The sequence below is a fragment of the Salibaculum sp. genome (genome assembly GCF_035270045.1).
GTDB lineage: Bacteria > Pseudomonadota > Alphaproteobacteria > Rhodobacterales > Rhodobacteraceae > Salibaculum.
Window position 1 is genome coordinate 1 of the sequence record NZ_DATFIP010000054.1, and the last position, 55,434, is coordinate 55,434.

Here is a 55,434-nt window from a genome sequence, read left to right on the forward strand (position 1 = left end):
TCGATCTCGGCGCGGGTGACGGGCTGGTGATAGGCGATGATCGCCAGTGTCTCCATCGCGGCGCGGCTCAGCTTTCGGGTCTCGACGGTTTCCTTCTGCATCAGGAACCCGAGGTCCGGCGCGGTGCGCAGCGCCCAGGCCTCGCCCATCCGCACGACGCGTACGCCGCGCCCCTCGTAGCGACGGCGCAGGTGGTCCAGCGCCTCGGCCGGGTCCGCGCCATGGGGCATCCGCGCGGCGAGATCACGCACCGTCACGGGCTCAGCGCTGGCAAAGAGAACCGCCTCGACCATGCGCTCCTGCTCGGCCATGGGCGGGGCCTCGAAGAGGGTCGCCTCGTCGTCCGCCCGACCCGGGGAAGTCTCGGGGTCAGCCATCCTCTGTCCTCCTGATCTGGATCGGGGCGAAACTCTCGCCCTGGCGCATCTCGATCCGGCCTTCCTTGACCAGTTCCAGCGAGGCGGCAAAGGTCGAGGCGGTGGCGCTGCGGCGCCGGGCGGGGTCCTCGGACCAGCCCTCCGGCAGGTAGGACAGGATATCTGTCCAGTCCCCGGCAAAGCCGATCAGCGGGCGCAGGCGCCCCAGAGCCTCTTCCAGGGTCAGCACCGAGTCGCGGTCCATCGTGTAGGGGCGGAACTCGTCCTTGGTGCGCAGGCGTGCATAGGCCTGCATCAGGTCCAGGAGGGTCGCGGTATAGGTGACGCGGCGGGTCCGGGTGACATCCTCGGTGATGCCGCGCGCGAAGAAATCGCGCCCCAGCCGGTCGCGCGCCATGAGCGTGGCGGCCTGTTCGCGCATCGCCTGCAACCGTTCGAGTTGAAAGGCCAGGTGCGCGGCCAGCTCCTCGCCCGAGGGGCCCTCTTCGGCGGGGTCCGGAGGCAGCAGCAGGCGCGACTTGAGAAAGGCCAGCCAGGCCGCCATGACAAGGTAGTCTGCGGCCAGTTCGATGCGCAGGTCGCGGGCCTTCTCGATGAAGGACAGGTATTGCTCGGCCAAAGCCAGCACGCTGATTTGACGCAGGTCCACCTTTTGCGTGCGCGACATCGTCAACAGAAGGTCGAGCGGCCCCTCGAAGCCCTCGACATCGACGATCAGTGCCTCGGCGGCTTGGCGTTCGCTGACGCTCGTCACAGTGCTGGTGCTGAACTCGCCGTCGGTCATCTGCCCTCTCGTCCGGGCGCCGGCCCGACAAGGCATTCAAACTCCGCAACAAGAGTGGAAATGTCAACGGGCGCGGCGGCCGGGCGCGCGGCCAGTGCCGCCCGAGCACGGGCTTCGGCCAGTCCTGTCAGCGGCTCGCAGACCCGCGCGACCCGCTCGATCTCGTCGCGCGCGCCGTTGCAATGGAGAACCACGTCACAGCCCGCGGCAAGCGCGGCGGCGGCGCGCGCCTCCACTGGCCCCGAAAGCGCCTGCATGCCGATATCGTCCGTCATGAGCAGACCGCCAAAGCCGAGATCCTCGCGGATCAGGCGGATCATCCCCGGGGCCTGCGTGGCCGGGGTATCCTGATCCAGTCCTTCGAAGACAACATGCGCGGTCATCCCCAAAGGCAAGTCGGACAAGGCCCGAAACGGGACGAAATCGCTGGCCTCCAACGCCGCGGCGGGCGCCGCCACGCGCGCAAGGTCAAGATGGCTGTCCGCGCGTGCCCGGCCGTGGCCCGGAAGGTGCTTGAGCACCGGCAGAACCCCGCCCTCAAGACACCCTCGCGCGACGGCGCGGGCAATGCAAGTGACGGTCTCGGCGGTCTCGCCGTAGCAGCGGTTGTGCAGGAAAGGATGCGTTTCGGGCCGGGCCAGGTCGGCGCAGGGCACGGCGTTGACATCGATGCCAAGGGCGCGCAACTCGTGCCCGATGATCCGGTATCGCAGCGCCATGGCGCGGTCCGGGTCGCGCGCCTTTGCCACGTCCTCCAGCGGTGGGCGCCAGGCGCGCCAGTGCGGGGGGCGCAGGCGCTGGACACGACCACCCTCCTGGTCGATCAGCACCAGGGCGTCATGCCCCACGGCGGCGCGCAGGTCCTCGGTCAGGCGGCGCACCTGGTCGGGGGTGTTACAATTGCGCGCGAAGAGGATGAAGCCCAGCGGGCGGGTTTCCGCGAAGAATCCGCGTTCCCAGTCGGTAAGTTCTGCACCCCACGGCCCGAAGATGGCCGCGCAAGGCGCCATTCAGCGCACCACGACCGGGATGCAGGGGGCGTCCTCGGCGACGAGCGCGGCGCAGAACCGGCGCGCACCGCTCAAGTCCTCGAAGCCCTGTGCGCGCAGCCGGTAAAAGGTGCGTCCGCCGGACTGGGCTTCCTGGATGACGCGGGACTTGCCAGTCATGAAATCGCCGAAACGGCCAGCGACGCGGGTCCATTCGCGCGCTGCGATATCAGGGCTGTCAAAGGCCCCCAGTTGCACCAGTTTGGTCCCGGCGGGCAAGGGTCCGGTCAGGGTCGGGGCGGCCGGTTCCGAAACGGCGGTGGCGGTTGCGGCGGCCGGTTCGGCGCCCTGGGGGGCTTCGGGGGTCGGGGCCAGGCTGGCCGGACGCACACGCGGCCGCAGGGAATTGGAAACGCCGGGCACGCCGGGGTCCACGAAATCGGTCAGGTTGACGCCGTTGACGGCCAGTTGCACCGGCGCGTCCTCGCCTTCCGGAAGGTCGGTCAGGGGCTCGGACCCGGCTGCGATCTCGTCGGCCAGGGCCAGCACCTCCTCGGCGCTCAGGCTGTCCGCGGTCGGCGCGGTCTCGGTCGCATCGGCCGAGGCGGGCGTGATCCGGGCCGGCGTTCCGGTCTCGGGCCGCGGTTCCGGGGCGGCTGCGGGGGTATCCTCGGCTGTTCGTGTTCCGGTCTCTGCCGCGTCGGGCGCGACGGCCAGATCCTCGTCGCGCAACTGCGCCTCGACCGGGGCCAGCACCAGCCTGTCCTCGGGGGCGGCGGCACCGCCCTCGGCCGGCACCGCATTCACCGACAGCCCGGTATGAGCCGCGATCTCGCCGCCGGGGTTGTCAGGGGTCACGCGCATCTCGCCCTGCATGGCGCGAACCACCGGCACGCCGGTCACGTCCCGCATCAGGATCTTGTAGCCCCAGACCCCAACGCCGACCGCCAGCGCCAGCGAAAGCGCTGCGCCGAGCATGGTGACAAGATTGCCAACGGAATTGCCAGGTTCCGGGCCCTCGTGATGGTGGTGGGGGGTGTGCGTCGTTTGCCTGGCCGCCTGCGACCCTGCCGTCATCTCTGCCATTATGCGCCTCATCGCCCGGCTTGAGAACCGGTTTACTGCGTCGCCTCAAGGCCCCGCCACGCGTGCGCTTCAGCGCATCTCTTCGACAGGGGTCACGCCAAGGATACCAAGACCGTGCGAAATGACAACGGAAACGGCCCGGATCAGGGCGATTTTCGCCTGTGTTGCCTCAGAATCACCCTCTTGCAGGAAGCGCAGGCCGGGATCGTCGTTGCCGCGGTTCCACAGGGCGTGCAACTCGGAGGCCAGGTCATAAAGGTAGAAGGCCACCCGGTGCGGCTCGTGCGTGCGCGCGGCGATCTCGACCAGGCGCGGCCATTCGGCCAGTTTGGCCGCCAGCGCCAGTTCCGCCGGGTGGGTCAGGCCCGACAGGTCAGCACCCGCCAGCGCCGCCCCCGACACGTTCACATCCGCCTTGCGCAGCACCGAATGCACCCGCGCATGGGCATATTGGACGTAGAAAACCGGGTTGTCCTTGGACTGTTCCGTCACCTTGTCGAAATCGAAATCCAGTGGCGCGTCGTTCTTGCGCGTGAGCATGTGAAAGCGCGTCACGTCGCGGCCCACGGCCTCGACCACGTCACGCAGGGTCACGAAGGTGCCCGCCCGCTTTGACATCTTGAAGGGTTCGCCATTGCGGTAGAGCTTGACCAGCTGTGTCAGCTTGATGTCGAGCGGCACGGTTTCCCCCGACAGGGCGGCCACGGCGGCCTTCATGCGCTTGACATAGCCGCCATGGTCGGCGCCGAAGACGTCGATCAGGGCGCCGAAGCCCCGGCTGAGCTTGTCGTAGTGATAGGCGATGTCGGGGGCGAAGTAGGTCCATCCGCCATCGGACTTCATGATCGGACGGTCCACGTCGTCGCCGTAGTCGGTGGATTTGAACAGGGTCTGTTCGCGCGGCTCCCAATCCTCGGGCAGCTTGCCCTTGGGCGGCTCCAGCGTGCCGCGGTAGATCAGGCCTTTGCCGCGCAGGTCCTCGATGGCCGCCTCGATCCGCCCGGTGCCATAAAGCGATTTCTCGGAATAGAAGACATCCATCTCGACGCCCAGTGCGGCCAGGTCGGCGCGGATCATCTCCATCATCCTCGCGGTGGCGAAATCGCGCACCTGGTCCAGCCAGACCTCTTCGCCCTTGGCGACATAGGCATCACCGACCTTGTCCTTGAGCGCCTGGCCCACCTCGATCAGGTAGTCGCCGGGATAGGTCCCATCCTCGAAGGCGACCTCCTGTCCGTGGGCTTCGAGGTAGCGCAGGTAGACAGAGCGGGCCAGCACGTCGACCTGGGCGCCACCGTCGTTGATGTAGTATTCGCGGGTCACGTCGAAGCCCGCGTAATCCAGCAGGCTGGCCAGCGCATCGCCGAAGACCGCGCCGCGGGTGTGACCGACATGAAGCGGGCCGGTGGGATTGGCAGAGACATATTCCACGTTGACCGACTGGCCCTGCCCCAGGTCGGATTTGCCGAAATCGGGATCGGTCAGGGCGGCGCGGATCACGTCGTGCCACACGCCCGTCGCAAGGCGCATGTTGAGAAACCCCGGCCCGGCCACCTCGGCCCGGGCGATGCGGGCATCGGCGGCCAGTTTCGCCGACAGCGCCTCGGCGATGTCGCGCGGCTTCAGGCCCGCGGGCTTGGCCAGAACCATGGCCGCGTTGGTGGCCATGTCGCCGTGGGCGGGGTCGCGCGGGGGCTCGACCGTCACGTTGTCATGCGCCAGGCCGGTGGGCAGTTGCCCCTCGGCGGCGAGGGCATCGAGGCAGTCGATCACGAGCGACCGAATATCGGCGAACAGGTTCATTTGCGCGTCCTCATTGCGATGGCGGGCGGTTTAGCATCTGCGGGGCCGAGGTCAACGCGCATCGGCATCCGGCAAAAGCGGTGGTCGGCGCGCCGACACGGGCGATGGCGTTCATCGGGCCGGGCGTGCCATCGCGCCGCGCGGCATCAGCTGCCATTGGCGAACTCTCCGGCAATGGAAACCCGCCGCCCCGTCAAGCCTGCATGGGTCCGCAGCGCGAACCGGTCGGTCATCCCGGCTATGTAGTCGCCCACGATCCGCGCCAGCGCCGCCTTGTCCGTCACCCGGGCCACGTCGCCCTGCCATTGCCCCGGCAGTTGCGCGGGGCTGGCCAGGAAAAGCGGAAACAGCTCCTCGACCACCTGCGTGACCTGCGCACGCATTTCGACCACGCTGGGGGCGCGGTACATCCGGGTGAAGAGGAACCTGCGCACCTGTTGCAGGTCGGCCCAGAGCGCGGGCGAGAACTGCACCATCATGCGCCCCGCCGCCCGGATATCGGCCGCCGATCCCGGCGCCAGGTCGTCGAGGTTGGCACGCGTCGTGGCGATCACGTCCTCGACAAGCACCCCGAAGAATCGCCGCAAAGCCTCGTGTCGCCGCCGGGACGGGTCGAGGCCGGGCCAGAGCCGGTCGACCTGGCGGAAACAATCGCCGACGATGGGCAGGGCCAGCAGGTCCTCGGTCGTGAACAGCCCCGCGCGCAGCCCGTCGTGGATATCGTGGTTGTTGTAGGCGATGTCGTCGGACAGGGCGGCCACCTGTGCCTCCGCGCTGGCGTGCGTGGCCAGTTCCAGGTCATGGCGGGCGTTGTACTCGGCCAGCGCTACCGGCACCGGCTCGGCCACGGGACCGTTGTGCTTGGCGATGCCCTCCAGCGTTTCCCAGGTCAGGTTCAGCCCGTCCCATTCGGCATAATGCCGTTCCAGCGATGTCACGATCCGGATCGCCTGGGCATTGTGATCGAACCCACCGTAGGGCGCCAGCAGCGCAGCCAGCGCATCCTCGCCGGTGTGGCCGAAGGGCGTATGGCCGAGGTCGTGCGCCAGGGCAACCGCCTCGGTCAGGTCCTCGTTCAGGCCAAGCGCCCGCGCCAGCGTCCGGGCCACCTGCGCCACCTCGATGGAGTGGGTCAGCCGGGTGCGGAAATAGTCGCCCTCGTGTTCCACGAAGACCTGCGTCTTGTGCTTGAGGCGCCGAAAGGCGCTGGAGTGAATGATCCTGTCCCGGTCACGCTGGAAGGGCGAGCGATGCGCGCTCTCCTCCTCGGCGTGGAACCTTCCCCGGGTCGCGCCGGGATCACATGCAAACGGCGCTGCCATCGCCCTGCCCCCATCGTCAATTCAACCGGGCGGCCTGCCTTGCCGCATCGGCGCATGACCCCTATATTGCATGACAACCGAAACCGACAGGGCCTGTCATGCTGAGCGTTCCCCCCAAAGTGACCGACCGCGCCTTCGCGCGGCTTACCGAGATCGGCGCCGCCGACCAGGGCAAGGCGCTGCGCGTCGGCGTCAAGGGCGGCGGCTGTTCCGGATTCGAATACGAGATCGACCTGGACGCCCCCGCCGACGACGACATCGTGCTGGAAGGCCAGGGCCAGAAGGTCGTGGTCGACAGCACCTCGCTGCCCTTCCTGGCCGATGCCACCATCGATTTTTCCGAGGAACTGATCGGTGCGCGCTTCGTGATCGACAATCCAAATGCCTCCAGCAGCTGCGGCTGCGGCACATCCTTCGCGATCTGAGACCTAGACGGCGCGGCCTTTGGCCAGACGACTTTTGCGCGAAGGTCTTGCGGGCGGCACGGGCATGGGCGAGAACGACCACCGACGGAGGCGCCCATGAAAATCGCGACATTCAACATAAACGGCGTCAAGGCGCGGATCGGGGCGCTGACGGAGTGGTTGTCGGACAACCAGCCCGACGTCGTGCTGTTGCAGGAAATCAAGTCGGTGGACGAGAATTTCCCCCGCGAGACCTTCGAAGACCTGGGCTACAACGTCGAAACGCATGGCCAGAAGGGGTTCAATGGCGTCGCCATCCTGTCGAAATACCCGCTGGAGGATGTCACCCGCGGGCTTCCGGGCGGCGACGGGAGTGGCCGCGACGGCACCGACGACGAAGAGGCCCGCTACATCGAGGCGACGGTCGTGGGCGACCGGGCCCTGCGCCTCTGCGGTCTTTACCTGCCCAACGGCAACCCGGCACCGGGGCCCAAGTATGACTACAAGCTGCGCTGGATGGAGCGCCTGCGCACCCGCGCGCAGGCCCTGCTGGCCGCCGAAGAGCCGGCGCTGATGGCCGGGGATTACAACGTCATCCCGCAGGACGAGGACGCGGCCCGCCCCGATGCCTGGCGCAACGACGCACTGTTCCTGCCCGAAAGCCGGGCCGCCTTTCGACGGATCGTCAACCTCGGCTTCACCGAGGCTTTCCGCGCGCGCACCCTTGGGCCCGGGCACTATTCCTTCTGGGATTACCAGGGCGGGGCCTGGAATCGCAACGACGGCATCCGCATAGACCATGTCCTGCTGACCCCGCAGGCCGCCGACCTGATGCGCGACTGCTGGATCGACACGCAGGTCCGCGGGGGCGAAAAACCCTCGGACCACGTGCCGGTCTGGGTCGATCTGGCCCTCTGAGCGCGGATCGCGCTGGCCCCATTCGCCGAAGCCATTGCACCGAGGGCCGTTGCGGCCTATACGCCGCGACGCAGCGAACAGGGATTCGGGGGCGCTGATCTCCGAATGGCTCTTCCGGCCGCCGATCCGCCGGACAATCAAACAGGCCGAGCGCGCCTGTCCAAAGACCGCGCCCCTCGCGCGGCCAAAGGATGTTTTCCACATGATGTCCCTCACCGCCTATCGGCACGACTGGTTTCACAACATTCGCGGCGACGTGCTCTCGGGCCTCGTGGTGGCCCTGGCCCTGATCCCAGAGGCCATCGCCTTTTCCATTATCGCCGGCGTCGACCCCAAGGTGGGGCTTTATGCCTCGTTCTCGATCGCCGTCATCACCGCGATCACCGGTGGCCGGCCCGGCATGATCTCGGCCGCCACCGCCGCCACCGCGGTGTTGATGGTGACGCTGGTGCGCGACCACGGGCTGGAGTACCTGCTGGCGGCGACCGTGCTGGCCGGGCTTCTGCAGATCGTGGCCGGTTTCCTGAAACTGGGCTATGTCATGCGCTTCGTGTCGCGCTCGGTCATGACCGGGTTCGTCAACGCGCTTGCGATCCTGATCTTCATGGCACAGCTGCCCGAACTGGACCCCCGCGCGGTGCCGCCTATCACCTATGCGCTGGTCGCTGGCGGGCTGGCGATCATCTACCTGTTCCCGCGCCTGACCACAGCCGTGCCCTCGCCGCTGGTCACCATCGTGGTCCTGACCGCGCTGACCCTCGCCATGGGCTGGGACGTTCGCACCGTGGGCGACATGGGCCAATTGCCCGACACGCTTCCGGTCTTCCTGATCCCGGACATTCCGCTGACTTTCCAGACGCTGCAGATCATCTTTCCCTACGCGCTGGCCGTTGCCGTCGTGGGACTTCTGGAAAGCCTGATGACCCAGCAGATCGTCGATGACCTGACCGACACCTCCTCGGACCGCAACCAGGAGTGCGTGGGCCAGGGCCTGGCCAATACCGCCACCGGCTTCATCGGCGGCATGGCAGGCTGCGCCATGATCGGCCAATCCATCATCAACGTGAAATCGGGGGGACGTGGGCGGCTGTCGAGCTTCACCGCCGGGGTCGTTCTGCTGATCCTCGTGGTGGGGCTGGGCGATATCGTCGGGATCATCCCCATGGCGGCGCTGGTGGCGATCATGATCATGGTTTCGATCGGAACCTTCTCGTGGTCCTCGATCAAGAACCTGCGCGACCATCCCCGCAGCTCCTCCATCGTGATGCTGGCAACGGTCTTCTTCGTGATCTACACCCATAACCTGGCGATCGGCGTTCTGGTGGGCGTTCTGCTCTCCGGGCTCTTCTTCGCCTGGAAGATTGCGCAGTTGTTCCGGGTGCGCACCGAGATCACCGCCGACGGCACCCACCGCACCTATTTCGTCGAAGGGCAGTTGTTCTTCGCCTCGGCCGAAGACTTCATGGCGGCTTTCGATTTCAAGGAAGCCCCCGACAAGGTCACCATCGACGTCAGCCGCGCCCATATATGGGACATTTCCTCGGTTGCAGCATTGGACATGGCCGTGCTCAAGTTCCGCCGGGAAGGCGCCGAGGTCGAACTGATCGGCCTCAACGAGGCGTCCGAGACCATCGTCGACCGGTTGGCCGTGCATGACAAGCCGGGCGCCATGGATGAATTGCTGGGCCATTGAGGAGACACGACATGACCACCAACACCCTCATCGCGCTTGTCGATGGCTCGGCCTATTCCGAAAGCGTGTGCCACCACGCCGCCTGGATCGCCGGCAAGACCGGTTTCACCGTCAAGGTCTACCACGTCATGGGCCGCCGCGGTGCCCCGGACCGTCAGGACCTGAGCGGCGCGATCAGGCTGGGCGCGCGCTCGCGCCTGCTGGAACAGTTGTCCGAACTGGACGCGGAACGCGCCAAGCTGACCCATGACCACGGCCGCGCCATCCTGGAGGACGCCAAGGCGATCATCGAGGGCGACGGCGACATAACCGTGCAGACACGCCTGCGCCAGGGCGACCTGGTCGAAACGATCACCGCCAAGGAGGACACCGGTGACATGATCGTCATCGGCAAGCGCGGCGAGGCCGCAGGCGTCGCGATGGACCACCTCGGCTCGAACCTGGAGCGCATCGTGCGGGCCAGCCATCGGCCCGTCTTCGTGGCCAACAGGGCCTTCAGGATACCCGAACGGGTGCTGGTGGCCTTCGACGGCGGGGCCTCCTCGCTCAAGGCGGTGGATTACATCGCGCGCAGCCCGATTTTCGCCGGACTCCAGGTTACGCTGGTCTTCGCGGGCAAAGCCACAGCCGAAACCGACAAGGCGCTGACGGATGCCGCCGCGACCCTGCGGGCGGGCGGCTTCGCGGCGGATACCCGAACCACGCCGGGCGAGCCGGAAAAGGTGCTCTCGGAGATGACCGCGAACGACGGCTACGACCTGCTGGTCATGGGCGCCTACGGACACAGTCGCGTACGGTCGCTGTTCATCGGCTCGACCACCACGGAAATGCTTCGGTCCTGCAAGGTGCCGGTGGTGCTGATGCGGTGACCGGGACGGTGGGCGGGGCGCCGTCGGGCGGACAGGCCCGAAAAGCGGCACCCGGTGTCACGTCCGGGTCACGTCGTGATCGTAGAGCCAGTTCAACCGGTTCATGTAGGCCCCCGGGGCAACGGCCCCGATCCCGCGCAGGCCAAGGTGCGCCACCCGGCGCGGCAGACCCGACAGATGATATTTCACCGCGTTGCCGTTGGCCGTGGAAATGGCCCGCTCGACGCGCGCCCGGCGCATCTGCTGATAGTGCGGCAGGGCCGCCGGTATCTCGTCGGCATCGCAGCAGGCGGCCAGCACCCAGGCATCCTCGAAGGCCAGGTTCGCGCCCTGCGCCAGGAAGGGCAGCGTGGGGTGCGCCGCGTCGCCCAGGATGGCGATGTTGTCCTTGTGCCACTGCGCGGCAACCGGATGGCGGAACAGCCCCCAAAGCCCCACCGAATCGACCTTTTCAAGCAACCCGGTCAGCCGGCCTGACAGGCCCCGGAACGCATGGCGCAGGTTGCCGGGCTCATCAGGAATGTTCCAGCCCTCCTTGGCCCATTGCAGGCGTTCCTGCACAGCCACGATATTGAGCCGCCCGCCAGGCAGCGGATAGGTCACCGCGTGCTGCCTGGGCGCCATCCAGACCCGGGCGACCGGTTCGGCCCCGGGGTGATCAATGACCGCGCGCCAGGCCACCTGGCCGGTGAAGAAGGGCGCGTCGGCACCGTTCAGGACCGGGCGCAGCACCGAGCGGATACCGTCGCCGCCGACCACGAGGTCGGCCACGGGCAGCGCGTCGGCAGAGATCTGGGCCCCCGTGTGCACGGTGACACCGGCGGCGCGGCACCCCTCCAGTAACAGGTCGATCAGCGCGGCCCGGTGGAAGAAGCGATAGGCCGGCCCCGCCCGTTCCGACAGGTCGAAGCGGGTCAGTCTGCGCCCCGTGATCGCGTCCATGGGTTCGACCGCCTGCGCTGCGACGGACCGCGCGGCTGCGGCCCCCTCCAGCCCGAGCGCGGCCAGTACCCGCGCGCCGTTGGGTGAGACCTGGATGCCCGCGCCGACCTCGGCGATTTCGGGCGCGCGTTCGAAGACTTCGACCCGGGCCCCGCCCCTGGCAAAGGCCAGCGCCGCCGCCAGCCCGCTCAGGCCTGCCCCCACGACGGCAACGCGGCGGCCCCTGTTGAGGCCGCCGCGCAGTGCTGTCGGTTTGTCACGGGTCACGTCAGTCGTCCCGATGGACCTTTTCGCGGCGCTCGTGGCGCTCCTGGGCCTCCAGCGACAGGGTCGCGATGGGCCGCGCGTCAAGCCGCTTGAGGCTGATCGGCTCTCCGGTGATCTCGCAGTAGCCGTATTCGCCCTCTTCGATGCGGCGCAGGGCGCTGTCGATCTTGGCGACCAGTTTGCGCTGGCGGTCCCGGGTGCGCAGTTCCAACGCACGATCGGTCTCCTCGCTCGCCCGGTCTGCCACGTCGGGGATATTGCGGGTGCTGTCCTTCATCCCCTCGATCGTGTCGCGACTGTCCTCGAGGATCTCGGATTTCCAGTCGATCAGCTTGCGCCGGAAATACTCGAGCTGGCGGTCGTTCATGAAGGGTTCGTCTTCGGCCGGCTTGTAATCCTCCGGCAGGAAAACTTCTGCTTTCATCTCGTCTCTCCTGGACAGGATGGGCGCCGTCGCGTCGAGATCGTTTGACAATGTCCGGCCTCCTTCTTGCGGGCGTCTTACTCCGATCAAGCCCACCTGTCACCCCCCGATCTGGGGCATTTCCTTCCTCGCTTGAAGGTCCCGCCCCACCTGATACCCTCTGCCCTCGCTGTTCGTCCCGTCTCGCTGCAAAAGGCCCGGAAAACATGGATTTCTCAGGCACCGATTCCTATGTTGCCAACGACGACCTCATGGTGGCCGTCAATGCCGCCATCGCGCTGGAGCGGCCGCTTCTCGTCAAGGGCGAGCCGGGCACCGGAAAGACCGAGCTGGCCCGCCAGGTGGCAGCCGCCCTCGGGCTGGACATCCTGGAATGGCACATCAAGTCCACCACCAAGGCCCAGCAGGGCCTTTACGAATACGACGCGGTCAGTCGACTGCGCGACAGCCAGCTGGGCGATGAACGCGTCAACGACGTGGCCAATTACATCCGGCGCGGCAAGCTTTGGGAGGCCTTCGACGCGCCCGCCCGCACGGTCCTGCTCATCGACGAGATCGACAAGGCCGACATCGAGTTTCCCAACGACCTGCTGCAGGAACTCGACCGGATGGAATTCCATGTCTACGAGACCGGCCAGACGGTGCGCGCGCGCCAGCGCCCCATCGTCATCATCACCTCGAACAACGAAAAGGACCTGCCCGACGCCTTCCTGCGGCGCTGCTTTTTCCACTACATTCGCTTCCCGGACATGGAGACATTGAAACGCATCGTCGCGGTGCATCACCCCGGCATCAAGGACAGGCTGCTGACCACGGCGCTGACCCAGTTCTACGAGATCCGCGACCAGGCGGGGCTCAAGAAAAAACCCTCGACCTCAGAGGTGCTCGACTGGCTCAAACTGCTGCTCGCCGAGGACCTGGACCCGGCCGACCTTGCGCGCGACGGGGCCTCGGCGCTGCCGAAGCTGCATGGGGCCTTGCTCAAGAACGAACAGGACGTGCAGCTTTTCGAACGCCTGGCCTTCATGGCGCGCTCCGGGCGCTAGGTGCCCCCGTCCCAGATGTTGTGGCGCCGCCGTCTGCGGCCACTAACCCGTTGAGTCTTTTGAACCACACCGGGACACGAACCCCGGGTCGGGGGCGGTTGCCCCTCGCCTGCCCCGGTTGCTCTGGGCTCTAAACGGTCCCGTGCCGGCGGGGATCGTGCAATTGCCGCAATTCCCACCCAAAGGCGCCGCAGTCCGCTGGCAGGTCAGGATTGCGACATGAAGGAGAGCAGGTTTGGCCAAGGCAAAGATGCCGGTCGATATCCGCCCGCTGACCCCGGCCGACGCGGTCGTGTGGCGCAGGTTGTGGACCGACTACCTCGCGTTTTACGAGACCACCGTCCCCGAGGCGGTCTTTCATAGCACCTTCGCTCGGCTTCTGGGCGACGAGCCATCCGATTTCAGCGGGCTGCTTGCCGTCACGGACGGGCGGCCCGTCGGCCTGGCCCATTACCTGTTCCATCGCCACGCCTGGCGGGTCGAAAACGTCTGCTACCTTCAGGATCTCTACGCCGACCCGCACGTCCGGGGCCAGGGCATCGGCCGCGCCCTGATCGAGTCCGTCTATGCCGCGGCCGACGCGGCCGGCGCGCCCTCCGTCTACTGGCTCACACAGGATTTCAATCACAGCGGCCGGCGGCTCTATGACCGGGTCGGAGTCCTGACCCCCTTCATCAAGTACCAGAGGCCCGCACCATGACCGGCCGCGCGCCGCGCCGCCTGGGCACGCTCTGCGTGGCAATGCTGACCGCCTGCACGCCGGTGCCGCCGGGGCCCGAGACACCGTCGCGCGCGATCACCGGCCTGCCGGACCGGGTGGCGCCCGCCATGCGCTCTTTCCCCGGCCAGCGCGTTGACACGCCCACGCGCTCCAACCGCGAGATCGGTCGTGATTTCATGGACCTGTCGTTCCGCATGGAAAGCGGCCGGCCGGTGTCGCGGCTGACCCGTTTCGAAACACCCGTAAGCGTGCGCGTCACCGGCCAGGTCTCCGCCAGCCTGACCCATGACCTGCGGGCGCTGCTGGCCCGTCTGCGCGGCGAGGCCGACATCGACATCTTCATGACCAGCGCCCCGCAGGCGGCCATCACGGTCGAGGCGGTGCCAAAGGCCGTGCTCAACGACGCGGTGCCGCGCGCGGCCTGTTTCGTGGTGCCCCGGGTCTCGAGCTGGGCCGAGTTCAAGCGCGTCCGCCGGACCCCGCAAGTGGACTGGACCACACTGGAGCGCCGCGACCGCGCCGCGGTCTTCGTGCCCTCTGACGCGGCCCCGCAAGAGATCCGCGACTGCCTGCACGAGGAGCTGGCCCAGGCGCTGGGGCCGCTCAACGATCTTTACCGGCTGCCCGACAGCACCTTCAACGATGACAACATCCACGCGGTGCTGACCGGTTTCGACATGCTGATCCTGCGCGCCTACTACGACCCGGCACTGGCCAACGGGATGCGGCGCGGCGCGGTGGCCGCGCGGCTGCAAGGCATCCTTGCGCGGCTCAACCCCGCCGGTCAGTCCCAGCCGATCCAACCGCTCGATGACACCCCGCGCGACTGGATCGACAACATCGAACTGGCGCTCTCGACGGGCCCGACCCCGGCGCGGCGGCGCAACGCGGCCTTCTCGGCGATCAGCCTGGGCGACTCGATGGACTGGCGGGGTCCGCGTGACGGCTTCGCGCATTATGCCTTTGGCCGGCTGAATGCCAGCCACGACCCCCAGGTCGCCCTGGACAGTTTCCGCCGTGCGATGCGGGTCTACGAAAGCAGCCCCCGCACCGAGCTGCACGCCGCCCACGTGGCGGTGCAGCTGGCCGCCTTCGCGCTGTCCACGGGGGACACGGTAACGGTCGAGGCCCTCGTCGACGGCGCGATCCCGGTCGCGCGGCGCCACGAGAACGCCGCGCTTCTGGCCACGCTGATGATGTTCAAGGCCGAGGCGCTGGAGCTTCGGGGCCGCGACGCCGAGGCGCAGGCGCTGCGCATGGACTCTTTCGGGTGGGCGCGCTACGGCTTCGGGTCGGATGACAACGTGCGCGCGCGGATGCGGGAAATCCGGGCGCTGACCCCGACACAAGGACATTGACGATGATCTACCCCCTTGGCGGCCTCGTGATCGGCGCGCTTGCCGGTGCCATCATGGCCCGGCGCAAAGGCGGCGGCGCGCTTGACATGCTGCAATGGGCGGCGGTGCTGGCCATCATCCTTGGCGTGGTGGGCCTGTTCATCACCGTGTTCATCACCCGGGCCGCCGTGTAACCCGGCATGTTCCTGCGTTTTTTCGAGGTGCTGCGCGCGCACCGGGTGCCGGTGTCGCTGCGCGAACATCTGGCCTTTCTGGAGGCCCTGGCCGCGGGACTGGCCACCTATGACATCGAGGCCTTCTACTACCTCGCCCGCGCCACGCTGGTGAAGGACGAAAGGAACATCGACAAGTTCGACCGCGCCTTCGCCGCCAGCTTCGAAGGGCTGGAATCGATCAGCGCAGCCGACATGATCGAGGCCCTGGACCTGCCCGCCGAATGGCTGGAGAAACTGGCCGAAAAGCACCTGAGCGCGGCAGAGCGCGCCGAGATCGAGGCCCTTGGCGGTTTCGACAAGCTGATGGAAACCCTGAAAAAGCGTCTCAGGGAACAGCAGGGCCGCCACCAGGGCGGCAACAAGTGGATCGGCACCGCCGGCACCTCGCCCTTCGGGGCCCATGGCTACAACCCCGAGGGTGTGCGCATCGGGCAGGACAAATCCCGCCACCAGCGCGCGGTCAAGGTCTGGGACAAGCGCGAATTCCGTGCCTACGACGATCAGATCCAGATCGGCACCCGCAACGTCAAGGTCGCGCTGAAACGCCTGCGCAAATGGGTGCGCGACGGGGCCGAGGACGAACTGGACCTCGCCGGCACGATCCGCGCCACCGCCGAGCATGGCTACCTCGACGTCAAGACCCGCCCCGAGCGGCGCAACGCGGTCAAGGTGCTGCTGTTTCTCGACGTGGGCGGGTCGATGGACCCGCATGTGCAGATGGTCGAGGAACTGTTCAGCGCCGCCCGGTCCGAGTTCAAGCACCTGGAATACTACTATTTCCACAACTGCCTTTACGAGGGCGTCTGGCGCGACAACCGCCGGCGCTGGAACGCGCGGACCCCGACATGGGAGGTGCTGCGCACCTACGGGGCCGACTACAAGTGCATCTTCGTGGGCGACGCCAGCATGTCACCCTACGAGATCGCATGGCCCGGCGGCGCCAACGAGCACTGGAACGAGGAAGCCGGCCAAGTCTGGCTGTCCCGCGCGCTGGATCAATGGCCCGACACGCTCTGGCTCAACCCTGTGCCGGATCGCCACTGGGGCCATACACAGTCCATCGGGATGATCCGCCAGATTATCGGCCCCGACCGCATGGTGCCGATGACACTGGAAGGGATCGAGCGCGGCATGAAGGTGTTGGGGCGGTGACGCGGCATCTCTGGAAGCGCCACAGGACCCTTTTCCTCTGTTTTCTGGTGGCGGTCGGGCTAATGCTCTTCTTCGGTGGGCGCGCGGTGATGTTCTCGCTGCGCTGGGATGCCGAAGCGCTGCGCACACAGCCGCTGGCCGGCTGGATGACACCGCGGTTGGTCAGCTACGCACATGACCTGCCGCCCGAGGTCCTGTTCCCGATGCTGGGGCTGGACCCCGACGCGACACCACGGCGGATGACGCTGGAAGAGATCGCCAAGGCGCAGGGCATTCCGACAGACCGTTTCCTGGCCGAGCTCGCGGCCCGGATCGCCGATCGGGGCGATTACCAGTGATCGACCTGTTTTTCGAATTGGTATCCGGCTATGGCGCCATCGTGATCGCGCTGGCGACCTTCCTGTCCTGCCTGTTCCTGCCAGTCCCGTCCTCGGTCATGATGCTGGCCGGTGGCGCCTTCGTGGCCTCGGGCGATATGTCGCTCATCGCCGTGCTGGGCGGGGCCTTCACAGGTGCCGTTCTGGGCGACCAGGTGGGCTATCGGATCGGGCGCTGGGGCGGGCCGCGCCTGTCGGCATGGCTGGCGCGCAGACCGGGGCGCGCGGCGGTTCTGGCCCGCGCCCAGGCAACGCTGCGCCACTGGGGCGGGGTCGGCGTGTTCTTTTCGACCTGGGCCGTCGCGCCGCTGGGCCCCTGGGTCAACGTGGCGGCGGGTGGGGCCGGTATGAGCGCGCTGCGTTTTACCATCTGGGACATGGCAGGCGAGGCGATCTGGGTCACGCTTTATGTCGGTCTCGGCTATAGCTTCGCCGCCAACCTGGACATGCTGGCCTCGACGCTTGGCAATGCGGTCGGCGCGCTTTCGGCGGGGGTTGTGGCTCTGCTTCTTGGATGGGTTCTGATCCGCCGGGTCCATCGCGATCAGGCAAACGCCTGACCGATCGTCCTTGCCGCCCCTGCCCGGGGCGCCTATCTCCATTTCATGTTGCGCTTCGCCCCCATCCTGCTGGCCCTGCTCTACGGGGTCCTGCTTTACCGGTTTTCCGTCTGGAGGACGAAGCGCGAACTGGACGCGCGCTCGACCGAACTGGTGGACCCGCGCCTGAAGGCACTGACCGACGACCTGGCCCGAGTCGTCGACGTCCCCCGCATCAAGGTGCACATCTACGAGGTCGAGGCGGTCAACGGACTGGCCGCACCCGACGGGCGCATCTTCATCACCCGCGGGTTCTACAACAAGTATCGCGCGGGCGAGGTCACCGCGGGCGAAATGGCCAGCGTCATCGCGCATGAACTGGGCCACGTGGCGCTGGGGCACGCGCGGCGCCGGATGATCGACTTTTCCGGCCAGAATGCCCTGCGCACGGCGCTGGCGATGATCCTTTCGCGATTCCTGCCCGGGATCGGGCCGATCATCGCCAATTCGGCCATGTCGCTGCTGATGGCGCGGCTGAGCCGGTCCGACGAATACGAGGCCGACAGCTACGCCTCGGCCCTGCTGATCAAGGCGGGCATCGGGACCGGCCCACAGAAATCCCTGTTCGAGAAGCTCGACGGGATGACAGGCGCTGGCGGGGCCGCCATGCCGGCCTGGCTGATGAGCCACCCCAAGACGCCGAAGCGGATCGAGGCGATCGAGGCCAACGAGGCGAAGTGGCACGGCTGAGGCGGCTACCCCGCCAGTGCCTTGCCCAACCGTGGCAGCCGCGCCTTGCGCAAGAGCGCGCGCATCTCCCAGGCCTCGCCCGACAGGCGGCGGGCCTCTGCCAGGACGTCTTGAGCGACAGCCGCGACCAGCGCGGGCTGCGCCTGCCAGACACCCACCAGGTAATTGTCCGGGTCCACGCGCGACACGCCCTCCTCGGCCAGCACGTTGCGCGGAAAATCCTTGGCGTTCAACGTCATGATCGCGTCGGCCGAGGCCGAAACCGCCGCCGCCAGAACATGAATATCCGCCGGGTCCGGTAGCCAGAAGCGCCGCTCCTTGCCTGGCGGCACGCGCACCACCGCCTCCGGGAACCGCAGGGACAGCGCCGCGATCTCGCCCCGGGCGAGGGTCTCGCCCTCGGGGCCGATCTTGCGCGCGGCGCGGGCCCATTCCTCTTCGATCCGGTCCGACCAGAGCGGCGTGAAGGCGCCTGCCTCGGCCACGCCCAGCACCATCTGGCGCATGACAGTTGGATAGAGAACGCAGGCATCGATCACGATCTTCACAGCCGGAACACCAGTGCCTTGAGGTAACCGCTTTCGGCCAGTTGCGGCAGTTGCGGATGATCCGGCCCGGCAAAGCCGGTATGGATCAGCGGCCCGCGCCGACCAGCCTTGCCGATGCCCCGCGCACTGGCGTCGCGAAAGCGTTTCAGATCGGCGGCATGGGAACAGGAACACAAGGCCAGGAACCCGCCCTCAGCTACCAGCGGGGCCGCCATGCGCGCGATGCGTTCATAGGCGCGCAGGCCCGGTTCCAGCGTCTTCTTGCTGGGCGCGAAGGCCGGCGGGTCGCAGATCACGACATCGAAGGTCTCGCCCTCGTCGGAAAGGCCCGCCAACGCTTCGAAGGCGTCGCCCTGGCGGGTCTCGAACCGGTCGGCCATGCCCCCGGCCTTCGCCCCGGCGCGGGCCAGCTCCAGCGCGGGGGACGAGCCGTCGACCGCCAGCGCGCTTGCGGCCCCGCCCGCCAGGGCGGCCAGCGAAAAGCCCCCGACATGGGAAAAGACATCCAGCACACGCGCACCGCGCGCCAGCCCGGCGACAAAGGCCTGGTTGGGCCGCTGGTCATAGAAAAGGCCCGTCTTCTGCCCGCCCATCAGGTCGGCCATGTAGGTGGCGCCGTTCATGGGCACGGGCACCGGGCCATCGGGGGCCCGGCCATGGACCACGGCCATCTCCTCGGGCAGGCCCTCCAGTGCGCGCGCCCGGCCGGTTCCGTTCTTGATGACGCAAGCCAGGCCGGTTTCGGCCACCAGCGCCTGCACCAGCAGATCCAGACGCGTCTCGGCCCAGGCCGCGTTGGGCTGCACCACGGCGATGTCCCCGAACCGGTCTATGACCACGCCGGGCAGGCCATCTGCCTCGGCATGGATCAGTCGGTAACAAGGTACGTCATAGAGTGCCGCGCGCAGGGACAGGGCCCGTTTCAGCCGCCGCCGCAACCAGTCCTCGTCCAGCACCGCCCCCGGATCGCGGTCCAGCACCCGCGCGGCAATGCGCGAGGCGGGGTTGACCGTGACCAGCGCCAGGTCGCGACGCTCGGCATCCTGCAAAACGGCCAGCGCCCCCGGCGCCAGCGCTTTGGTGCGTCGGTCGAGGACCAGTTCGTTGGCATATACCCATGGAAATCCATGCCGGATCGCCTGGGGTTTCGCCTTGGGAAGGAGCCGCACACGCGGCAAGGAGGACTGCGACATGGCAGCCCTCCTAGCGGGTTCGGCGCCCCCGGGAAAGGGGTCAGCTGGCCGGTGTGGTATCCCACCCCGACGCGTCGGTCAGGGTATCGCGGAAAAGCGCCGCGAGATGCGCGAGGATGCGGACCTTCTGGGTCTCGCCGCGCTGTTCAGCCATCACCGCCGCCTGGCCGCCCAGGGCGGGCAGATCGGCAGTTACACGTCGGGTGGGTTCCAGCACCGCGCCGGTTTCGGCGTGGCGGATGGTCAGGTCGAACTTGATGGAATGCGTCCCGCCGACGGTGTAGCGCGTCCGCTCTGTCAGGGAATGGAACCGCGCCAGGGTGACATCCACAACAACCGGGGTTTCACCGTCCAGCCCTTCGGCGCCGCGGATGATGGCCGTCCTGAATATCTCGGAGACCTGGGACTTGCGATCGCCCAGCGGGTCGCCGCGCCAGACGATGTCGGCCAGTGGGTAAAAGGAGTTCGCCTCGGACACGGACAAGTCCGCAGGGGCGTCAAAGCGCACGGCCTCCAGTCGATAGTCGCGCGGGTCGTCCTGCGGGACGACCGCCCCCAGTTGCGGGGCCTGCATGGGGGCGTTTCGGGTGGGACCCTCGAAGCTGGAACAGGCGGAAACCACCATGCCGAGACCCAGGGCGAGTGCGAGTTTGATCCGTTTCATATCTGCTCCTTCCGACCTGCCTCGTGCCGGATTGCGTGCTTTTTCTGATGGTAGACAAATGGACGGAAAATGCGTCGATAATGCGGTTCTGGCCGGACAATTCACGGTCATCTTTCCGGCAATGCCGGGGGTGAGGGCGCTTGTTAGCGCTAACTTGATGTGCTACCCGCATGGTTGAAGGTGCAATCCGATCAGACGAGAGGCCCCCATGAGCGTTCAGAAATCCTTGCAGGAGGTCACGGACCGGATCATCGCCCGCAGCGAGGCGACCCGCCGCGACTACCTCGACCGCATGTCGGCGGCCGCCGCCGAGGGTCCGCGCCGGGCGCACCTGTCCTGCGGCAACCAGGCCCATGCCTATGCCGCCATGGGCGAGGACAAGGCCTCGCTGACAGATGACCGCCGCGCCAATGTCGGCATCGTCACCGCCTATAATGACATGCTATCGGCGCACCAGCCCTTCGAGACCTTCCCCGACCAGATCCGTGCCGCGGCGCGCAAGGCCGGCGGTACCGCCCAGGTCGCGGGCGGCGTTCCGGCCATGTGCGACGGCGTCACCCAGGGCCAGACCGGCATGGAACTGTCGCTGTTCTCGCGCGACGTGATCGCGCTCGCCGCCGCGGTGGGGCTTAGCCACAACACTTTCGATGCCGCGCTTTACCTCGGGGTCTGCGACAAGATCGTTCCGGGGCTTGTCATGGCCGCAGCCACCTTCGGTTATATCCCGGGCGTCTTCGTGCCCGCCGGCCCGATGATCAGCGGCTTGCCCAACGACGAGAAATCCAAGGTGCGCCAGAAATTCGCGACCGGCGAGATCGGCCGGGACGAATTGATGAAGGCCGAGATGGAAAGCTATCATGGTCCGGGCACCTGCACCTTCTACGGCACCGCCAATACCAACCAGATGCTGATGGAACTGATGGGGCTGCACCTGCCGGGCGCCAGCTTCGTCAACCCCGGCACGCCGATGCGCGACGCGCTGACGGCGGCGGCGACGGAACGGGCGCTGGGGATCACCGCGCTTGGCAACGACTTCCGCCCCGTCAGTGAAATTCTCGACGAAAAGGCCTTCGTCAACGGCATGGTCGGGCTGATGGCCACCGGCGGTTCAACCAACCTGGTGCTGCACCTGCCCGCCATGGCGCGTGCCGCCGGCATCGTGCTCGACCTGCAGGATTTCGCGGATATCTCGGCGATGACGCCGCTGATGGCCAAGGTCTATCCCAACGGCCTGGCCGACGTGAACCACTTCCACGCCGCGGGCGGGCTGCAATACATGATCGGGCAATTGCTCGACGCCGGCCTGCTGCACGAGGACGTCAAGACCGTGGCAGGCGACGGGCTGTCGCTCTACACCCGTGACCCCAAGCTTGATGGGGACAAGATCACCTATACCGACGGACCGACCGAAACCGGCAACGACAAGATCCTTCGCCCCTGTTCCGACCCGTTCCAACGCAGCGGCGGGCTGGTCCAGTTGGAAGGCGATCTTGGCCGGGCCGTCATCAAGGTCTCGGCCGTGGCCGAGGACCGCCAGGTGATCGAGGCCCCGGCGCGCGTCTTTCACGACCAGGACCAGGTCAAGGCCGCCTTCAAGGCCGGCGAGATCACCGAGGACACGATCATCGTGGTCCGGTTCCAGGGGCCGCGGTCCAACGGGATGCCCGAACTGCACGGGCTGACGCCGGTGCTGTCGATCCTGCAGGATCGCGGACTGCGCGTGGCGCTGGTCACCGACGGGCGCATGTCGGGCGCGTCGGGCAAGGTGCCCGCGGCCATTCACGTCGCCCCCGAGGCCGCGCGGGGCGGGCCGATCGCGTTGCTGCGAGACGGCGACGTGCTGCGGCTGGATGCCACCGCCGGGCGGCTGGACTGCCTGACCAGCTTGGACGGACGCGAACCGGCCGAGGCGGACCTGACCGGCAACGGCAACGGCGTGGGCCGCGAGTTGTTCGAGACCTTCCGCCAAAGCTGCGGCCTTGCGACCGAGGGCGCCTCGGTCATCCTCTGACCCTGCACGAAAGACCGAAAAATGACCCCCGAACACGCTTCCGAGTTGACAGCCAAGGTCTGCGACCTGGCCCCCGTGGTACCGGTTCTGGTGCTGGACGACGCCGGCCCCGCCGCCGAGTTGGCATCCGCGCTGATCGCTGGCGGGCTGCCCGCGTTGGAAGTCACCCTGCGCACCCCCGCAGCCCTCGACGTGATCCGCGAGATGGCCGGTGTCGAAGGCGGCGTGGTCGGCGCGGGCACCCTGCTGACCCCTGACGACGTGGAAGCCGCCAAGGAGGCGGGAGCGACCTTCGGAGTCTCTCCGGGCGCCACCGACCGGCTGCTCGACGCCTGCGAGGCCAACGACCTGCCGCTGCTGCCCGGTGCCGCCACGGCCTCCGAGGCCATGGCGCTGCTGGAACGCGGCTACAGCGTTCAGAAGTTCTTTCCCGCCGAGGCCAATGGCGGGGCCAAGGCGCTCAAGGCCATCGGCGCGCCGATCCCGCAGGTGCGGTTCTGCCCCACCGGCGGCGTCAGCCTGTCCAATGCCGCCGAGTACCTGTCGCTTGCCAACACGCTCTGCGTCGGCGGCAGCTGGGTGGCCCCCGGCGAACTGGTCAAGGCAGGCGACTGGGCGAGGATCACCGCGCTGGCCGCCGAGGCGGCGGCCCTGCCACGCGGCCGCTAAGGTTCAGGAAAGACCCCAGTTCTGGCCTTGCGCTGGGAGCCGGCTTTGCAAAGCGGCATCATAGCTGACAATCTTGCGGCATGGAGCAGACATTGGCTCGAGCCGCGCGGAGATGGTCCGAGGTGGGCTCAAACCCGAACACCCGCCGCATCGTCGGCGCATGTCTTTTTCGGGCGGGCAGCGGTCATCCGACCTTTTCGCTTCAACACCCGCCTCGTGTCGTCACAGGGACAACCTACGTCAAGCGCAAAGCACGCGGCGACCCCTGCCCTGCTCAGTTCAACCGCGCCTTGCGGCCGCCACGGCGCCTGGCGCCCTGGGCACTGCTCAGCCCCTCGCGCAGGACCTCTGTCATCGGGTGGCCCTCCTGCCCGTGGCGCGCCAGCAGAACCGGAATCGCCGCCCCGGCCTCGACATCGCGCAGGCTCAGCGCCCAATCCAGGAAGATCGTCCGGCATTCCTCAGCGGTGATCCCCTCGATGCGATAGGCCTCGTAGATCAGCCCCTTGGGATCGTTTTCGTCAACCGGTCTCATCGTCGTCTCCCAGGATATCGGTGATTGTCGCGGCGGCGGCCTCGGCCGTTGCGGTGATGCATGCGGCCAGCGCCGCGACGCTCTCCTGCCCGGTTTCGCGCAGGATCATCGCGCGGCCACCAGCGCCCAGGTCGTCGGGGTCCGTCGCGCCGCCGCCCAGCAGCTTGCCGCTGGCCTGCAGCGCCCAGAACAGGTCGGCTGCCGCGGCCAGGTGTTGGACCCGGTCCGCCGCGATCACCCCCGCCGACACGGCATCGGCCAACTGGTCCGGTGTGGCATGGGCCGTGCTGCCCGCCAGGAGCGCCAGCGCCTGGCCGGCCAGCTCGACGTCCTGCAACCGGCCCTGGCCGATCTTGGCGTCCCAGGGTCCCTTTGGCGGCTTGGCCCCGGCGATCCGGGCACGCATGTGCGCCACCTCGCCGCGCACCGCTTCGCCACCCGACTTGGCGGCCAGCACGCGGGCGCGGCTGGCCTCGACATCCGCGCCCAGTTCCTCTGGCCCTGTCACCACCCGTGCGCGGGTCAGCGCCAGGTGTTCCCAGGTCCAGGCCTCGTCCATCTGGTAGCGCTCGAAGGTGGCAAAGGCGGTGGCCACCGGCCCCTGCTTGCCCGAGGGACGCAGCCGCATGTCCACTTCATAGAGCCTGCCCTCGGCCATGGGCGCGGAAAGTGCGGTCACCAGCGCCTGGGTGAGCCGGGCGTAGTAGGGCCGCACCGACAGCGGCTTTGGCCCTTGCGATCCCTCCTGCCCGTCCCCGTCGTAGATCACGATCAGGTCCAGGTCGGACTGGGCATGAATGCGCCCCGCCCCCAGCGAGCCCATGCCGAGCACAACTGCACCCCGGCCCGGCGGCGCGCCGTGCTTGGCGGCAAACTGCGCCAGCACGCGGGGAAAGAGGCCGGCAATCACGGCCTCGGCCAGGTCCGCGTAATGCCGCCCGGCCTCGCCCGCGTCGATAAGCCCGCGCAGGTGATGCACACCGATGCGGAAATGCCATTCCTTGGCCCAGCGGCGGGTCGCGTCCAGCTGCGCCTCGTAGTCGGCAGCGCCGTCCAGAACCTTGTCCAACCCCTGCACAAGGGCCGCGCGGCCCGGCCAGGCCTCGAAGAAGGACCCGCCGATCACGGCGTCCAGCACACCGGAGTTTCGGCCCAGATACTGCGCCAGCGCCGGGGCCGTCGCGGCGATGTCCACGATCAACCGGGTCAGCTGCGGATTGGCCTCGAAGAGCGAGAACAGTTGCACACCCGCCGGAAGACCGCGCAGGAACCCGTCGAAGGCCAGCAGCGCCTCGTCCGGTTTCGCGGCCTCTTGCAGGCGGGACAGCAGCATCGGTTTCAGCCGATTGAAGATCTCCACCGCGCGGTCCGAGCGCAGCGCCGGGTAGGTCAGCCAGCGTTCGGTGATCTCGGCACCGAACTCGGGCGCGGCATCCGAGGGTTCGGTGGGCGCGAAAAAGCCCTCGGTCATCTCGTGGACCTCTTCCAGCCGGTCCCGTAGCCCGGCCTTCAGGCTGTCGGCATCCGTCCCGCACAAGGCGGCGAGCCTGGCGAACTCCTCGTCCGATTGGGGCAGGTCATGGGTCTGGACGTCGCGCAGCATCTGCACCCGGTGCTCGATCTCGCGGTGAGCGCGGTAATGCGCGGTGAGTGTCTGCGCATCGGACTGCGGCACCCAGCCGGCCTTGGCCAGCGCGGCCAGGCCCGCGCGCGTGCCCCGCACCCGCAGGCTTTCGTCGCGCCCGCCCGCGATCAATTGGCGGGTTTGGGTGAAGAACTCGATCTCGCGGATGCCGCCGCGGCCCAGCTTCATGTTGTGCCCCGGCAGGGTGATCGGCCCGCCCAACCCCTTGTGGGCACGGATGCGCAGGCGCATGTCGTGGGCATCCTGGATGGCGGCGAAATCGAGGTGCTTGCGCCAGACGAAGGGGCGCAGGGTTTCAAGGAACCGTTCTCCCGCCGCGATATCCCCGGCCGCCGCGCGCGCCTTGATATAGGCGGCGCGTTCCCAGGTGCGCCCAAGGCTTTCGTAGTAGCGCTCGGCGGTTTCCATCGACAGGCAGACCGGCGTGACACCGGCGTCGGGCCGCAACCGCAGATCCGTGCGAAAGACATAGCCCTCGGCGGTGGTCTCGCCGATCAGGGCGCACATGCGCCGTGTCACCTTGATGAAGCCCGCGCGCGCCTCGTGGTAGTCGCCGGGGTCGAACCTGGTCTCGTCGAACAGGCAGATCAGGTCGATGTCGCTGGAATAGTTCAGTTCATAGGCCCCGCCCTTGCCCATGGCCAGCGCCACCATGCCGCCCGCGGTTTCGGCATCCTCTGCGCTTAGACCCGGCAGCTTGCCGCGCTTGATCTCGGCGGCGACCAGGCGTTTCAGCGCGGTGTCCACGGCCATGTCGGCCAGCCGTGTCAGCGCGCCGGTCACATCCTCCAGCGCCCAGACCCCGGCCAGGTCGGCCAGCCCGGCCAGCAGCGCCACGCGCCGCTTGGCTTGGCGCAGCCCGCTGCCCAGCTGCGGCAGGGCCAGCGCGGCCTTGTCCGCCAGTTCGGCCTCCAGCGCCGGCTCGGGGTCGGCCAACGCGCCGGGCAGCCAGTCGGCTTCCTTGCGCATCAAGTCCAGCAGGTAGGGGCTACACCCGGCCGCCCCCTCGATCACCTCGGCCACCTCGGGCGGCTGGTCGGGAAACAGGGCGCGGCCATCGGCCCCGTGGTCGGTGTCGAAGGGCCGTGGGGATCGCGTGATGCGGGCAGCAAAGCTCATGGCACCGGCGGCCCCTCGGGCGTGTCCTGGCTGAAAAGATTGATCCAGCCCGCGCCGTCGCGCTGCCAGAGCGAGGAAACGCGCATCGCCTTCCAGGTGGTCTGGCCGGACCGCAGGAACCCTGCGTGGTAGGCCAGCAAGGCCTGATCGGCGCCGATGGGCCGCACCCGGCCCTGCGACAGGTCGTAATCGGCCACGGTCGGCCCCGTGGCCAAGGCGCCGATCAGCACCTCGCGCCCGGCGAAGCCATCAGGATAGACGCCTTCGAAATCCTCGGCCAGCGCCGCGCGCAGGCTGCGCGCATCGCCCGCCGCGAGCGCGGCCCAGATACCGCGTTCCATGGCCATCACCTCGTCCAGCAGATCGCCCATGCCCTTGCCTCTCTCCCCCGGATCGGTAGCCTCGGGGCGACGCTAGAGAGGGTGCACGACATGAGCAAGAGCCTGAAACGCGTGAAGGCCGCCCTGCAGGCCGCGGGATTGGAGGCAAACCCGCTTGAGATGGCCGAGGGCACCCGCACCGCGCAGGACGCCGCGGCGGCAGCGGGTTGCACGCTCGACCAGATCTGCAAGTCGATCATCTTCCGGGGTCACGAGAGCGGCGATTGCATCCTGTTCCTGACGGCCGGCGGCAACCGGGTGGACGCGGGCAAGGCGGCCGCCATGGCGGGCGAGGCACTGGACCGGGCCGACGCGGCGGCGGTGCGCACCCAGACCGGCTTTGCGATCGGGGGTGTCGCCCCCATCGGCCACCTGCACCCGATACGCGCCTTCTGGGACCCGCGCTTGTCCGACTTCGACGTAATCTGGGCCGCCGCCGGCACGCCGCACCATGTCTTTCCCGTCTCGCCCGATGACCTGCGGCCGCTGACGCAGGCGCAAGTTGCGGATTTCACGAGCTGAAAATCTGCAAGGGTGCAGCGATGTAATAAACATTTACATTTGGCCTTGACGCAGGGCAGCTGATTGCCCATCTGGTATGATGTGAAGTGTGTTCACATTGGAAACTGACCCCAGGGAGACCGCATGACAACCTCGACCACCTACATTGACGACATTGCGCGCCATGCCCGCGAAACGCGGGCGGGCAACTGGTTCAGCCGGGCCGAAGGCTGGCTGGACGACCGCGGCAAGGGGGCCTGGATCGCCGCCATGGTGCTGGGATTCATCTTCGTCTGGCCCGTCGGCCTTGCCATTCTCGCCTACATGATCTGGAGCAAACGCATGTTTTCTGGAAATTGCGCCGCCACGCGCACCCGCCATTCCTATCGCGCTGCCACCAAGTCCAGCGGAAACAGTGCCTTCGACGCCTACAAGCAGGACACGCTGCGCCGCCTGGAAGAGGAGCAGCAGCAGTTCGAGGCTTTTCTCCAGCGTCTGCGCGAGGCCAAGGACAAGGCCGAGTTCGACCAGTTCATGGACGATCGGGCCAAGCGCCGCGACGACGCGGGCGACGAGTCCGAAAACGCGGCCTGATCGCCCTGCGCCCCCATCCGCTGCCTCTCCGGCCGCCCGCGCTGTCCCCGCGGGCGGCCACCAATCCTTCCCGCCCGGAGCCACAAATGACACCGCACCGCGCCAACACTCCCGGCCACCCCGACCCCGCCCGCCTGCCGGACTTCTACCGCGGCGTGCCGGGCAAGCGGATCATTGCCTGGCTGATAGACTGGGTCGTGGCCAGCGTGATCTCCGCCCTGCTGCTGCCGCTGACTTTTTTCCTGGGGCTCTTCATCTTCCCGGTCATGGTGGCCGTGGTCGGCTTCTTCTACCGCTGGTCCACGCTGGCGAGCGGATCAGCCACCTGGGGAATGCGCCTGATGGCGGTGGAACTGCGCGACGCCGAGGGCCTGCGGCTGGACGGGCCCACGGCCTTCTGGCACGTGGCACTTCATTACGGGCTGTTGATCGTTTCGCCGGGCCTTCTGATCTCTGGTGTGGTCACGCTTACAACGCCGAAGCGCCAGGGACTGCACGACCTCGTGCTGGGAACCGTGGCGCTCAATCGCGCGCTGTGACCGGCGGTGAAGGATGGGCTTGGAGTCGCGGCCCGGCGTTGCTAGGCTGCACGAACAAGGTTCTACCAGAGCACAAGCAAGCCGATGCGCCACTCGCTTCCCATCGCGCCGCAGTTCTACGTGACGGCCCCGCAACCCTGCCCCTACCTCGGGGGCCGGATGGAGCGCAAGCTGTTCACGGCCCTGCAGGGCGAGAACGCGGAAAAGCTCAATGACACCCTTTCCAAGCAGGGGTTTCGCCGATCTCAGAACGTGCTTTACCGGCCGTCCTGCGCCGAGTGCACCGCATGCATGTCGGCGCGAATCCGGGTCGCGGATTTCCGGATGTCGCGCAGCCAGCGCCGGGTCTGGAAACGCAATGCCCACCTGCGGCGCAGTGCTGCCTCTCCCTGGGCGACAGAGGATCAGTACGCGCTGTTTCGCAGCTACCTCGACAGCCGTCACGCCGATGGCGGCATGGCCGACATGGACCTCTTCGAATTCGCCGCCATGATCGAGGAGACGCCGATCCGCACACGGCTCATCGAATACACCGACCCCAACGCGGCAGGGGATCCCGACGACAGCGGGTTGCGCGCGGTCAGCCTGACCGACATGCTCGATGACGGGCTCAGCATGGTCTATTCCTTCTTCGACCCCGCCCAGGAGCGGCAGTCGCCGGGAACGCACCTGATCCTCGACCATGTCCAGATCGCCAGCGAACTGGGGCTGCCCTACGTCTACCTTGGTTACTGGGTGCCCGGGTCCGACAAGATGGGCTACAAGGCGCGGTTCTCGGCGGTGGAGGTCTATCGCCACGGCCACTGGGAGGACCTGCAGGACCCCGCGGTCTACGACGCCGAGACCCACCCGCTGGAGGTCGCTCCGATCGCGGACCAGGTGGCAAGGATCACCCTGCCCGACGGCGGCCGCTAGAGCACGTCGCGAAAAGGCGGGCACCGGTCTTGCGCGCCCCGGACATGCGTTATCACCAGAACGGTGCGGATCGCGGGAATGCGCATGAACCCGACAGGGGCGCTGCGCGCCTGACACGCCCCATATCCCCGACACGGAAAGGTTGCCCGGAGGCACCCTTTCCGTCTCGTCTCACCCTAACAGGTTCGGCACGATGGTCACGACTTGCGGGAACCACCACAGCAAAAGCAGCCCGAACACCTGGATGAGCACGAAGGGAATGACCCCGCGGTAGATGTGCATGGTCGTCACCTCCTTGGGGGCCACGCCGCGCAGGTAGAACAGCGCAAAGCCGAAGGGCGGCGTCAGGAAGGACGTCTGCAGGTTCACCGCGATCATGATCGTTACCCATTTGGGGTCGAAATAGGACCCGTAGATCACCGGCCCGACGATGGGAATGACGATGTAGATGATTTCCAGGAAATCGAGCACGAAGCCGAGAACGAACAGCACCAGCATCACGATCAGAAAGGCGGTCGCCGGGTTGTCGAAGCTGCGCAGGAACTGCTGGATGTAGTGTTCCCCGCCGAAGGAGATCACCACGAGGTTCAGCAATTGCGATCCGATCAGGATGGTAAAGACCATCGATGTGACCTTGGCGCTCTCCCGCACCACCGGGCTGAGCACCTTGGCGCGCAACAGCACCCAGCAGGCGTAGAGCAGCCCGAAGAGCGAGAACAGGAATGCCGCCATGGCCACGAAGAAGGCGATCCAGTTCTCCAGCGACAGGTCAGACTGGCCGATGCGCATGTCGAAGTTGATCCCCACCAGCAGCATCAGCAGCACCGCGCCCGTGGTCAGCAGGATCAGCCGGCCGGATTTCTCCTCTTCGCGCAGCTTGCGGTAAGCCGCCAGCATGATCGCACCGGCCGCTCCCAGGGCGGCGGCGGGCGTCGGGTTGGTGATACCGCCCAGGATCGAGCCAAGGACAGCAACGATCAGAACCAGCGGCGGAAAGACAACGCGCAGCAACTCGTTGCGGGCCAGCCGTGCAAAGGCGTGCCATACTCCGTAGGCCACCAGCAGCAGCGGCAGCGCGATGATCAGCGTCGTCGTTCCCGGGGTGGTCACCGGCCCGATCAGCGCGATATCGGCCAGCAGCATAAGCCCAAGTCCGCCCGCGCCGACCAGCAGCGGCCGCGCGTCGGCCGCCGGCGCAACGCCCCGCGCCGTGGTGAGGATCAGCGCCAGCATCAGCGCCGCGATGGCGATGCCGGTGCCGATCGGCGGCGCATCCGCGATGGCCTGCTCGACCCGCTCGGCGCGCTCTTGCGGGCTCAACTCGCGGGCCTCGGTCACGCCGCCGGCGTTCTCGATAGCCGCCTGTTCGGCCACCGCGGCATCCCAGGCCTCCTGCCCGTGCAGGTCGATCATAGCGGCCTGGCATTCGCCTGACACGTTGGTGCGCAGGCTCGCTGTCTGGCCCGCGTCGGTGAAGCTGTCCACGATCACCGACTGGTTGCCCACGGCATTGAGGTTCATCAGGAAGACCAGCGCGATGATCAGACCGCCGGGCGCCGCCAGGAACCAGGTCAGGCCCTCGTTCCGGGTGATGACACCCTGGCTGGAATGGCCCAGTTCCACGGGCGGTGCGTTGCGCGGGTTCAACAGCGCATAGCCGAAGGCATAGGCCGCATAGAGGAAGGCCAGCATGATCCCGGGCAAAAGCGCCGCCTGGAACAAGGTGCCCACCGAAACCACCGCCGGTTCGCCAAGGTAGGTCAAGGCGTCGGTACAGCCGGCGAGCTGGGCGCGTTCCTCCTGCGCGGCCGAATAGAGATCCCCGGCCAGCGTGCCCAGCAGCACGATCACGATCGAGGGCGGGATGATCTGGCCCAACGTGCCCGAGGCCGAGATGACGCCGGTGGCCAGTTCCTTGGAATAGCCCGCCCGCAGCATGGTCGGCAGTGACAGCAGGCCCATGGTGACGACCGTGGCGCCGACGATACCGGTCGAGGCAGCCAGGAAGGCCCCCACGACCACGACCGAAACGGCCAGGCCGCCAGGCAGCGGACCAAAGACGCGGGACATGGTCTTGAGAAGGTCGTCGGCGATCTTGGAGCGCTCCAGCGTGATCCCCATCAGCACGAACATCAGCACCGCCAGCAGGGTTTCGATGGACTGGCCCGCCAGCACGCGTTCGTTCATGCGGTTGACCACGAACGAGATATTGCGGTCCAGCGCCATTTCCCAGCCGCCGGGAAAGAGGCTTTCGCCGATCCGTGGAAGCTCCGGGTATCGGAATATCGAGATCGCGTCCGGGCGGACGCCTTCGGCGATCAGCGCCGCATAGGCCTCGGACCCCCTGTCGATGGCCTGGTGGATCAGCAGGCCACCCGAATCCAGCGCCGCGATGATCGCGAAGGAGATCACAGCCGACCCGCCGATGGCGAAGGCCACCGGAAAGCCGGACAGAATGCCCGCGAAGAGGCAGAGAAAGACGATGATCAGGCCGATCTCGACGCCATCAAGTCCGAAAAGCATGTGTTCCTGCCCCTAATTGCCTAGTGCGTGCCTTCGTAGGCTTCTTCGCCCGCGCCAAGGCTGTCCTTGTCGAGGTATTTTCCCGCGCTCTCCTCGCCCTCGACCCATTCCAGCCACGAACGGTAGAAGAAGGCGACCGCCTGCAGCATCACCAACGCCGTGAAGACGACCAGCAATACCTTGAACAGGAAGTAGGCGTTGAACCCGTTGGGCGAGAAACCGATCGTTTCAACGTTCCAGCGCAGCGCGCGGGCCTTGAGCATCAGCCGGTCCAGCGTGTCGCTGGCCGAGGGTTTGGGCACGATCAGGTGGCGCCAGAGAAAATACCAGCCATACATCCAGGTCAGCACCGCCGCGGGCACCATGAAGAAGAGCGAGCCGAACATGTCGATCACCCGCTTGGTCCGGTGGCCGACGGCGGAATAGACCAGGTCCACCCGGACATGGCCGCCCTGCACGAATGTGTATGTCACGCAGAGCGTGACGATCATCGCGTTGTAGAGCTTGAGGCTTTCCGCCCACCAGCTCACGTCGAAACTGGGCAGGCCGAAGCCGGGGATCTCGGCCACCACGAAAACCCGCTGCATGAAGATGATGACAACCTGGATCAGCACCATGAGCAGGCCCGCCCAGGCAAAGGTGCGCCCCACCCTGTTGGCAAAGCCCTCCAGCACCCGGACCGTGCCCCACATGAAGCCGCGGCGGCTGAATCCCAGGATGGTAAGCGCCAGGAACAGGGTGAAGACCACGAAGAAAAACTCGGTCGAGCCCCCGTAGTAGACCACGCGCATCAGCGCTTGCTTGTCCTCGGTGGTATTGTTCCAGGTCAGCCAATCCAGCCAGAGCCCGGGATGGCTCACCGCGAACAGAATGTTGTAGACCGCTTCGAGGATGTTGCCGAACACCCAGAGCACGGCGTCGACCAGCGCCCCGAACACCGTTTCGGCCGCCGGTATCGGGTCGGCGCCCTCGGCGGCATTTCCCTGCAGCCGTTCGACCCAGCGCGTGAACCCGTTTTCATAGGATGACCAGAACCCGGTCTGCGCGGCGTCCTCTTCCATGTCCCCTGCCCCCGGTTGCCAGATGTGGGAAATCCGCCCGGCATGACGGGCGGTTGACCGGACCCCGCGTTTGCGGCGGGGTCCGGCGCAAAGGCCCCGAAGGGCGCGATCCTACATGCCCATGATGCGGTTACGCTGCGCGGCGAAAGCGGCCTCGGACCGGCTGATCCATTGGGCCGAGCTTTCCAGCGACGCGTAGTAGCTCTCGTGGCACTCGGCATAGATGTCGTCACCCATGTTTTCGGCCACGACTTCGGCGGCGGCGGCCCCGAAGGCATCCCACACGCTGTCCGGGAATTCGAGAAGCTGGACCCCACCGGACTGCAAGCGTTGCAGTGCGGCCGAGTTGTTGGCCATGAACAGCGACATCGTCCAGATGTTGCTGGCCGCCGTCGCGTTCTCGACAACCGCCTGCTGCGCCGGGGTCAGGCTCTCGTAGACGTCGAGGTTCATGGTCAGGTTCAGGTTCGGGCCGGGCTCGTGGAAACCGGCGGTGTAGTAGAACTTGGTGATCTCCTGGAAGCCGGCCTTCTCGTCGGCCCAGGGGCCGATCCACTCGGTGCCGTCGATCGCGCCCGAGGCCAGCGCCTGGTAAACCTCTGCGCCGGGCAGGTTCTGGACCGAGGCCCCCAGCTTGCCAAGGACCTGGCCACCCTGTCCGGGCATTCGGAACTTGAGACCCTGGAAATCCTCGGGCCCGTTCATTTCCTGGGCGAACCAGCCGCCCGACTGCGGCCCGGTGTTGCCGGCCGGGAAGGCCTTGAGACCGAAGATGCTGTAGAGTTGATCGGCAAGTTCCTTGCCGCCGTCGTGGTAGTACCAGTTCGCGTATTCCATGAAGTTCATGCCGAACGGAATCTGCGAGAAGAACGACAGCGCCGGATGCTGGCCCAGGAAATAGTAGTCGACGCCGTGATACATGTCGGCCTGCCCGGCCGAGACGGCATCGAAGACCTCGAAGGCGCCCACGAGTTCGCCGGCCGCCTTCAGCTCGACGGTCAACTGGCCGTCGCTCATCGCGGTGATCATGTCGGCGCAATACTGGGCGCTGTCATGCACCCCGGCCAGGCCGCGGCCCCAGGTGGTGACAAGCGTCAGGGTGCGATTGCCCTGCGCATAGGCCGGCGCGGCAAGCGTGCCGGCCGCGGCCGCTGCGGCACCGCCGACGGCACCTTTTCTCAGAAACGAACGACGATCCATGTTGGTCCTCCCAAGGTTGTTCGCCCTCCCCCCTCCCGGGGCACGGGCAGATCGTTTGCAGTGCACCGAACCTAGCCACAGGTCAGGCGTGGCGAAATACCCAATGCCACGGAGTAAGCCCGTTTTTGTAAGAAAACCTTACCAGTCATGACCCTCCGTCTCCGGGAAAGTGCCCACCCTGGCCACTGACATCTAGGCAGCGGCACGAATCTGACGTATCGAATCGTCATGTTGACAGACGCACGGGCAAGGCGGCCGATGCTGCGACTGAGCTATGGGCAGAAGCTCTTCCTGCTGGCCACGGTGCCGCTGCTGATCTCGGTCGCGATGATATCGGTTCTTGTGGCCAACCAGTCTCGCCAGCTGGCCGACCGCGAGATCGCGGCGCTGGAGACCAAGTTGATCGAGGCCAAGCGCGCGGAACTCAAGAACTACCTCTCCATAGCGCGCACGGCCTTTGTCAACATCTACGGCCGCGCCGCCCCGGACGACGCGCGCGCCAAGCTGGAGGTCACGCGCATCCTTGCGGCCATGCTTTATGGCCAGGACGGCTATTTCTTCGTCTTCGACTACGACGGCACCAACCTGGTCGCCCCGCGCCAGACCCAGCTGATCGGGCGCGACTGGACCGGACTGCGCGACGTCAACGGCGTGCCCGTCACCGACGAGTTGATCCGCATCGCCCGTTCGGGCGGCGGCTATCACGAATTCGACTGGCCCAAGCCCAGCACCGGCGAGACCGCCCCGATGATCGCCTATGTCAACGGCTTGCAGGACTGGCGCTGGGTCGTCGGAACCGGGATCTTCGTCGACGACATCCGCTCAAGCGTCGCCGCGGCCCGCGCAGAGGTCGAGGCGCGCATCCGCACGACCACCTACGTGATCCTGGGGATCACCATCATCGCACTGCTGGCGGTCTTCGCCACGGGCATCGTGCTCAACATCCGCGAACGCCGCCTGGCCGATGCAAAACTCAAGGACCTGACCGAACGGATCATCGACACCCAGGAAGAGGAACGCGGCCGCGTCGCGCGCGAGTTGCACGACGGGATCAGCCAGATCCTCGTTTCCGTGCGCTACGCGCTGGACCTGGCCCAGCACCGCCTGGCCAAGGGCGATGCCCGTGCCGCGGACAGCCTCGACAAGGGAGCCGCGGCCTTGGGCGGCGCCATCTCGGAGGTGCGCCGCATCAGCCGCGACCTTCGCCCCGGGGTGCTGGACGACCTCGGCCTGGGCCCCGCGATCAAGTCGCTGACGGATGATTTCAGCGCCCGCACCGGCATTGCCACCGAATTCGAGACGGTGGTCTTCCGCGGCCGTCTGGACGAAGAAGCGCGCATCGCGCTCTACCGCGTCGCCCAGGAGGCGCTGACCAATGTCGAGCGCCACGCCAACGCCACCCTGGTGTCGGTCCAGTTGCGCGGCAGCCGCACGGGCGCCTACATGCGTATCGCCGATGACGGGGCGGGGATCGACCGCCAGTCGGGCCATGCTGCCGCGGGGCTCGGCCTGCGGAACATGACCGAACGGGTCGAGCAACTGGACGGCACCCTGCGCATCTCGTCCTCGGACCGGGGCACGGTGATCGAGGCGCTGGTCCCGCTGAGCCACATGCTGCGCCCCGGGCGCAGGACCAACGAGACGACCGAAAAGGAAAGCGCATGACCCGCGTGCTGATCGTCGATGACCACCCCATGGTGGCCGAGGGCATAGAGGCCTTGCTGGAAACCTATGACGACCTGGAGGTCGTCGGGGTGCTCAACAACGGGCAAGAGGCCGTTGACCGGGTAACGGACCTGGCCCCCGACGTGGTGCTGCTGGACCTCAACATGCCCGGCGTAAGCGGGCTGTCGGCCACCGAGATGATCCTCGAACACCGGGCACAGACCCGCGTTCTGATCCTGTCCATGCATGACAGCCCCGAGTATATCTCGACCGCGCTGGCCCACGGTGCACGCGGCTACGTGCTCAAGGACGTTCCCACCGACGAGATCAAGACGGCCATCGACGCGGTGATGCGGGGCGAGGAATACCTGTGCACCGGCACCACCCGCGCGCTCGAACCCCGCATCGCCGACGGGCGGGAGCCGCTGACCGGCCGCGAGCAGCAGATCCTGCTTGAACTGGCCCAGGGCAAGTCCAACAAGCAGGTGGCCGGCGATCTGGATATCTCGGTGCGCACGGTCGAGACCCACCGCAAGAACCTCAAGCGCAAGCTGGGCATCGCCTCGACCGCCGGGCTGACCCGCTACGCGCTGGAACACGGCGTCTTGCAGGGCACCGGGCGCTAGGCCCACCGCGCGACATCCCGGATATTCGGAGCATGTAAAAGGGGCCGCCCGATCAGGCGGCCCCCGGTCGTTTCGTTGTACCGGTGTCAGTGGCTCAGAGGCCCGCGGCCTCGCGGATCCGGTCGATCACGCCCGGGATCAACTCCGGGTTCTCGGCGGCCTGGTCCACGGCCGTGGTCAGCGTCTGCTTGACCGCCGGGTTGAGGTCGGAATTCTCGACCCACTCGGAAACGGCAGCAGGATCGAAGTTCTCGGCATTCAGCAGGCCGGACAGACCCGCGCCGTCGGTGTCAGCACCCGCCGCGTCCACGCTCGCCTCGGCAGCGTCCTCGGTGGTGGGCTCAGCGGTGGTGGCCCCGGCGGCATCCTCGGTCGCCTCCTCCGCAGCGGTTTCGGCCGCGTCGGTCGTGGTTTCGACGGCGTCGCCGGCCTCTTGCGCGGCATCACCGGCCGCCTCGGCGGCGTCCTCGGCCATGTCGGTCGTCGCCTCGGCGGCGTCTTCGACCATATCGGTTGCAGCTTCGGCGCCATCTTCGGCCATGTCCATCGCGGCATCGGTCCCGGTGTCAGCCGCCTCGGCGGCCTCATCGGCCGCGGTGCCCGCGGTATCCATGACACCATCGGCCATTTCCCCGGCCGTTCCGGTGGCCTCCTCGACCGCGTCGTTGACAGCATCGCCCACGCTTTCGGCGGCTTCCGTCACGGCATTTGCTGCCTCTTCGGCGGCGCCTTCGGCGGCCTCGGTCACCTCCTGCACGGTTTCGTCAACCGCCGCTGTGGCGTCCTCGGCCATGTCGGAGGCTTGTTCGGCGGCCGTCTCGCCGGTTTCCTCGGCCCTCTCGGCAGCGGAGTCGGCCATCTCGGAGGCCTCGGTCGCCGCCTCTTCGGCCTGGCCGGTCAGAACGGCAAAGGCCTCGGCCGGGGTGCGGTCGTTGGCGGCATACTGGTAACCGAAATAGCCCAGCCCGGCGACAACGATGATGATGATGAGCGCACGCATTGTATCAGTCCTTTCAGAAATCTCTGGATCGGCCCCCCAATCGGACCCGGCACCGTCTCTATTCCATGCCAGCGACGCCTTGGGAAGCGGGAAGCGCGGCAAAGCCTTCCCCGTTGCGGAAATCAGCCCGGTAGCGGCGCGAATGGGGCCTTGAACGCCATCGGGCGCGCGTTTAACTTGCGGGACCGAAAGCCATCGAGAAAAGGACAAGACCCATAGCCCGTAGACCCCACAACGCGCCGCCCACGCGCGACACCGGCCCCCGCGTCAACGATCGCATCCGGGCCCCTGAAATCCGCCTGATCGGCCCCAACGGCGAAAACGTCGGCGTGGTCAGCCCCGACAGGGCGATGACCCTGGCCGGCGAAGTCGGCTTGGACCTGGTCGAGATCTCGCCCAACGCCAATCCCCCGGTCTGCAAGATCATGGATTTCGGCAAATACAAGTACGAACAGCAAAAGCGGGAATCCGAGGCCAAGAAGAAGCAAAAGGTCATCGAGGTCAAAGAGGTCAAGTTCCGGCCCAACACCGACGAGCACGATTACACCGTCAAGATGAAGAACGTCACCCGGTTCCTGGAAAACGGCGACAAGGTCAAGGTGACCCTGCGGTTTCGCGGCCGCGAGATGGCACACCAGAACCTTGGCCGCGAGTTGCTGGAACGGGTGGCCGAGGACGTCAAGAACCTTGGCAAGGTCGAGAACATGCCCAAGATGGAAGGCCGCCAGATGGTCATGATGATCGGGCCGATGCCGCAGAAGGGCTGAGACACGCGCCATCCAACCGGAGCCCTCTCGGCATTTGCAGGCACAAACGCACGACCGGCCTGGGCATTTTCTCCGAAAACGCCTTCGAAGGCCGCCAGATGGTCATCAGGATCGGGCCGATGCCCCAGAAGGGCCGAGACACGCGCCCCGTCGCGCCGTCAATGAAAGGGGCCTCTCCACCTTGGAGAGGCCCCGCTTCATTACACCACACCTGTGTCGGTTCACCCCTTGCCCGAGTCGCTGCCGGTCCCGGCATTCTCGTCGACCTGAAACACCTTGCGGCTCAACTCGACCATCTTGCCGGTCTCCTTGGTGTAATCCTCAACCGCCGCCTGGAGAAACTCTGACTGGACCTTCTGGACGTCCTGCGGGGACTTCGCATGAAGCAACTGGTGCTGGAAACTCACGTCCTTCGACACCCGCTCGGAAATGAAATGCAGCCACTCGCTGCCCATGTCCGACATGGCCTCCATCCAGCCCGTGCCCATGGTGTTCATGGCACCAAGCCCCATGCTCTGCCACTGGGACATCATCTCCTGCATCTGCGCCATGGGGTCGTCGCCCCCCTGCGTCCTGGACTTGTCGGTCTTGTTGGTCATGGTACACCTCCTAAAGTCCAAGAATCGCACATTTGGCCTCATAGGTCACTGATTCCGATCAAACCGGTGCGAAAACCGGGGCCGCGCGACGACAAAGCGTGTTTCCGGATGAGCGCGAAGCAATGTTCTGGCGCAGCACATCAAACGCCGCACCCACCTCTGCAACGGGGCCACGGGAAAGACTGGAATGCAGGTTCCAAGCCAGAGAATGACAGGCTTCGTTTATACGATGTGTCTTGGTTTTTTGACAGGAAGCCCGAAACGGAACTTATCCTGTTGAGAAAAATCACCGGGTTTTCCGCCCTCCGGCACCTTTGGCAACCTGTTAAAGGGCGGTCATCCCGCCGTGACCAGCGTCCGGTTGGTGTCGGGCCGGACCCTGAACGAGCCCGGAGCACAAATCCCGTGGCGTGTCTCCACGTGTTGCATCACGATCCGGGACTCGGAATAAGCACCGCTGAGGAGCCGCAATGTCATTTCGTTTCATTCATTCCTCCGACCTTCATATCGGTCGGAAATACGCGAATATCCCCCAGCCGTCCGACGGCAATATCCGCGGCCGCCTGATGGAGGCGCGGCACGGCGCGATCGCCCGGCTGGCCGGGGCGGCGCGCGACCGGGGGGCGGGGCATGTCCTGCTGGCTGGCGACACCTTCGACACCGCCACCCCGTCGGCAACGGTCATCCGGCAGGCGCTCGCCGCGATGGCCGAAGCGCCCGACGTGACATGGTGGCTGTTGCCGGGCAACCACGACAACCTGAGGGATGCCGAACCCCTGTGGGAGGCGATCTGCCGCGATGCGCCGGGCAACGTCGTGGCCCTTCTGGAAGCCGCGCCGCATGATATTGACGAGGTGGCGACACTTCTGCCCTGCCCCATCGCCTTCCGCTCTGGTGCGAGTGATCCGTCCGAGCCGCTGGTGACCATGGCCAGCGACGAGGGCCGGATGCGGATCGGGCTGGCCCATGGCGGTGTGACCGACTTCACCGATAGCGGCGAGGCCATCGCCCCCGACCGCGACCGGAGCGCGCGGCTCGACTACCTCGCGCTGGGCGACTGGCACGGGCGGATGGCCGTGTCGGACCGGGTGCAGTATTCCGGCACGCCCGAGCAGGACCGCTTCAAGCATGGCCGCCGGGGCGTCTGCCTCTGCGTTGCACTCGAAGGCCCGGGCGCCACGCCAGAGGTGGAAGAGATCGAGACCGGCACCTTCCTCTGGCAAGAGGTCGAACTGCGCCTGCACCCAAGGCAGGATGCGGCCGCCACGCTGACTAACGCCCTGCCGCCATCGGGCCGGCGGGATATCCTGATGCGGGTAGCGGCCACCGGCTGGGCCGGGCTGCCCGACCGGGCCGAGCTCGAACGCGCCGCAACCGCCTGCGCGCCCGAGTTCGCCCATTTCGACCTCGTGACCGATGCGCTGGGCACGCAGTACGACTCCGCCGATCTCGACGAGATCGACCGGGGCGGCGCGCTGCGGCTGGCGGCCAACATGCTCAAGGAAGACGCCGAATCCGATGCCCTCTCGCAGGAGGATCGCGACGTCGCCGCCGACGCGCTCGCCCGTCTTTACGCCTATGTCAGGGAGGCCTCGGAATGAAGATCCGCTCCATCACCCTCGACAATGTCCGCCGCTTCACCGACCCGGTGCGCGTGGGCGAGATTGGCGACGGGCTGAACGTGCTTTCCGAGCCCAACGAGCAGGGCAAGTCGACTTTGTTCGACGCGATCCAGGCGTTGTTCTTCAAGCCCCACGGCTCCCGCGACAAGGAGGTCACGGCCCTACGCCCCCATGCCGGCGGCGCACCGCAGGTGACCATCGAGATCGACGCCGACGGCCGACGCTTCACCGTCATGAAACGGTGGCTGCAAAAGCCTGCCGCGACGGTCCACCGCGACGGCACGTTGATCGCGCAGGCCGACGCGGCAGAGGCCTGGATCGCGGATCTGCTGGGCGGCGATGCCGGCGGCCCCTCGGGCCTGATCTGGGTGCGGCAGGGCATGACCGACCTGACCGGCGGCTCGACGAAGGAACAGAAGGCTGCGCTCGACGCCCGGCGAGACCTCATGTCGTCGGTCGGCGAGGAGGTCGAGGCGATGACCGGCGGGCGGCGGATGGACAGCGCCCTCGCCCGCTGCCGCGAGGAACTGGCCGCCTACGCGACCAAGACCGGGCGGCCCTATGCCAACGGCCCGTGGAAGACAGCGCTGGACAGGGTAGACACTCTGACCGAACAGCGCGACGCCCTGGCCGCGACGGCGGACGACCTGCACGGCGCGCTGGCCGAACGCAAGCGGGCCCGCCGAGACCTGCGCGAGCTCGAAGACCCGGCGGCGGCCGAGGGCCGGCGGAAAAAGCTCGAGGCCGCCCGCGCGGCCCATGCGGCTGCCGAACGCCACGCCGAGGAGCTCGACGCCGAGGCGCGCAAACTCGACATGGCGCGGCTGACCGCCGAAAACGCCCGCGCCCGGCTCGATGGGTTCCGCGAGGCACTCAAGGAAGAAACCGATGCCACCAAGGCGGCAGCGGCGGCAGAAATGGCGGCCGGAGACAGGAAGACGGCGCTCGAGACCGCGCGCGCGGCAAAGGAAGCCGCCGAGCGCGATCTGGACACCGCGCAGAAGGCCCTTGAATCGGCCGAGACCGCCCGCACCCTCGCCCTGCGCGCCCGGGCCGCGCGCGACGGCGCCGACCGGCGACAGGAACTGGAGCACCGCATCGCCGAGGCCGAGAAGGCCCGCAGCGCGATGGAGACCGCCAAGGCGACCGCGCGCTCCGGCCCGGATGCAAAGACCCTGACCCGGATCGAACACCTCGCCGCCGCGCATGCCACGGCCATCGCCACGCGGGACGCAACGGCGACACAGGTCATCGCCCGGTATGAAGAAGGCAAGGCCGACGCAATCCGAACCGGCGACATGCCGCTGCCCGACGGCCAACCCGTCCCCCTGCCCCGCGCCACGCGGCTCAGCATCGCCGGCATCGGCGAGCTCGAGGTTCGCCCCGGCGACGCGGGCCATGACGACAGCACGGTCGAGGCCGCGGCCAACGCCCTGCGCAAGGCGCTCGACGCCATCGGCGCCGACGATCTCGACGCGGCCCGCGCCAGCGCCGCCGCCCGGGTTGAAGCGGAACGCGCGCATGGCGAGGCGAAGGCAGTCCTGAACAGTCTTGCCCCCGACGGCATCGACCCACTGCGCGAGGCGCTGGCAGAAATCCCGCAGGTGGAGTCCGACACCGACGCCACCGACCCGGAGGAGGCCGAAGCCGCACTGGAGGCGGCAAGCGCGGCCCACACGCAGGCTCGCGTTGCCCTCGATACAACGTCTGACCGCCTGTCCGACGCCCGCGAGGCCGCCACCCGCGCCGAAACCGCGCTCGCCTCTCTCAGGGACCGCCTGACCCGGGCCGAAGGTGCGTTGGCGAAGTACCGCGGGAGCACCGAAGAGGCGCTGGCCTCCGAGGCCGCGCAGGCGGGCGAAGCCCTCGCCGCCGCCGAGAAAATCCATGCCGAAAAGGCAAGCCATGCCCCCGACCTCGCCGGCACCGAGGCCGCGCTGAACCGGGCCGCCTCGGTCGATCAAGGCGCGCGCGACGAGATCGCCCGCCTGAAACCGCTCCTCGCCCGGCTCGACGAACGTATCACCCGGTCCTCCGGCGACGCGGTCGAGGAACGGCTGGCCGAAACCGAAGAGGCGCTCAGCGCGGCCAAGGCCACCCTCGCCCGGATCGAGCACGAGGTGGCGGTACTACAGCGGCTGGAAAAGGCGCTTGAGGCCGCCCGCACCGAGGCGCGCGAGCGCTACTTCACTCCGATCGCGCGGGAATTGAAGCCGCTTCTGCACCTGCTCTGGCCCGAGGCCGAACTGACCTGGGGCGAGGAATCGCTGCTGCCCGACGCGCTGATCCGCGATGGCCAGGAAGAACCGATCGACATCCTGTCGGGCGGCACGCAGGAGCAGGTGGCGCTGCTGGTGCGGCTGGCCTTCGCCCGGATGCTGGCCACCGCCGGACGGGTTGCGCCAGTGATCCTCGACGACGCGCTGGTCTTCACTGATGACGACCGGATCGAGCGCATGTTCGACGCCCTTCATCGGCAGGCGGGCGATCTGCAGATCATCGTCCTGACCTGCCGCCAGCGTGCCTTCCGCGATCTGGGCGGCAAGGGACTGCGTCTGGCATCGGCGGACCCTGCGACCTGACCGGCGCGGCGCGGTTCGCGGTGTTTTGGCCGCCCTTGCGACCTGTGTCCGCCGGTCCTGCTGCCATCGCCCGGCGACACCCGGCAGTTTTCCGGGCGATTGCGGAGTTGGGAGTGCAGAGGGCACGGTCGCACGCCATGTAACGTCCCCGCGCGCGCCCTCTATCGGGTTGCAACCGCATCGGTCCGTGAATGACCGGGCACGCCGGGTTGATCCATGCAGGGGTGTTGCGACAAGCTGATCGTGATTCGATCCTCCGGGGGCGTGCCCCCATCGCGCGGTCGCGCCGCCGCTGCCACCATTGCGGTGCCGTGGTGGCCACTGGCAGGTGGACGTCGCGCCCCCGGCATCAACCCCGGGAGTCCCGCCGTGAAACCGATCACAGATCTCGCCCGCCTGGCCGCCATCCTTGTCGTCACCTTGGCCGCAGCCCCTGCCCTGTCGCAGGACACTGCGGCGTCGCGCACAATGTTGATCCTCGACGGGTCGGGCAGCATGTGGGGCCAGATCGACGGGCGCGCCAAGATCGAGATCGCCCGCGACTCGATCGACCGGATGCTGGCCGACTGGCCCGAGGACACCGCCCTGGGACTGATGGCCTATGGCCACCGGCGCGAGGGCGACTGCCAGGACATCGAGGTGCTGGCCGACCCGGCCCCGCTGGACCGGGCCGGGCTGGGCGCCTTGATGGAAGGCATCAGCCCCCGCGGCAAGACCCCCATCGGTGCCGCGGTGCGCGCCGCGCGTGACAGCCTTGGCGCGGGGGGCGCGGCGTCCTCGGTCGTTGTGGTCACCGACGGGCTGGAAAACTGCGGCGCTGATCTCTGCGCGCTGGGCGCGGAGTTGGCGCAAGCGGGCACACCACTGACCGCCCACGTGGTGGGCTTCGACGTGGCCGACCCGGATGGACAATTGGCCTGCCTGGCCGAGCGCACCGGCGGCCGTTACATGGCCGCCGCAAATGCCGAAAGCCTGACGGACGCCCTTCAGGAAGTCAGCCAGCCGGCCCCCGCGCCAGCCGGACCGATCTTCGAGGATGACTTCGACCGGGCCGAACTGGGTGCGGACTGGGCCGTTCAGCAGCCCGATCCGAACGGCTTTGTCCTCGAGGACGGCGCGCTCATGACCATGACCGTCGCTGACGGCTACCTCGGCAAGCCCGACCAGCCCAATGTCTTTTCCTGGACGGCCGCCGAATTGCCCGAAGGCGACTGGGAGATCGCCGCCGCGTTCACGGCCCGCATGGGGCAGGTGAAGTCCCTCGGCGGACGCCGCGCCATCCTGCAGGTCGGGCGCTATGCCGACCCGGACAATTACGTGGTTGCCGAAGTCTACCGCCAGGGCAACTCGAACGACGACATGTGGCTCAAGCTGCTGGCCGTCACCGGTGGCGAAGAAACCAGCGACGCGCTGGAGATCGCCAGCGATTCCTGCTGTCCGCGCGATTACGACCTTGGCCGCATCCTGTCCGACTTCGAGGACAAGGGCGCGACGCTCAGCCTGGTCAAGACGGGTCGGGATTACCGCGCGCGGCTGGACATGAACGGCTGGTCCATGCGGCCGGACGGCCCCGGGATGCTGGAGACCCAACCTGTCACCCTGCTGCGCACGCAGGGGCCGCCTGCCATCTTCGCCGGCACTCTGGGCCCCGAGCAGACATTGGCCCTGTTCGACCGCGTGGTGGTGCGGAGGCCCGCGCAATGATACGGGCGCTGGCCTTTCTTGCGCTGGTCCTGCCGGTTCAGGCCGGGGCGCAGGAGGTCCGCAGCCTCTATACCACGCATGACTGGCAGACCGATTGCACGGCCCCGGACACCGACCGCCCGGCGGACGAGGCCGGCATGGGCGGGCGGCTGGTCTGTCCCGGGCCGGCGGGGCTTTCCCTCATGCTGGCCGAGGGTGACGCGCGCGTCTCGATGGATTACGGCAGCACCCGCCGCTTCGGCCCGTGGGAAAGTTTCACCAGTTTCAACAGCGTGCACGAGACCGTGGAATGGCGGCAGCATGGCACGGGAGGGGCGGCACGGATCGTGGCCACCATCCATCGCTGGTTCGTCGGCCCGGACCCCGACCCGCGTGAGATCCTGGTCATCAGCAGCGTCGCGCGAGGCGCGGGGGACGAAAGCTGCATGGTGGGCATCGTTGACGCCAGCCCAACCGCGGGGGCCAATGCGCTTGCCCGGGCCGTGGCCGATGCCCGTGCCCATGGTTTCCGCTGCGGCGAGGACCGCGTCCGGGCCTACGGCGACGTCGGGCTGGATACACCGCTGCCGCGTCGCGCCGCCCCGTTACCCGCAGATCGGGACCACTGACCAGGCGAAGCGGCCCGGAGCCCCCCTTTCACGCCCGTGGGCCGCAACCTAGGTAGGAAGAATATTGAAAGGAGGTGCGCCCATGATCCTGCCGCACACGATCGACCCCGAGCGCCAAGCCCTGATCGCGACCGCCGGGGCAGAGATCCGCCCCCTCGACCCCATCGGCGCCGAGGTTCACGGTATCGACCTGTCCGCCGAGCAGACCCCGTCCCGCGACGTGCTGGATGCCCTCGAACAGGAAATGGCCGTGCGCGGTTTTCTCGTCTTCAAGAACGACCAGCCCGTCGATCCCGAGGCTTTTCTGCGCGCCTCGTGTTGGTTCGGCGGGCGCGAGCTGCACAGCACCCATGGCGTTCACCCCGCCACGCCGGGTGGCAATCCGCATATCTTCCGCCTGTCCAATGATCGCCGCCACGGTATTCCAGGGGTCGGGCCGCAATGGCACAACGACGGCAGCTTCCTGCCCGCGACCTTTTCGCATTCGGGCTATCACATCGTGCGGCCGGCCGAGAAAGGCGGCGGCACATGGTTCGCCCACCAGGGGCTGGCCCATGACGCCCTGCCGCAAGAGACGCAGGACCACTGGTCGCGGCTGGCCTCGGTAAATTCAGCCTCGGGCGTGGTCCATCCGCTTGTCCATCGTCACCCGGTCTCGGGACAGGCCTGCATCTGGTTGCACCTGGGCATGACCGGCGCGGTGGTCGAAGTCCTGCCCGGTGCCGGCGGGGCGCGCCTGCTCGATGCCGATGCTCTCAAGACGCTGTGCCATACCTACAACGACATCCTGAACGCAGGCCTTCAGGGCGGCTATGCCACGGCCTATGAATACCGCGAGAACGATTGCGTCTTCATCGACAACCTGGCCGTGGCCCATCGCGCAGCCCCCGAGGCGCACATGCCCGCCGAGGACCAGGGCCTGCGGATCATGCACCGCAGCACCGTGCGTGGCACACGAGACCTTGTGCCCGACAACGGCCTGCCCGCGGCGTTGGACATCGACGGCCCCAGCCCCTTCGGCGACGGGGTCTGGCAGGGCGGCGGCGTGGGGTTCCGCTGGGAAGAAGGCATCCCCATGCGCAACTGACCGGCCATCGCCCGGCGGGTCCGCACAATCGCCCCGGAATTGCCACATTTCCGCCCCGCTCTGGTCGCCCTTGCCTGCTGACGTCGGAGGATGGCCCGTCAAGAGGCCATCCGACAACGTCGGCGAGGCAGACCAGGACAAACAGAGCAGGTGACCGTCATGGCACATGATAGCGCGACGAACAGCGCAAACGGGCCCACACCACCGCCCGCGACCCGCCAGCCCACGAACGCGGGCACGCGGCGACGCCCCGGACCGCCGAAACCGGTGCTGTTCCGGGACTTCGCCAGCATCTGAGGGCCGTCCGACCCAATTGCGTGCCCTGTCCTCCTTTCAGGGCGCGCAGCAGACCCGCGGATCGGCGGCCCGGCGCGCGGCCCTCTCCCACCGCGCCACCCGGCCCCGGTCCGCGGTTTTCATCCAGATCGCTCCGATCACCCCGGCGTGCTCTCGCCGATCCCCGAATGCGGGACTATGCAGATGATCTTTCCGGGGCTATTCCTGTCGGCCATGCGACTGATCCCGGCCCTGCTTCTTCTTGCCATCCTGCCCGCCTGTGGCGGCAGCCCGACGCCGGAGGTCCGCAAGGCGGAACAGCGGGCGCTTTATCCCGGAGAGACGCCCGAAATGCGGGCGCTGGTCGAGGAATACGCCGACATCCATGACATCCCCGAGCCGCTGTTGCACCGTGTCATTCAGCGCGAAAGCGACTATCGCCCCGGCGCGCGGAACGGGCCTTACTGGGGGTTGATGCAGATCCTGCCCGAAACCGCCGCGCAGATGGGCCATTCCGGTCCGCCCGGGACGCTCCTCGACGCCGAAACGAACCTGACCTACGCGGGCCGCTACCTGCGGGGGGCCTGGCTGGTGGCCGATGGCGACATCGACGCCGCGGTGATGTGGTACGCGCGCGGCTACTACTACGAAGCCCGCGACCGCTGCCTGCTGGTCGAAACCGGATTGCGCGACCGAGAGTTCGCGCGCCACTGCCGCGCTTGAAGCGCGGGCCGCCGCGGCCTAACGTGGCGCCATGACACCGGAAATCGTGATCCTTGCCATCGGCCTGCTGTTCCTTGCCGGGCTGGCGTTGGACGCTGTCGGGCATGTTGTCCATGTCCCCCGCGTGACGCTGCTGATCCTGATGGGGGTCATCGTGGGCCCGCCGGGGCTGGACTGGCTGCCCATCGACATCCATTCCGCCCACGAAGTGCTGGCACCGACGGCGCTGACCATGGTCGCCTTCCTGATGGGTGGCAGCCTTGATCGGGGCACCCTGGCCGCCCAGGGCCGCGCCATCCTGGTCATGTCGCTGGCCCTGGTAGCGGGCACGGCGTTGGTGGTCGGGCTGGGCCTCTGGGCGCTGGGCACATCGCTGGTGGCCGCACTTTTGCTGGCGGGAATCGCCACCGCGACCGCCCCGGCAGCAACGCTGGACGTGATCCGCGAGGCCGACGCCCAGACTACTCCCTTCGGCAAACTCCTGATCGGCATCGTGGCCATCGACGACGCCTGGGGCCTGCTGGCCTTCTCGCTCCTGCTCACCCTGGCTGCGACGGTCGGCGGAAACGGCGACGCCGCTGTGCTCGCCGATGCGGGCTACGAGATCGGCGGGGCCGTCATGCTTGGCCTTGCGCTCGGACTGCCCGCCGCCGCCCTGACCGGGCGGGTCAAACCGGGCGAGCCCACCCTGATCGAGGCACTGGGACTTGTCCTGGTCATCGCGGGGCTGGCACTCTGGCTTGACGTGTCATTCCTGATCGCGGGGATGACCGCCGGTGCGCTGGTCACGAACCTGGCCCGCCACCACGACCGCCCTTTCCACGAGATCGAGCGTATCGAGTGGCCCTTCCTGCTGCTGTTCTTCGTCATGGCCGGGGCCTCGCTGGACATCGGCGCGCTGGTGGCGGCGGGCTGGGCCGGGGCAGCCTACATGGGGCTGCGCCTGATGGGGCGTCTCCTGGGCGGGACGATCGGCGGGCCGATGGCCGGGATGACGCCGGCCCACGGGGCCCGCACCGCCGCCGCCCTGCTACCGCAGGCCGGCGTTGCGGTCGGCATGGCGCTGGTGGCGGCCGAACGGTTCCCGCAGGCGGGCGCGACCGTTCTTGCCGTCACCGTCGCCTCGACCGTGATATTCGAGGTGATCGGCCCGCCCCTGACCCAATGGGCGCTGGCAAAGGAAAACCGCCCGGACGGCTAGGTCCGGGCGGCATCGAAGTCATGGAATTCCGGTCCGACTCAGCCCACCAGTTCGAGGCCCGAAAAGAAGAATGCGATCTCTTCGGCGGCGGTGTCCGGCGCGTCGGACCCGTGAACCGAATTCTCGCCGACCGACTGGGCGAACTCGGCGCGGATCGTGCCGGCCGCTGCATCCGCCGGGTTGGTCGCGCCCATGACTTCGCGGTTCCTTGCAATGGCGCCCTCGCCTTCAAGGACCTGCACGACGACCGGGGCCGACGCCATGAAGCCGGTCAGTTCGTCGAAAAAGGGGCGCTCGGCGTGGACAGCGTAGAACTGCTCGGCCTGGGCCTTGGTCAGCTGGATGCGCTTCTGGGCGACGATGCGCAGGCCGGCGTCCTCGAACTTGGCATTGATCTTGCCGGTCAGGTTGCGGGCGGTGGCGTCGGGCTTGATGATCGACAGGGTGCGTTCGGTGGCCATGGGTCATTCCTCGATGGTCGGGTTGAATATCGCCGCGCCGATAGCATGGGGGGGTCGGCTTGAAAAGGTGCGATTGACGCGGCTGCCGCCCTCTGGCACCTCCTGCGGCATGCTGCGAATTTCAGACATTTCCTACTCGGTCGAGGGCCGCCCCCTGATCGAGAACGCCAGCGCCGTCATTCCCACCGGCCACAAGGTGGGCGTGGTGGGGCGCAACGGCACCGGCAAGACCACGCTGTTCCGCCTGATCCGGGGTGAACTGACGCTTGAGGGCGGCACGATCGACCTGCCCAGGGGCGCCCGCATCGGCGGTGTCAGCCAGGAGGTGCCGGGCTCGGACACCTCGCTTCTGGACACGGTGCTGGCGGCCGATACCGAGCGCCTGGCCCTGATGGCCGAGGACACCGAGGACCCCGCCCGCATCGCCGAAATCCAGACCAGGCTGACGGATATCGACGCCTGGTCGGCCGAGGCGCGGGCCAGCGCGATCCTGAAGGGGCTGGGCTTTACCGATACCGAGCAGCGCATGCCCTGTTCGGCCTTTTCGGGCGGCTGGCGGATGCGCGTGGCGCTTGCCGCTGTCCTGTTCTCTGCCCCTGACCTGCTTTTGCTGGACGAGCCGACCAACTACCTCGACCTCGAAGGTGCGCTCTGGCTGGAAAGCTACCTGTCGCGTTACCCCCACACGGTGCTTGTGGTCAGCCATGACCGTGGTCTGCTGAACCGGGCCGTGGGCGGCATCCTGCACCTCGAAGACCGCAAGCTCACCTATTACGCCACGCCCTACGACCGTTTCGCCGAACAGCGCGCCGCGCGGCTGGCCGTCGCCGAAGCACAGAACCGCAAGGCGCAGGACCGGGTCGCCCACCTGCAGAGCTTCGTCGACCGGTTCCGGGCCAAGGCCTCCAAGGCGAAACAGGCCCAATCGCGGCTTAAGATGATCGAGCGGATCAGCCTGATCTCGACCCCGCAAGAGGCTGCCCTGCGCGCCTTCAGCTTTCCCGAACCAGAGGAGCTCTCACCGCCGATCATCGCGACCGACGGGGTCGCCGTGGGCTATGGCGAAACCACGGTTCTGGACCGGCTGTCGCTGCGCATAGACCAGGACGACCGGATCGCGCTTCTGGGCCGAAACGGCGAGGGTAAATCGACGCTTTCCAAGCTCTTGGCCGGAAAACTTCACCCTCAGAAGGGGACGTTCACCGCCCACAATAAACTGCGCGTGGGCTACTTCGCCCAGCACCAGCTGGAGGAACTGCGCCCCGAGGACACGCCGCTGGATCACGTGCGCCGCGAACGTCCCGACGAGGCCCCGGGCCGCCTGCGGGCGCGGCTGGCGGGCTTCGGACTGACCGCAGACCAGGCCGAGCTTCCCGCGGCCAAGCTGTCGGGGGGGCAAAAGGCGCGGCTGTCGCTTCTGCTTGCCACGATCGACGCGCCGCATCTGTTGATCCTGGACGAGCCGACCAACCACCTTGACATCGAAAGCCGCGAGGCCCTGGTCGAGGCGCTGACGGCCTACTCCGGCGCGGTGGTGCTGGTCAGCCACGACATGCACCTGCTCAGCCTGGTGGCCGACAGGCTCTGGCTGGTCAAGAACGGCCGCGTGACGGGCTTCGACGAGGACCTCGAGGCCTATCGCAAGCTGTTGATCTCGGGCGACAAGCCGGCGAAGCCTGCAAAACCCAAGGCCCCCCGTCCCTCGCGCGACCGCATCATGGAACTGCGCGCCGAGGTGCGAAAATGCGAGGCCCGCGTCGCCAAGATCGAGGAGATGCGCGGGAAACTGGCCGGAAAGCTGGCCGATCCCGCGCTCTACGAGGACGGCAAGGCGGGTGAGCTGGAAACATGGAACCGCAAGTATGCCGAGGTGATGGAGGGGCTGGAGCGTGCCGAGACCCTCTGGTTGGCCGCGCAACAGAAACTGGACTCCGCCGAGGCCGGTTGACCGCCTCTGACCGGGGTGCTGCCGACGGCGGGGAACGCCGCTTGGGAATGCCCGCTAAAGCATCGCCCGCCGCCCGCGCGTGCCGCCACGTCGGCCCGGCCGTGGGGGGATCAGCGTCAGCGGCTCCAGCGGACGGTTGAGGCTGTTCTCCAGCAGCCGGCAGAACTCGGCCACCGACGGTTCGTCGTCCCGAAGGGGGGCCGCGGCCCCCAGCGCACGGACGACGGCTTCGGGGTAGTTCGCCGTGCCGGGCAGCGCGCCCAGCCATTCGACGTAGCCCATGTGGGCAAGTTGCCGGGCCCGTGCGTCCGAGCAGCCCGGCACCCGCATGGCATTCAGGATATCGTTCAGGATCATCGCGCCCTCCGCGCTTTGCGGCGGAGGCTGGCGCGGCACTGGTCAGACGGGACCTTCTGTCATCGCAGACGCCTTGCCAGGGCACCCCGCCCGGGTTGACAGTCACGACGGCAGGTCTCCTGGCTCGCGGGTCGGGGCGGTCACCGGACCTTCCCGGGGGCATCGTCCCCAGTGGTCAGTTTCGGCGCCGCTCGCCGCTTACAGTTGCGGGGGCAGCCGCGGAATTGCCCGGATCGGGCGCACCACGTTCCCTTTTCACCCAACGGTGTGTGACCGCCGGGAACCGTCTTCCGACGGGTAGGCCAGCGTGCATGCCGCTGTCAATGCTTGGGCGGGTCGCGGGGGCTGGTCACGCGGGTCGCGCCCGCCTAGGGTCGCGGGCATGATCGACCTGGCCTTCCTCGTCACCGCCTTCGCCGCGCTTTTCGTGGTGATCGACCCGATCGGGCTGACCCCGATCTTCGTCGCCCTGACCCGGGGCATGACCGCAACAAGGCGCCGGGCGCTCGCGGTGCGGGCCTGTGTCATCAGTTTCGCGATCCTGCTGGTCTTCGCGCTCTTCGGCGAAGCCGTGCTCGGGTTCATCGGCATCTCGATGCCCGCCTTTCGCGTCGCGGGCGGAATCCTGCTGTTCCTGACCGCTCTGGACATGCTGTTCGAACGCCGCCAGAAGCGCCGCCGCGATCAGGCCGACGAGGACGAGGAAGACGACGACGACCCGTCGGTCTTCCCCCTTGCCATCCCGCTGATCGCGGGACCGGGGGCCATTGCCACCATCATCCTGCTGGTGGGCCGGGGCGAGGGGCTGGTCGGCTTTGCTGCCATCATGGGCGTGCTGCTGGCGGTGCTGGCATTGGTGCTGATCATGTTCCTGGGCGCGGGCCTGCTGGAGCGGCTGCTGGGCAAGGTCGGCATCAACGTCGTCACGCGACTGCTGGGGATGCTGCTGGCCGCGCTTTCGGTGCAATTCGTCCTCGACGGTCTGAGGTCTTTCGGTCTGGGCGGATAAACCCTATCTGTTGCCAATGACCGGAGACCAGATCGCATCATTCGTGTTTCTCTCGATACTGGGGGTGGCCATCCTTGGGTCCTACCTGGCGCACAGCCGGTTGCGTGGCTCCCAGATGGCCCAGCAGGCGATGATCTGGGTCCTGATCTTCGTGGGCGCCATCGCCGCCGCGGGGCTGTGGCAGGACATGAAGGGCGATCTGACCCTGACCCAGGCGACCATTTCCGAAAATGTGGTCGAGGTCCCGCGCGGCCGCGACGGGCATTTTCACCTGGATTTGCAGGTCAACGGCGTCACCGTTCCCTTCCTGGTGGATACCGGGGCCACGCAGGTGGTGCTGACACGCCAGGACGCCGCCCGCGTGGGGCTGGACCCGGCGGATCTGAACTTCATCGGCACCGCCCGGACGGCCAACGGCGAGGTGCGCATCGCGCCCGTGGTGCTGGACCGCGTCGCCCTCGGACCGGTCGAGGACCGCAACCTGCGCGCCTCGGTCAACGGCGGGCAGATGGACCGTTCGCTGCTGGGCATGACCTACCTGAACCGGTTCGAGCGGATCGAGATAGCGGACAACCGGCTGATCCTGACGCGATAGGGCGGCGAGGCGCGGTCTTCCATGCGCGGTCACCACTCCATGCGCGGCCTTGGGCACATGCCGCGCACGCAGACGGCAAGGACCGCTCTCAGCCCGAAGCGGCCATGGCGCGGGGCGGCGGGGCTGGTCAGGGCAGACCGCCCATCTCGGAAAACTCCCGGCCGGTTCTCCAGGGCGAACGCCAGCGGGCCAAGCTGACGGGTCGCAGCTATCATCGGATCGCCGTGCCGTCCTTGACCCGTGTCAATGCATTGCATGTGGTGGATGTCTACCAATGTCGTGACATGGCCAGATCGGACTCGGGAGGCACGCATGGTTGAACCGGAAAATGAACAGCACAAGACCATGGTGATCGACACCCCCGAGGCCGTCGGCGTGTTCGACACGTTCGAGGACCTGCAACAAGCGTTCTATGATCTGCGAATGGTCGGAATTCACCATTCCAACATCAGCCTTTTGGCCAATGAGAGTGTCTTGAAGGAAAAGCTTGGCAAGGCGTATTGGCGCGCCTCCGATCTGGAAGACGATCCGCATGCGCCGCGCGCGCATTTTGTATCCGAAGAAGCCATCGGTGAACTGGAAGGCGCGATCGCTGGAGGGTTCTTCTTTGTCGGGTCATATATCGCCATGGCTGCAATGCTCACGCCGGCAAGCACGCTTGCGGCCTCCATTGCTGCCATTGCCATCGGCGGCAGCCCCTCTGCCGTGATCGGCACATTGCTGGCGCGCCGGGTGGGCAAGCATCACAAGGACTATTACGCAAATCAGATCGAACACGGCGGCATTCTTCTTTGGGTCCGTGTTGATAACAAGGAACGCGAGGAACTGGCCGTCAAGATCATGAAGGGCCACTCCGGGCGCGATGTTCACGTCCATTCATGGAGCAAATGAAATTTTCCGCGACGATCGAACGTGGGAATAAAATGCGGCCAGGATGCTCGCTTGGTACAGGATTTCGGTTGTCCTGAGACGCCGCAGCATCGCTCGGCAAGGGCGCGAACCGGTTTTTTCGCCGCACTCAACGCGAATGACCGCTGTCAGGAAACCCGCAACCCATTCAGAGTTCCCTCCCCGCGCGGCCCTTTCGTCCGTGCGCCGGGCCGCGCGGGATCAGCCGCCCGCCTCGGCCTTCTTTTCCCATCGCCCGCTTTCCTGCGACCAGTATTGCGCCGCGCAGCCCGCCTGCGTCAGGGCCTTCCACTGGCCGCGGGCCACCTGCACCGCCGTGCCGTCATGGCCGTCGAAGATCACGCAGGCCCGCTCCATGGCCAGAACTTCCCCGGGGGTCACATCGGCGCCGTCCACGGACATGATGCAGGTGGGGGCGTTGCCCGCGTCCGGCCCCGTCGTCAGCAGGATCGGCTGGTCCGCGTCGTGCGGCCCGCCGGACAGCCCGTGCGGCAGGAACCCCTCCTCGGGGCCAAGCCAGAGCGCGGCGTCCAGCTCCGCCATGCGCGCGGCATCCTTGCCCCGCACCTCGATGCGCCAGCCCGCCCCGCGCGCCTTGTCCAGAAGCATCGGCAGGACCCGTTCGAGCGGTTGCGTGGTCAGGTGGTAGAAGTAGGCCGCGCCCATTCCGCTACCCCTCGTAGCGGTCCGCGACAAGGCGGTTGAGCGCCAGCACGCCCCAGCCCGTGGCCCCTTGTGGCGCCAGCGCCGTATCCTTGGTCTGTACGGTCACGCCCGCGATATCGAGGTGGCACCAGGGCACCCCCTCCTGCACGAAACGGCCCAGGAATTGCGCAGCGGTGATCGACCCCGCGGGGCGGCCGCCCACGTGCTTCATGTCGGCAATCCGGCTCTTGAGCTGTTCGTCATAGGCCGCGCCCATGGGCAGGCGCCAGGCGCCCTCGCCCTCGGCCCCCGCTGCCTTGAGAAAGGCCCCCGCGAGCGCGTCGTCATTGCTGAAGACGCCCGCGTTCTCGTGCCCCAAGGCGATCACCATGGCGCCTGTCAGGGTGGCCAGGTCGATCAGGCCCGCGGGCTTGAACCGCTCTTGCGCGTACCAGAGCACATCGGCAAGCACCATGCGCCCCTCGGCGTCGGTATTGATGATCTCGACGGTGTCGCCCTTCATCGTCTTGACCACGTCGCCGGGGCGCGTGGCCGTGCCCGAGGGCATGTTCTCGACCAGCCCGACAAGGCCCACGACATTGGCCTTGGCCCCGCGCAGGGCCAGCGCGCGCATGACACCGGAAACGACGCCCGCGCCGCCCATGTCCATGGTCATGTCCTCCATGCCCGCGGCCGGTTTCAGGCTGATCCCGCCAGTGTCGAAGACCACGCCCTTCCCCACCAGCGCGAGCGGCGCCTGGTCGCCGCCGCCCCGCCACTGCATGACGACCACCTTGGAGGGACTGGCGCTGCCCTGCCCCACGGAGAGCAGCGCACCCATTCCGAGGTTTTCCAGATCGGACTCTTCGAGGATCTCGACCTCGAGCCCGAGGTCGTGCATCGCCGCCAGCCGCGCG

At 67.4% G+C, this 55,434-nt stretch carries 56 protein-coding genes, 1 riboswitch and 1 other annotated feature (1 of these 58 only partly in view); of the genes, 32 read left to right on the forward strand and 24 right to left on the reverse strand.

Features of this window, described 5'->3' with window-relative positions; all coding sequences use genetic code 11:
• The 7 genes from scpB to VJ897_RS08565 form a co-directional block, all read right to left on the reverse strand.
• Positions 1-377: SMC-Scp complex subunit ScpB (gene scpB / locus VJ897_RS08535; RefSeq protein ID WP_324055089.1), on the reverse strand; the 377-nt coding region annotated here is incomplete at its 3' end.
• Entirely contained in the window at positions 370-1,161 is a 792-nt protein-coding gene (locus VJ897_RS08540) for a segregation and condensation protein A (RefSeq protein ID WP_324055090.1), read from the reverse strand. The genes scpB and VJ897_RS08540, both read right to left, overlap by 8 nt.
• Positions 1,158-2,171, reverse strand: a complete 1,014-nt coding sequence (locus VJ897_RS08545; protein WP_324055092.1) for a glycoside hydrolase family 3 N-terminal domain-containing protein — start codon at positions 2,169-2,171, stop codon at positions 1,158-1,160. The genes VJ897_RS08540 and VJ897_RS08545 overlap by 4 nt, the downstream gene beginning before the upstream one ends.
• Entirely contained in the window at positions 2,172-3,227 is a 1,056-nt protein-coding gene (locus VJ897_RS08550) for an SPOR domain-containing protein (protein WP_414706712.1), read from the reverse strand.
• Between the two features lie 78 nt (positions 3,228-3,305).
• Entirely contained in the window at positions 3,306-5,039 is a 1,734-nt protein-coding gene (gene argS, locus VJ897_RS08555; RefSeq protein WP_324055096.1) for an arginine--tRNA ligase, read from the reverse strand.
• 10 nt (positions 5,040-5,049) lie between these two features.
• The gene (locus VJ897_RS08560) at positions 5,050-5,196 is read right to left on the reverse strand and encodes a hypothetical protein (RefSeq protein WP_324055098.1); all 147 of its coding nucleotides are present in this window, start codon (positions 5,194-5,196) and stop codon (positions 5,050-5,052) included.
• Positions 5,186-6,361: a deoxyguanosinetriphosphate triphosphohydrolase gene (locus VJ897_RS08565; RefSeq protein WP_324055100.1), complete on the reverse strand. Its 1,176-nt coding sequence runs from the start codon at positions 6,359-6,361 to the stop codon at positions 5,186-5,188. Before VJ897_RS08565 ends, VJ897_RS08560 begins: the two co-directional genes overlap by 11 nt.
• Positions 6,362-6,462: 101 nt before the next feature.
• Between VJ897_RS08565 and VJ897_RS08570 the strand changes: the two genes are divergently transcribed.
• The 4 genes from VJ897_RS08570 (at position 6,463) to VJ897_RS08585 (ending at position 10,245) form a co-directional block, all read left to right on the forward strand.
• Positions 6,463-6,786, forward strand: a complete 324-nt coding sequence (locus tag VJ897_RS08570) for a HesB/IscA family protein (protein WP_324055204.1) — start codon at positions 6,463-6,465, stop codon at positions 6,784-6,786.
• Between the two features lie 96 nt (positions 6,787-6,882).
• Entirely contained in the window at positions 6,883-7,683 is an 801-nt protein-coding gene (gene xth / locus VJ897_RS08575; protein WP_324055103.1) for an exodeoxyribonuclease III, read from the forward strand.
• A 78-nt stretch (positions 7,684-7,761) separates the two neighbouring features.
• Positions 7,762-7,822, forward strand: a sequence feature (sul1 is cis-regulatory element that is thought to sense ions involved in sulfur or methionine metabolism; They are found in Alphaproteobacteria).
• Between the two features lie 63 nt (positions 7,823-7,885).
• Positions 7,886-9,376: a SulP family inorganic anion transporter gene (locus VJ897_RS08580; protein WP_324055105.1), complete on the forward strand. Its 1,491-nt coding sequence runs from the start codon at positions 7,886-7,888 to the stop codon at positions 9,374-9,376.
• Positions 9,377-9,387: 11 nt separating this feature from the next.
• Positions 9,388-10,245, forward strand: a complete 858-nt coding sequence (locus VJ897_RS08585) for a universal stress protein (RefSeq protein WP_324055107.1) — start codon at positions 9,388-9,390, stop codon at positions 10,243-10,245.
• Between the two features lie 57 nt (positions 10,246-10,302).
• Here the strand turns inward: VJ897_RS08585 and VJ897_RS08590 are convergent, their stop codons facing one another.
• Both VJ897_RS08590 and dksA read right to left on the reverse strand, forming a co-directional pair.
• Positions 10,303-11,454, reverse strand: coding sequence for an FAD-dependent monooxygenase (locus VJ897_RS08590; protein WP_324055109.1), 1,152 nt, complete (start codon positions 11,452-11,454; stop codon positions 10,303-10,305).
• Between the two features lies 1 nt (position 11,455).
• Complete coding sequence (dksA, locus tag VJ897_RS08595; RefSeq protein WP_324055206.1) at positions 11,456-11,878, reverse strand: RNA polymerase-binding protein DksA; 423 nt, start codon at positions 11,876-11,878, stop codon at positions 11,456-11,458.
• A gap of 206 nt (positions 11,879-12,084) precedes the next feature.
• Here dksA and VJ897_RS08600 point away from each other — a divergent pair, with 206 nt between their 5' ends.
• The 8 genes from VJ897_RS08600 to VJ897_RS08635 all read left to right on the forward strand — a co-directional run bounded on the left by VJ897_RS08600 (position 12,085) and on the right by VJ897_RS08635 (position 18,036).
• Positions 12,085-12,924, forward strand: a complete 840-nt coding sequence (locus VJ897_RS08600) for an AAA family ATPase (protein WP_324055111.1) — start codon at positions 12,085-12,087, stop codon at positions 12,922-12,924.
• 250 nt (positions 12,925-13,174) lie between these two features.
• Positions 13,175-13,624: a GNAT family N-acetyltransferase gene (locus VJ897_RS08605; protein ID WP_324055207.1), complete on the forward strand. Its 450-nt coding sequence runs from the start codon at positions 13,175-13,177 to the stop codon at positions 13,622-13,624.
• A complete protein-coding gene (locus VJ897_RS08610) occupies positions 13,621-15,003 on the forward strand; it encodes a DUF2927 domain-containing protein (protein ID WP_324055113.1) in 1,383 nt (460 codons plus the stop codon). Before VJ897_RS08605 ends, VJ897_RS08610 begins: the two co-directional genes overlap by 4 nt.
• A gap of 2 nt (positions 15,004-15,005) precedes the next feature.
• Positions 15,006-15,176: a hypothetical protein gene (locus VJ897_RS08615; protein WP_324055115.1), complete on the forward strand. Its 171-nt coding sequence runs from the start codon at positions 15,006-15,008 to the stop codon at positions 15,174-15,176.
• Between the two features lie 6 nt (positions 15,177-15,182).
• The gene (locus VJ897_RS08620; protein WP_324055117.1) at positions 15,183-16,370 is read left to right on the forward strand and encodes a vWA domain-containing protein; all 1,188 of its coding nucleotides are present in this window, start codon (positions 15,183-15,185) and stop codon (positions 16,368-16,370) included.
• A gap of 47 nt (positions 16,371-16,417) precedes the next feature.
• The gene (locus VJ897_RS08625; protein WP_324055119.1) at positions 16,418-16,708 is read left to right on the forward strand and encodes a hypothetical protein; all 291 of its coding nucleotides are present in this window, start codon (positions 16,418-16,420) and stop codon (positions 16,706-16,708) included.
• Complete coding sequence (locus VJ897_RS08630; protein ID WP_324055120.1) at positions 16,705-17,307, forward strand: DedA family protein; 603 nt, start codon at positions 16,705-16,707, stop codon at positions 17,305-17,307. Before VJ897_RS08625 ends, VJ897_RS08630 begins: the two co-directional genes overlap by 4 nt.
• Positions 17,308-17,352: 45 nt before the next feature.
• Positions 17,353-18,036, forward strand: coding sequence for a M48 family metallopeptidase (locus VJ897_RS08635; protein WP_324055122.1), 684 nt, complete (start codon positions 17,353-17,355; stop codon positions 18,034-18,036).
• Between the two features lie 5 nt (positions 18,037-18,041).
• On the opposite strand, the gene VJ897_RS08640 is transcribed toward VJ897_RS08635, so the two are convergent.
• Genes VJ897_RS08640 through VJ897_RS08650 form a run of 3 tightly spaced genes read right to left on the reverse strand, consistent with a single transcriptional unit; the run spans position 18,042 to position 20,441 of the window.
• A complete protein-coding gene (locus VJ897_RS08640; RefSeq protein ID WP_324055124.1) occupies positions 18,042-18,584 on the reverse strand; it encodes an RSP_2648 family PIN domain-containing protein in 543 nt (180 codons plus the stop codon).
• Positions 18,581-19,777: an RSP_2647 family RNA methyltransferase gene (locus tag VJ897_RS08645; protein WP_324055126.1), complete on the reverse strand. Its 1,197-nt coding sequence runs from the start codon at positions 19,775-19,777 to the stop codon at positions 18,581-18,583. The genes VJ897_RS08640 and VJ897_RS08645 overlap by 4 nt, the downstream gene beginning before the upstream one ends.
• Positions 19,778-19,817: 40 nt before the next feature.
• On the reverse strand, positions 19,818-20,441 hold the full coding sequence (locus VJ897_RS08650; RefSeq protein WP_324055127.1) for a DUF6778 family protein: 624 nt from the start codon (positions 20,439-20,441) through the stop codon (positions 19,818-19,820).
• A 208-nt stretch (positions 20,442-20,649) separates the two neighbouring features.
• Between VJ897_RS08650 and edd the strand changes: the two genes are divergently transcribed.
• Both edd and VJ897_RS08660 read left to right on the forward strand, forming a co-directional pair.
• Positions 20,650-22,452, forward strand: a complete 1,803-nt coding sequence (edd, locus tag VJ897_RS08655; RefSeq protein ID WP_324055128.1) for a phosphogluconate dehydratase — start codon at positions 20,650-20,652, stop codon at positions 22,450-22,452.
• A gap of 21 nt (positions 22,453-22,473) precedes the next feature.
• A complete protein-coding gene (locus VJ897_RS08660; protein WP_324055130.1) occupies positions 22,474-23,121 on the forward strand; it encodes a bifunctional 4-hydroxy-2-oxoglutarate aldolase/2-dehydro-3-deoxy-phosphogluconate aldolase in 648 nt (215 codons plus the stop codon).
• A gap of 274 nt (positions 23,122-23,395) precedes the next feature.
• Here the strand turns inward: VJ897_RS08660 and VJ897_RS08665 are convergent, their stop codons facing one another.
• Genes VJ897_RS08665 through VJ897_RS08675 form a run of 3 tightly spaced genes read right to left on the reverse strand, consistent with a single transcriptional unit; the run spans position 23,396 to position 26,791 of the window.
• Entirely contained in the window at positions 23,396-23,656 is a 261-nt protein-coding gene (locus tag VJ897_RS08665) for a hypothetical protein (RefSeq protein WP_324055132.1), read from the reverse strand.
• On the reverse strand, positions 23,643-26,420 hold the full coding sequence (locus VJ897_RS08670; RefSeq protein WP_324055134.1) for a [protein-PII] uridylyltransferase family protein: 2,778 nt from the start codon (positions 26,418-26,420) through the stop codon (positions 23,643-23,645). The genes VJ897_RS08665 and VJ897_RS08670 overlap by 14 nt, the downstream gene beginning before the upstream one ends.
• Complete coding sequence (locus tag VJ897_RS08675) at positions 26,417-26,791, reverse strand: DUF4440 domain-containing protein (RefSeq protein ID WP_324055136.1); 375 nt, start codon at positions 26,789-26,791, stop codon at positions 26,417-26,419. Before VJ897_RS08675 ends, VJ897_RS08670 begins: the two co-directional genes overlap by 4 nt.
• A gap of 60 nt (positions 26,792-26,851) precedes the next feature.
• Here VJ897_RS08675 and VJ897_RS08680 point away from each other — a divergent pair, with 60 nt between their 5' ends.
• The 4 genes from VJ897_RS08680 to VJ897_RS08695 all read left to right on the forward strand — a co-directional run bounded on the left by VJ897_RS08680 (position 26,852) and on the right by VJ897_RS08695 (position 29,349).
• Entirely contained in the window at positions 26,852-27,322 is a 471-nt protein-coding gene (locus VJ897_RS08680; protein WP_324055137.1) for a YbaK/EbsC family protein, read from the forward strand.
• 123 nt (positions 27,323-27,445) lie between these two features.
• The gene (locus VJ897_RS08685) at positions 27,446-27,895 is read left to right on the forward strand and encodes a DUF2852 domain-containing protein (protein ID WP_324055139.1); all 450 of its coding nucleotides are present in this window, start codon (positions 27,446-27,448) and stop codon (positions 27,893-27,895) included.
• 86 nt (positions 27,896-27,981) lie between these two features.
• On the forward strand, positions 27,982-28,434 hold the full coding sequence (locus VJ897_RS08690; protein ID WP_324055142.1) for an RDD family protein: 453 nt from the start codon (positions 27,982-27,984) through the stop codon (positions 28,432-28,434).
• Positions 28,435-28,518: 84 nt separating this feature from the next.
• Positions 28,519-29,349 carry an arginyltransferase gene (locus VJ897_RS08695; RefSeq protein WP_324055144.1) on the forward strand — a complete coding sequence of 277 codons (831 nt, stop codon included), beginning with the start codon at positions 28,519-28,521 and terminating at the stop codon, positions 29,347-29,349.
• Positions 29,350-29,520: 171 nt separating this feature from the next.
• On the opposite strand, the gene VJ897_RS08700 is transcribed toward VJ897_RS08695, so the two are convergent.
• The 3 genes from VJ897_RS08700 to VJ897_RS08710 all read right to left on the reverse strand — a co-directional run bounded on the left by VJ897_RS08700 (position 29,521) and on the right by VJ897_RS08710 (position 34,133).
• Complete coding sequence (locus VJ897_RS08700; RefSeq protein ID WP_324055146.1) at positions 29,521-31,872, reverse strand: TRAP transporter large permease; 2,352 nt, start codon at positions 31,870-31,872, stop codon at positions 29,521-29,523.
• A 20-nt stretch (positions 31,873-31,892) separates the two neighbouring features.
• Positions 31,893-32,933, reverse strand: a complete 1,041-nt coding sequence (locus tag VJ897_RS08705; RefSeq protein ID WP_324055148.1) for a TRAP transporter small permease subunit — start codon at positions 32,931-32,933, stop codon at positions 31,893-31,895.
• 111 nt (positions 32,934-33,044) lie between these two features.
• Positions 33,045-34,133 (reverse strand): TRAP transporter substrate-binding protein, encoded by a 1,089-nt coding sequence (locus VJ897_RS08710; protein ID WP_324055150.1) that lies wholly within the window; start codon positions 34,131-34,133, stop codon positions 33,045-33,047.
• 258 nt (positions 34,134-34,391) lie between these two features.
• On the opposite strand from VJ897_RS08710, the gene VJ897_RS08715 reads away from it, so the two are divergent.
• Positions 34,392-35,798, forward strand: a complete 1,407-nt coding sequence (locus VJ897_RS08715) for a cache domain-containing protein (RefSeq protein WP_324055152.1) — start codon at positions 34,392-34,394, stop codon at positions 35,796-35,798.
• Entirely contained in the window at positions 35,795-36,424 is a 630-nt protein-coding gene (locus tag VJ897_RS08720) for a response regulator transcription factor (protein WP_324055154.1), read from the forward strand. Before VJ897_RS08715 ends, VJ897_RS08720 begins: the two co-directional genes overlap by 4 nt.
• Before the next feature lie 94 nt (positions 36,425-36,518).
• Here VJ897_RS08720 and VJ897_RS08725 read toward each other — a convergent pair whose 3' ends face one another.
• Complete coding sequence (locus VJ897_RS08725; RefSeq protein ID WP_324055155.1) at positions 36,519-37,424, reverse strand: hypothetical protein; 906 nt, start codon at positions 37,422-37,424, stop codon at positions 36,519-36,521.
• A 302-nt stretch (positions 37,425-37,726) separates the two neighbouring features.
• On the opposite strand from VJ897_RS08725, the gene infC reads away from it, so the two are divergent.
• Complete coding sequence (gene infC / locus VJ897_RS08730) at positions 37,727-38,191, forward strand: translation initiation factor IF-3 (RefSeq protein ID WP_324055209.1); 465 nt, start codon at positions 37,727-37,729, stop codon at positions 38,189-38,191.
• 221 nt (positions 38,192-38,412) lie between these two features.
• Here infC and VJ897_RS08735 read toward each other — a convergent pair whose 3' ends face one another.
• On the reverse strand, positions 38,413-38,790 hold the full coding sequence (locus VJ897_RS08735; RefSeq protein WP_324055157.1) for a phasin family protein: 378 nt from the start codon (positions 38,788-38,790) through the stop codon (positions 38,413-38,415).
• A 470-nt stretch (positions 38,791-39,260) separates the two neighbouring features.
• Here VJ897_RS08735 and VJ897_RS08740 point away from each other — a divergent pair, with 470 nt between their 5' ends.
• The 7 genes from VJ897_RS08740 (at position 39,261) to VJ897_RS08770 (ending at position 48,593) form a co-directional block, all read left to right on the forward strand.
• Positions 39,261-40,391 (forward strand): metallophosphoesterase family protein, encoded by a 1,131-nt coding sequence (locus VJ897_RS08740; protein ID WP_324055159.1) that lies wholly within the window; start codon positions 39,261-39,263, stop codon positions 40,389-40,391.
• A complete protein-coding gene (locus VJ897_RS08745; RefSeq protein WP_324055161.1) occupies positions 40,388-42,994 on the forward strand; it encodes an AAA family ATPase in 2,607 nt (868 codons plus the stop codon). The genes VJ897_RS08740 and VJ897_RS08745 overlap by 4 nt, the downstream gene beginning before the upstream one ends.
• Before the next feature lie 369 nt (positions 42,995-43,363).
• Positions 43,364-44,698: a vWA domain-containing protein gene (locus tag VJ897_RS08750; protein WP_324055163.1), complete on the forward strand. Its 1,335-nt coding sequence runs from the start codon at positions 43,364-43,366 to the stop codon at positions 44,696-44,698.
• A complete protein-coding gene (locus VJ897_RS08755) occupies positions 44,695-45,306 on the forward strand; it encodes a hypothetical protein (RefSeq protein WP_324055165.1) in 612 nt (203 codons plus the stop codon). The genes VJ897_RS08750 and VJ897_RS08755 overlap by 4 nt, the downstream gene beginning before the upstream one ends.
• Before the next feature lie 82 nt (positions 45,307-45,388).
• Positions 45,389-46,393, forward strand: coding sequence for a TauD/TfdA dioxygenase family protein (locus VJ897_RS08760; protein WP_324055167.1), 1,005 nt, complete (start codon positions 45,389-45,391; stop codon positions 46,391-46,393).
• A 480-nt stretch (positions 46,394-46,873) separates the two neighbouring features.
• Complete coding sequence (locus tag VJ897_RS08765) at positions 46,874-47,392, forward strand: transglycosylase SLT domain-containing protein (protein ID WP_324055169.1); 519 nt, start codon at positions 46,874-46,876, stop codon at positions 47,390-47,392.
• Positions 47,393-47,423: 31 nt separating this feature from the next.
• Positions 47,424-48,593 carry a cation:proton antiporter gene (locus VJ897_RS08770; RefSeq protein WP_324055171.1) on the forward strand — a complete coding sequence of 390 codons (1,170 nt, stop codon included), beginning with the start codon at positions 47,424-47,426 and terminating at the stop codon, positions 48,591-48,593.
• 38 nt (positions 48,594-48,631) lie between these two features.
• On the opposite strand, the gene ndk is transcribed toward VJ897_RS08770, so the two are convergent.
• Positions 48,632-49,054 (reverse strand): nucleoside-diphosphate kinase, encoded by a 423-nt coding sequence (ndk, locus tag VJ897_RS08775; protein WP_324055173.1) that lies wholly within the window; start codon positions 49,052-49,054, stop codon positions 48,632-48,634.
• A 109-nt stretch (positions 49,055-49,163) separates the two neighbouring features.
• Between ndk and VJ897_RS08780 the strand changes: the two genes are divergently transcribed.
• Complete coding sequence (locus VJ897_RS08780; protein WP_324055175.1) at positions 49,164-51,002, forward strand: ABC-F family ATP-binding cassette domain-containing protein; 1,839 nt, start codon at positions 49,164-49,166, stop codon at positions 51,000-51,002.
• A gap of 54 nt (positions 51,003-51,056) precedes the next feature.
• Here the strand turns inward: VJ897_RS08780 and VJ897_RS08785 are convergent, their stop codons facing one another.
• Entirely contained in the window at positions 51,057-51,359 is a 303-nt protein-coding gene (locus VJ897_RS08785; RefSeq protein ID WP_324055177.1) for a hypothetical protein, read from the reverse strand.
• Between the two features lie 92 nt (positions 51,360-51,451).
• A riboswitch (cobalamin riboswitch) is annotated at positions 51,452-51,662 on the reverse strand.
• A gap of 79 nt (positions 51,663-51,741) precedes the next feature.
• Here VJ897_RS08785 and VJ897_RS08790 point away from each other — a divergent pair.
• From VJ897_RS08790 to VJ897_RS08800, 3 genes are all read left to right on the forward strand, one after another.
• The gene (locus tag VJ897_RS08790; protein ID WP_324055179.1) at positions 51,742-52,368 is read left to right on the forward strand and encodes a MarC family protein; all 627 of its coding nucleotides are present in this window, start codon (positions 51,742-51,744) and stop codon (positions 52,366-52,368) included.
• Between the two features lie 16 nt (positions 52,369-52,384).
• The gene (locus VJ897_RS08795) at positions 52,385-52,963 is read left to right on the forward strand and encodes a retropepsin-like aspartic protease family protein (protein ID WP_324055181.1); all 579 of its coding nucleotides are present in this window, start codon (positions 52,385-52,387) and stop codon (positions 52,961-52,963) included.
• 312 nt (positions 52,964-53,275) lie between these two features.
• The gene (locus tag VJ897_RS08800; protein ID WP_324055183.1) at positions 53,276-53,854 is read left to right on the forward strand and encodes a hypothetical protein; all 579 of its coding nucleotides are present in this window, start codon (positions 53,276-53,278) and stop codon (positions 53,852-53,854) included.
• A 219-nt stretch (positions 53,855-54,073) separates the two neighbouring features.
• Here the strand turns inward: VJ897_RS08800 and VJ897_RS08805 are convergent, their stop codons facing one another.
• Complete coding sequence (locus tag VJ897_RS08805) at positions 54,074-54,538, reverse strand: DNA polymerase III subunit chi (protein WP_324055185.1); 465 nt, start codon at positions 54,536-54,538, stop codon at positions 54,074-54,076.
• Between the two features lie 4 nt (positions 54,539-54,542).
• A protein-coding gene (locus VJ897_RS08810; RefSeq protein WP_324055187.1) for a leucyl aminopeptidase crosses the window boundary here: on the reverse strand, positions 54,543-55,434 show its 3' portion. Its footprint extends 575 nt past the window's final position; only the last 892 of its 1,467 coding nucleotides appear in the window; the start codon falls outside the window, past its right edge; the stop codon is at positions 54,543-54,545.

Excerpts from the sequence above, each read along its gene's own strand:
- VJ897_RS08680 (WP_324055137.1), top strand. The coding sequence starts at position 26,852 with ATGAGCAAGAGCCTGAAACGCGTGAAGGCCGCCCTGCAGGCCGCGGGA.
- VJ897_RS08645 (WP_324055126.1), bottom strand. The coding sequence starts at position 19,777 with ATGTCGCAGTCCTCCTTGCCGCGTGTGCGGCTCCTTCCCAAGGCGAAA.
- VJ897_RS08685 (WP_324055139.1), top strand. The coding sequence starts at position 27,446 with ATGACAACCTCGACCACCTACATTGACGACATTGCGCGCCATGCCCGC.
- VJ897_RS08605 (WP_324055207.1), top strand. The coding sequence starts at position 13,175 with ATGCCGGTCGATATCCGCCCGCTGACCCCGGCCGACGCGGTCGTGTGG.
- VJ897_RS08665 (WP_324055132.1), bottom strand. The coding sequence starts at position 23,656 with ATGAGACCGGTTGACGAAAACGATCCCAAGGGGCTGATCTACGAGGCC.
- VJ897_RS08695 (WP_324055144.1), top strand. The coding sequence starts at position 28,519 with ATGCGCCACTCGCTTCCCATCGCGCCGCAGTTCTACGTGACGGCCCCG.
- VJ897_RS08715 (WP_324055152.1), top strand. The coding sequence starts at position 34,392 with ATGCTGCGACTGAGCTATGGGCAGAAGCTCTTCCTGCTGGCCACGGTG.
- VJ897_RS08700 (WP_324055146.1), bottom strand. The coding sequence starts at position 31,872 with ATGCTTTTCGGACTTGATGGCGTCGAGATCGGCCTGATCATCGTCTTT.
- VJ897_RS08690 (WP_324055142.1), top strand. The coding sequence starts at position 27,982 with ATGACACCGCACCGCGCCAACACTCCCGGCCACCCCGACCCCGCCCGC.
- VJ897_RS08725 (WP_324055155.1), bottom strand. The coding sequence starts at position 37,424 with ATGCGTGCGCTCATCATCATCATCGTTGTCGCCGGGCTGGGCTATTTC.
- VJ897_RS08545 (WP_324055092.1), bottom strand. The coding sequence starts at position 2,171 with ATGGCGCCTTGCGCGGCCATCTTCGGGCCGTGGGGTGCAGAACTTACC.
- VJ897_RS08660 (WP_324055130.1), top strand. The coding sequence starts at position 22,474 with ATGACCCCCGAACACGCTTCCGAGTTGACAGCCAAGGTCTGCGACCTG.
- VJ897_RS08675 (WP_324055136.1), bottom strand. The coding sequence starts at position 26,791 with ATGGGCGATCTGCTGGACGAGGTGATGGCCATGGAACGCGGTATCTGG.
- VJ897_RS08615 (WP_324055115.1), top strand. The coding sequence starts at position 15,006 with ATGATCTACCCCCTTGGCGGCCTCGTGATCGGCGCGCTTGCCGGTGCC.
- edd (WP_324055128.1), top strand. The coding sequence starts at position 20,650 with ATGAGCGTTCAGAAATCCTTGCAGGAGGTCACGGACCGGATCATCGCC.
- dksA (WP_324055206.1), bottom strand. The coding sequence starts at position 11,878 with ATGAAAGCAGAAGTTTTCCTGCCGGAGGATTACAAGCCGGCCGAAGAC.
- VJ897_RS08710 (WP_324055150.1), bottom strand. The coding sequence starts at position 34,133 with ATGGATCGTCGTTCGTTTCTGAGAAAAGGTGCCGTCGGCGGTGCCGCA.
- VJ897_RS08795 (WP_324055181.1), top strand. The coding sequence starts at position 52,385 with ATGACCGGAGACCAGATCGCATCATTCGTGTTTCTCTCGATACTGGGG.
- VJ897_RS08785 (WP_324055177.1), bottom strand. The coding sequence starts at position 51,359 with ATGATCCTGAACGATATCCTGAATGCCATGCGGGTGCCGGGCTGCTCG.
- VJ897_RS08585 (WP_324055107.1), top strand. The coding sequence starts at position 9,388 with ATGACCACCAACACCCTCATCGCGCTTGTCGATGGCTCGGCCTATTCC.
- VJ897_RS08600 (WP_324055111.1), top strand. The coding sequence starts at position 12,085 with ATGGATTTCTCAGGCACCGATTCCTATGTTGCCAACGACGACCTCATG.
- VJ897_RS08800 (WP_324055183.1), top strand. The coding sequence starts at position 53,276 with ATGGTTGAACCGGAAAATGAACAGCACAAGACCATGGTGATCGACACC.
- argS (WP_324055096.1), bottom strand. The coding sequence starts at position 5,039 with ATGAACCTGTTCGCCGATATTCGGTCGCTCGTGATCGACTGCCTCGAT.
- VJ897_RS08735 (WP_324055157.1), bottom strand. The coding sequence starts at position 38,790 with ATGACCAACAAGACCGACAAGTCCAGGACGCAGGGGGGCGACGACCCC.
- ndk (WP_324055173.1), bottom strand. The coding sequence starts at position 49,054 with ATGGCCACCGAACGCACCCTGTCGATCATCAAGCCCGACGCCACCGCC.
- VJ897_RS08670 (WP_324055134.1), bottom strand. The coding sequence starts at position 26,420 with ATGAGCTTTGCTGCCCGCATCACGCGATCCCCACGGCCCTTCGACACC.
- VJ897_RS08565 (WP_324055100.1), bottom strand. The coding sequence starts at position 6,361 with ATGGCAGCGCCGTTTGCATGTGATCCCGGCGCGACCCGGGGAAGGTTC.
- VJ897_RS08745 (WP_324055161.1), top strand. The coding sequence starts at position 40,388 with ATGAAGATCCGCTCCATCACCCTCGACAATGTCCGCCGCTTCACCGAC.
- VJ897_RS08540 (WP_324055090.1), bottom strand. The coding sequence starts at position 1,161 with ATGACCGACGGCGAGTTCAGCACCAGCACTGTGACGAGCGTCAGCGAA.
- VJ897_RS08580 (WP_324055105.1), top strand. The coding sequence starts at position 7,886 with ATGATGTCCCTCACCGCCTATCGGCACGACTGGTTTCACAACATTCGC.
- VJ897_RS08805 (WP_324055185.1), bottom strand. The coding sequence starts at position 54,538 with ATGGGCGCGGCCTACTTCTACCACCTGACCACGCAACCGCTCGAACGG.
- VJ897_RS08620 (WP_324055117.1), top strand. The coding sequence starts at position 15,183 with ATGTTCCTGCGTTTTTTCGAGGTGCTGCGCGCGCACCGGGTGCCGGTG.
- VJ897_RS08790 (WP_324055179.1), top strand. The coding sequence starts at position 51,742 with ATGATCGACCTGGCCTTCCTCGTCACCGCCTTCGCCGCGCTTTTCGTG.
- VJ897_RS08740 (WP_324055159.1), top strand. The coding sequence starts at position 39,261 with ATGTCATTTCGTTTCATTCATTCCTCCGACCTTCATATCGGTCGGAAA.
- VJ897_RS08705 (WP_324055148.1), bottom strand. The coding sequence starts at position 32,933 with ATGGAAGAGGACGCCGCGCAGACCGGGTTCTGGTCATCCTATGAAAAC.
- VJ897_RS08650 (WP_324055127.1), bottom strand. The coding sequence starts at position 20,441 with ATGAAACGGATCAAACTCGCACTCGCCCTGGGTCTCGGCATGGTGGTT.
- VJ897_RS08635 (WP_324055122.1), top strand. The coding sequence starts at position 17,353 with ATGTTGCGCTTCGCCCCCATCCTGCTGGCCCTGCTCTACGGGGTCCTG.
- VJ897_RS08550 (WP_414706712.1), bottom strand. The coding sequence starts at position 3,227 with ATGACGGCAGGGTCGCAGGCGGCCAGGCAAACGACGCACACCCCCCAC.
- VJ897_RS08760 (WP_324055167.1), top strand. The coding sequence starts at position 45,389 with ATGATCCTGCCGCACACGATCGACCCCGAGCGCCAAGCCCTGATCGCG.
- xth (WP_324055103.1), top strand. The coding sequence starts at position 6,883 with ATGAAAATCGCGACATTCAACATAAACGGCGTCAAGGCGCGGATCGGG.
- VJ897_RS08780 (WP_324055175.1), top strand. The coding sequence starts at position 49,164 with ATGCTGCGAATTTCAGACATTTCCTACTCGGTCGAGGGCCGCCCCCTG.
- VJ897_RS08765 (WP_324055169.1), top strand. The coding sequence starts at position 46,874 with ATGATCTTTCCGGGGCTATTCCTGTCGGCCATGCGACTGATCCCGGCC.
- VJ897_RS08720 (WP_324055154.1), top strand. The coding sequence starts at position 35,795 with ATGACCCGCGTGCTGATCGTCGATGACCACCCCATGGTGGCCGAGGGC.
- VJ897_RS08610 (WP_324055113.1), top strand. The coding sequence starts at position 13,621 with ATGACCGGCCGCGCGCCGCGCCGCCTGGGCACGCTCTGCGTGGCAATG.
- VJ897_RS08755 (WP_324055165.1), top strand. The coding sequence starts at position 44,695 with ATGATACGGGCGCTGGCCTTTCTTGCGCTGGTCCTGCCGGTTCAGGCC.
- VJ897_RS08560 (WP_324055098.1), bottom strand. The coding sequence starts at position 5,196 with ATGGCAGCTGATGCCGCGCGGCGCGATGGCACGCCCGGCCCGATGAAC.
- VJ897_RS08770 (WP_324055171.1), top strand. The coding sequence starts at position 47,424 with ATGACACCGGAAATCGTGATCCTTGCCATCGGCCTGCTGTTCCTTGCC.